We start from the raw sequence: 46,711 nt of genomic DNA, 5'->3' as shown, positions 1-46,711 counted from the left end.
AAGGCCAGTCAATTCGAAACATCTGTCAAAACGCATATCAAAAGATATACCAACAAACTCAGGTCATCCACAGATAACCGTCAGTCCATCAAACCAGAACCCTAAAGAACTAGTCAGAAAAACACGCCGTCAGCATATCCCTCTCTATCTCATATTCTCTTGTCAAAGACCAAAAGAGCCAAAAACCTTAGCAGAAAATCTTAAACCCGCCAAGATCACTTCGTCTCGGTGAAGCAGCTTCTATACCCCCAAACACCTACACGTCAACCCCTAACCAAAAAAAATGACATTTTTCTTTCAAGCCGCTTTTCCTCATGATTCCGGATGAGACCGGCATATGCTTGCACCACTCAATCAGCAGCAAGATATCACGACGGCAAAACACACGGCCCGGAATCGCAAACCACCCACCTGCCTCCTAAAATGAGGAGGAGTTTCATCCAGGCGAAGCAACACAATTTGTTACTTTAAGTTTCCATTATCTTCCGTGAGCACAATACCGGCTTGCCCCGCAGTCCCGGTCAATCTCTCATCCTCCAAAAATGCCCAGAAAAGCCGCTCATATCCTGATAACGCCGCCGTTATAACGTTCTAACAACCCCGCAGTTCCGGATGTTCTGGATCCCATAGCCCCTTGCTTGAGCAAGCCCCCAGCACTTGATGCAAAAACACGCCGTCCCCGTGAGGCCGGTCGACGCCACTTATTTTTAACATACTGAATTTAAATAAAAATATTAATGATCGCCTGATTTTACGATGGAAAACTGCATACTCCGATTACCTCTCCGGCTTCCACGCCCAGAACTCCACCATTGCAGTGGTGAATGTGCACGATAAAGGGGGAGATCGGGCTTCCATCCCTACATGATACTTTTATAAATCCACAAAAAGACTATATACGCCTCACGTTCGACCTTCTGGGGGACGGACTTACTGCGCCGGTTGGCGCCGCCGCATTTTTTGATTTTCTTCGAATGGCCAACTGATGAACCTTATGAACCCAGCCTCTGCACCCATCACGGAAGCAACACTCCAGCCACTTCCCTCTGCGTCTGGACAGGTGCGCCGTTACGGTGATTTTGCGACCTTTCCAGATGCGTTGGATTATGCCGCACAGGGGACAGCCGGGTTTAATATTTACTCTGGCAAGGGTGTGCTGCTTGAAGCCCTGTCTTACAGGGTGCTGCGGACACAGGCAGTTGAGACCGCAAAACGCCTGCTGGGCATGGGGCTACAGGCTGGCGACCGTGTAGCCATTGTTGCGGAAAGCGATGGTGATTTTGCCCGCATCTTTTTTGGCTGCCAGTATGCGGGACTTGTTGCGGCTCCACTTCCCCTGCCCGTCGCTTTTGGCGGCAAAGACGCTTATCTGAGTACCCTGCGTGGCATGATCACCAGCGCACAGGCCAGCGCCGTGGTTATCCCGGCCATTATCGAAGGGTGGACCGATGACATTGTAGAGGGTCTCGGCCTGGTTTTTGCTGGCTCCCCCAGCGAACTGATGGCCCGTCCCGTGCCCGATATGGAATTGGGTAAGGTGGATGCCGATGCGCTCTCCTACCTTCAGTTCTCTTCTGGCAGTACCCGCTTCCCTATGGGGGTCTGTGTCTCCCAGCGTTCGGGCATGGCTAATGTGGCCGCCATTGCGCATGACGGGCTACAGGTCCGCGAAACCGGAGATCGCTGCGTTTCGTGGTTGCCGCTGTACCATGACATGGGGCTTGTCGGCTTTTTTCTCACTCCCATGACGTGCCAGTTGACGGTTGACCTGCTGCCGACACGTGAGTTTGCTCGCCGCCCCCATGTCTGGCTTGACCTGATCAGCCGCAACCATGGCACTATCGCCTACAGCCCATCTTTTGGGTACGAACTCTGCGCCCGCCGCCCCGCTGCTGCCGGGCTTGACCTGTCCCGCTGGCGGGTTGCCGGCATTGGGGGCGACATGATCCGTGCCCATATCCTGCAGGAATTTGCCGAGCGCTTTGCTCCAGCCGGATTTAACGCCAAGGCTTTTGTTGCCAGCTATGGCATGGCCGAGGCAACGCTCGCCATCAGCTTTGTCCCACTCAACAGCGGGATCGAGACAGATACGGTTGACCTGCCCCTGCTGGAAAGCAAAGGGATTGCGCAGGCTCCCGCAAACTCCAGCACACCATCGCGTACCTTTGTTGTCTGCGGTAAAGTGCTACCCAAACATGCCATGGAAGTCCGCAACCCCTATGGGCTTGTACTGAAGGACCGCGAAGTTGGCACCATTTACGTCCGTGGCCCGAGCCTTATGTCCGGCTATTTCCGCATGCCCGAAGAAACCTCGCAGGTGCTGGATCAGGACAAATGGCTGAACACGGGGGATCTGGGCTACATGCTCAATGGTCAGGTTGTGGTAACAGGCCGCGCCAAGGACCTCATTATCATCAACGGCCGTAACATCTGGCCGCAGGATCTGGAATGGTCGGCTGAGACCCACATTCCCGCCCTGCGTAGCCGGGACGTGGCTGTTTTTTCTCTTGAAAAAGACAATCAGGAAGAAATCGTGGCACTGATCCAGTGCCGCGCCACCAACCCCGAGGCCCGTGAAGCCCTGCGGGCCGAGACGGTCAGTCTGTTCCGCAGGTTGCATGGGGTTGATGTGATGGTTGTTCTGGTTCCCCCTCACACGCTGCCACAGACATCTTCCGGCAAGCTGACACGCGCCAAAGCCCGGACAATGTATGTGAACGGAGCCTTTGCCCAGCAACCCGAAGTCGCCTGACGCACAGAAGAAAAGTCGGCTATGAATGAGAGGCTAGTCAAATCTGGTTTTTTCTCTCATAAGGCGGCCACGGCGGGCGGAAGCTCGGCTTGATATAAATGCCATAAAGGATGAAGACCCCGACATGAGCGAAACCGTTGAAAGCGTTTCCGCGCTGATCATCCAAAAGCTTCTTGCCAACCCCAAAGTCCCGCGCGACATCGACGGCAACTGCAAGATCATGGAAGACCTTGCATTCGACTCTCTTGCAGTCATGAACTTTGTCATGGAAGTGGAAGATAGTCTGGACGTCTCTGTTCCGCTCGACAAACTGGCGGACATTCGCACGATCAATGATCTGGCCGCCTGCATTGTTGACCTGAAGAACAAAGGGTAAACGTGGATGACGTCGCTGTTTTCCAAATTTGAGGGCCTTGCGAGCGCTCTGGGCTCTGTTGTCGCGGCTGGCGGGCGTAACCCTTTTGCCGTTGTCATTGAAAAGCCGCTCTCCTCCACTGTCGGGATCATAGAAGGGCGTGAAACCCTGCTCTTTGGTACCAACAACTATCTGGGACTCAGCCAGTCCGAACGCGCCATCAAAGCCGCGCAGACGGCCGCTGCGACTTGCGGTGTCGGCACAACCGGCTCACGCATTGCCAATGGAACACAGTCCCTCCACCGTCACTTGGAACGCAAGATAGCCGATTTTTTCAAACGGCGGGACGCCATGGTGTTCTCCACCGGGTATCAGGCTAATCTGGGCATGATCTCCGCTCTGGCCGGGAAAGACGATTATCTGATTCTGGATGCCGACAGCCATGCCAGTATTTATGATGGCAGTCGCCTGAGTGCGGCACAGGTTATCCGCTTCCGCCACAACAGCCCGGACGATCTGTATAAGCGCCTCAAGCGGCTGGATGCGCCCAACAGCGCCAAGCTGATTGTTGTGGAGGGTATTTACTCCATGACCGGCAACGTGGCCCCCATGGCCGAGTTTGCCGCCGTCAAGCGCGAAACCGACGCATACCTTATGGTGGACGAAGCCCACTCCTTTGGTGTGCTGGGCGAAAACGGCCGCGGGGCGGCTGAGGCCGAAGGTGTGGAAGCAGATGTTGACTTTATTGTTGGCACATTCTCCAAAAGTCTGGGCACGGTTGGTGGTTACTGCGTATCCGACCACCCTGAACTGGAATTCGTGCGCCTGAACTGCCGCCCTTACATGTTTACCGCATCACTCCCCCCCGAAGTGATCGCCGCAACGGGCGCCGCCCTTGAGGACATGATTGCCCAGCCAGAGCTGCGTCGTCAGCTTATGGACAATGCCGCCCACCTGCATGCAGGCTTTACCGGGCTTGGCCTTAACGCCAGCAAGCGGGTCAGCCCGGTTATCGCCGTAACGCTGGAAACAGTTGAGCAGGCCATTCCCATGTGGAACCGGCTGCTTGAGCTTGGGGTGTATGTCAATCTCAGCCTGCCTCCCGCAACGCCGGACTCACGCCCGCTCCTGCGCTGCTCTGTTATGGCAACGCATACTACCGAACAGATTGATCAGGCTCTTGCCATTTTTGGTCAGGCTGCCATGGAGTGTGGCGTACCGCTCCAGCCGCAGGGCGCGTAACATTACGCTCCCTGTTTAAAAGCTCCTTGCCGCCAGAGCTTCCACAGCACTGGCGGAGCGGCCAGCAATGGGTGTTTCTCCGCAAAAGGGCTTAGAGGAATGTCTATCCCGCTATGTCGCCGGATTTTCCACGTGGCATAGCGGGCACTTCCTTTGAATGTATAAACCGCCTTGATCAAGCGCAGGATATTCAGCGGACGCCCCAGCCGCGCCCTGAACCGCCATTGGCGCCGGGCCTTGCTTTTCTGTCCGGCAGTCAGCAGGGGCAGGACTTCCCCTCCCTCTGTCTTGAACGATAGGCCCGCAGCCAGCCAGCACGGGAGTAGGCTGCGCTCATACCGCTCCAGATTGGCGTCAACCAGACTGCTGCTTCGCTGTCCGTTTTCAACACGCAATTCTGCTTTGTAGGTACTGGCATACAGGGTATCCCAGAATACCCTGCAGGAAGCTTTACCCGGACCAAGAAGAGCCGCCCATTTTGCCGCGGTTACATTGGCGCGCGTAATGCAACGGGTAATGGCCTGCGTGGCCTGCGCATTGTTGCTCCAGACCAGCCTGACAGGCTGAGAAAACCGTGCCCAGACCGTAGTATTCAAAGAAGAAAATCGGGTCAGCGCATGCAGTTGCGCCAAGGTGAGAATGGCAATTTTAGCACGCATGACGCGACCTGCCACCCTGAGTTCCTGATACTCCACATTCGGTGGCAACACCGCATTGGCCACGCCGGCCAGAGCGGAACGCGGCCAGTCTGACTGCTGGTTTACAATAATGTAAAAATCGAGCAGCGTGTCTTTATCAATACCAGCCCGCAGGCCCGAACCGTAAAACAGAACCCCCAGAGGCCGCACCTTACCGAGCATCTGCTCCACAAATTCTGTCACGTCCGGGGCGACAGGAAGAACCAGTTCCTGCGTCAGCATATGTGTGAGTTGGCCAATGGCCTGCTTACGGGTTTTCTGCTCGGTATTAAGCATGTGTATCAGCCATTACGCATAAAGGAAGGAAACCGCCGGACCAGCCTGTATGGTAAAATCCGTCTTGTGGCCCGGTTCCAAAATCTCACCATCCAGCACAAAACTCTCGTTTGTCTGCATCTGAAGACTTTGCACGGAACCACTCTGGTAAGCAGGGGAGCGGCGTAGCCATTTCGGGGCCTTGCCACGTAGCAAGGTCCACACCGCACGCATGAGAGAAGGCGGGTATGCCGCCACATCCAGATAATGCATGCCATGACATGCCGCCCCACCAGCACGCCAGAACGGCCACACACCGTAAGGCAGTGTGTTCAGGGCTGTGCAAAGCACCATAAAATGGTTGTGCACGTTGCTGCTCTTGCCATCATATGTCAGCCGCGCGGCAGCCCCTGCCAGCCAGCCATCGCGCTGGCGGGGGAGCAAAAGCTGCATAACTGTCATGATCAAAGTTGCTATAACCGCCATATCATGCGCGTAATGCTTGAGAACTGCAGGCTGGTGCGCAATGCTTATACCCCGGCCAAAAGCCCCCATACCTCCGAAAAAGCCAAGGACTTCAGCCCCCTCATACCCCGTACGCAGGACAACAAGCGGGTGACGCTGCTTGACCTTGCGCATGGCCTGCCCCGAACGCAGCTCGGTTTGCAGGCAACGCAACGCTTCCGCCCCACGTTTGCCATACCCGACATCCGCAGCGATCAGGTTGGTATTACCCGATGGGATCACCGCAACAGGCGGCCACTCTGCTGGTGACCAGCCAGAAGCATGCAGAACGCTCAGCACCTTGCCAACCGTGCCATCCCCTCCATCCACCACAATACAGGAGGGCCTGTGCGTGCGCAGTTCCTCCACAACACCTTGCAATGCGGCATGCGTTTCTGGCGCATAAAGCAGGACATTGGGCAATGCCTGGATACTCTGGAGGTAATCAGGGCCATTCTTCAGGTTTTTACAACTGAACGGATTATAAATAAGGGCTAGGTGATCGGGCACTCACGTACTCTATAATGCACAAGTTTCTGGTCGGTGCTTTTGCTCCGGCCTGGCTCAGTGGTATAAAGACCCGGAGCCCGCTTGTCACATACTGTACGCTGGCGACGCCACCAACTGGAGACCTAATTTTCTTGGCCAGCGTTCTTCTTGCCCATTTTTCCGATCCACACCTGCCTCTGGTTAGCCTGCCCAGCTGGCGGGAATGGCGTTTCAAGCGCGCATTGAGCCTGTTAAGCTGGTTTTACCGTCGCAGGCATCTACATACCTCCGCTCCACTGCTGCGGGTCATGCAGGACATTGAACAGGCTCATCCCGCACTGGTCGCCATTACAGGGGACATGACCAATCTGGGTCTTCTATCCGAATTCCGTGCGGCCGAACGCTGGTTAAAAAAGCACAACCTGCCGCCCACACTGCTCGTACCGGGCAACCACGAGGCTCTGGTGCGGGAAAAAAGCGTGGAAAAACGCGCCCTGTGGGCACCGTGGCTCCACATGGACGAAAATGGCAGGGCTCCCTCCGTTCTTGTTCAGGATCATGTCGCCCTAATCGGGGTGAACACGGCTGTACCCACCCTGCCCTTCATGGCAACAGGCAGAGCGGGGCAGGAGCAACTGGACCTGCTGGGCAAGACGCTCAAAGCACTCGGCGAGTCCGGGTTATGCCGCGTTGTGCTGCTCCATCACCCGCCGGTCGCCCGTCTGGTCCAGAACCGCAAGAGCCTGACAGACCTGAACATGCTGCAGGACATCCTGCGCCGCGAAGGGGCTGAACTGGTACTGCATGGCCACTCCCACCGCGCCACAGCCTGCACCATCCCGAGCACCTCAATTCCTGTTCTTGGCGTAACCTCTGCATCCCACATTGCCAGCAGTCCCCAGAAAGCGGCAGGCTGGAACCGGATAACCATTACCGCCCAGCCCGACACATGGGATATTACCGTGCAACGCAGGGTACTTGGGGCGGATGGTTTTATGCATGACTGTGACGCAGGCAGAGTTTACTCACAGCATCGCCATTTACCAAAAACCGCAGTATGACGTTTTTCATGCTGAACGCGCCCGCCATCCGCCGCTTTATCAAGCGGTTCCGGCCCACAACGCTTGACCGTTATCTGATCAATCAGGTTATCCCGCCCTTTACCATTGCCTTGGCCGTGGTCATGACGGCGCTTCTGCTGGAGCGTCTGCTGGTTCTGTTTAATCTGCTGGCGGAGGGCAACAACAATCTGCGCACGTTTGTCGAACTGCTGACCACCCTGCTTCCCCATTATCTGGGGCTGGCCATACCGGCCGCCCTTTGCGTGTCGGTTTTTGCCGTCATGCGCCGCATGAGCCAGAATGAGGAGATCGACGCAGCCAACAGCAGCGGGCTCTCCCTCCTGCGGATCACGCGTCCTTATATCCATCTGGGGCTGGTGCTTGGGGGGATATCCTTCCTGCTTTACGGCTTCATCCAGCCCCATGCGCGGTATGATTTCCGGGCAGCGTTCTATTTTGCCAGCCATACCGGCTGGTCCCCGCGCCTGCAGCCACGCATGTTCGCCCGCCCCTCCTCTAACCTCACACTTGTTGCCGAGCAGGTCAGACAAAGTGGGTCGGAGCTGGAAAACATCTTTATTCACGATACATCAGAGCATCAGGAACGGAACATTACCGCCCGTAAAGGTCATATCCGCATCGCCTCGGATGGCAGCACGGTGCAACTCGAGCTGGAAGATGGCATCATCGTCTCGGATTCAGGCGACAAACCACCCAGCCTGACAACATTCCAGCACTCCACCCGCTACCTGACCCACGCCTCCCAGACTACTCCTTTCCGCGAACGTGGGGACGACGAGCAGGAACTCACATCCCCCGAACTGATCAGCAAGATTGTTCGCCATGATGACAGCGTCTCACGACCCCGCATGTGGTCGGAGCTGCATTTCCGCCTTGCCCGAAGCCTGACCATTCCCTTTATTCCGCTCCTTGCAACCGCACTGGCCATGGCCCGCAAGCGCCAGCGCAATAGTACGGGTCTGCCCATTGCCTTTATCCTCATGATCGGTTTTGACCATATCCTGCAATTCGGGCACAGCATGGTTGCAACCCGGCAGCTCTCCATACTGATCATATGGGTGCCAGCCTTTGTATTTATCTCCCTGTGTGTGGCACTGCTCCTTTACCGCTCGGGCACATTCGTCCTCTGGCGTGTCCGCTGGGCTCCGACAGCCAGAACCCGGCAGGCATAAAGAAAACCGCCATGAGCAAGCCTTCACCCAACCCACGTTACGTTCTGCTGCGCTACCTGTCCGGGGCCCTGCTTTTTCGTGTGGTGTTCTGCAGTTGCGTACTGGTCAGCCTGCTGGAAATTCTGGCACTGCTGGAGCAGACAACCCCCATCCTGCAACGGCATCTGGGTATGCTGGGGATTTTCAACTACGCCTGCATGCGTCTGCCCTTCCTATTATCCGGCGCGCTTCCGCTCAGTACGCTCATTGGCGCGCTGCTTATGCTGACGCAGATGACCTTTGCCAGTGAAATAGCCATTCTTCGCGCAGCAGGCCTGTCCACGTTCGGGTTATACAAATATCTTGTGCCCGCAACATTACTGATCGGACTGGCAGGCGTTGTGCTGGACGATCAGGTAACCCCCCGTTCCGAGCAGGCTCTGGCAGCCTGGTGGAATCGCACCGACCCCACCCCCGAGAACGGGCATTCCTTCTGGTTTCATGAAGGGACCAGCGTGACCCATATTGGTCATGTGGCTGATGGCGGCAATATACTGGGCACGGTTGACGTGTACATGCGCGATGCCAACTATATGCTGAGCAAGACCCTGCACGCGCAGACAGCCCATTACAGCGGCGCTCATGGCTGGATCCTTTACAACGTGACAGGGCTGGACGTGAACCTCAAGGACCAGAAGATTGACCGTCTGGAGCATCAGGCCGACATACCGTGGCACACGACTCTGGCGCCGCAGGACTTTATTCGTCTGTCTTCGGGCAATGCGCCACTGTCCACCGCCACCATTATCGGCATGTTGCGCGGGCAGCTTGCCTCGGATTCCAGCCCCGGTTTTCTTCGGGCCGGGCTGATCGAACGGTTCCTGCGTCCGGCGTCTCTGCTGGTTCTGCTGTTGATCGCAATGCCAGTAATCTATATCCCTCCACGAACGGGGACACGCAGTTGGTTGCCAGTATGGTGTCTGGGCGCTGGGCTACTGTTTATTGTTGTACAGGGACTGCTGCGGGCCATGGGTAATGCCGGTCTGCTCCCGCCTCCAGTTGCAACAGTTCCCGCGTTGATCATCTTTACATTGGGAGCACTGACTGTGCTCCTGAGGAACGAAACACGATGAGCGGAACTCTGAACAACCCCTCCCTCAAAACTGGTCGCAGTTTTGATCTGGGCAAAATGGATCTCCGGCAGCTGTGGATCGCCTATCTGACGTATCCAACCATTCTGCTGTATTTTGCCCTTGCCATTGCCAGTGCGTTTGTCTCTGCCTATTTTTTTGCAGGCTGGCCCAAAACACTCAGCGCCATACTGGCGGTAGTGTTTGTCTACCCCGTAGTGTGGTACCTGTTGCATCGCTATGTCCTGCACGGACACCTGCTTTACAAAAACAAATGGACCGCAGGCCTGTGGAAACGCATCCATTTTGACCATCATCAGGACCCGCATCTGCTGGATGTTCTGTTTGGCGCACCGGTTACAACCCTGCCCACCATAGCCGTGATCACCCTGCCCATTGGCTATCTGATCGGTGGTGTCGCCACAGCCGCCGCAGCGTTGAGCACAGGCATTGCCATTACCTGCATCTATGAGTTTTTTCACTGTATCCAGCATCTGAACTACAAGCCCCGTTCAGCATGGATCCAGCGTATGAAAGCCCGTCATGTGCTGCATCATTTCCATGATGAGGATGGTAATTTTGGCATTACCAGCTTTGTAGTGGACCGGATTCTGGGCTCCTACTACGTAGACGCCAAGGCACGCCCGCGCAGCCCGACCGTCTTTAATCTGGGGTATGATGTTGAGCAGGCCTCGCATTACCCCTGGGTTATGGAACTGACCGGTGCCCCCCCGCGCGACCGGCCCGATGGTGCCCGCCCGGACCAGAAACGCGCAGCATGAGCCCCACCCCCGCCATTACCGCTCTGGTGCTTGCCGGAACACGCCCCGGCAAGCCGGACCCCGTTGCTGTTGCCGGAGGTGTCTCGCACAAGGCACTTCTACCAATTGACGGTGTTCCAATGGTTGTACGGGTGGTTCATGCCCTACAGGCTGTACCCGCCATTGCCCGCATTGTGGTGTGTCTGGAAGACCCGGCTATTCTGGCCGGGCTTTTACCTGCCAGTGTGCAGGTTGTATCTTCCCGTCCCGAAGGGCCAAGTGCCAGCGTACTGGATAATCTTGCCCATTTTGGCACTCCCCTGCTGGTAACCACAGCAGACAATGCCCTGCTCCAGCCCGAGTGGGTGGAGGAACTGCTCCGCACATCAGCCACCAGGACCGATATTGCCGTAGGTGTGGCTACTCAGAGCTGCATCCAGCAGAGTGTTCCCCAGACCAAGCGCACCTATATCCGTCTGACGGACATGGTGTTCTCTGGCTGCAATCTGTTTTACTTCAAGACTGCGGTTTCCGCCCGCGTTGCCGAGCTTTGGCGCAGTGTGGAAAAAAACCGCAAACATCCGCTACGGGTCGCATGGACGCTGGGCTTGGGCATTCTGCTCCGCGCCGTAACCGGGCGGTTATCCACGCAAGCCCTGTATGCGCGCATTTATGCCCTTACCAGCGCACGGGCAGAGCTGGTTCCCCTATCGGACGGACGTGCTGCGGTGGACGTGGACAAGGAAGCTGACATTCTTCTTGCCCAACAGCTCGCCCCCATCATGAAGGCGCAATACGGGCATTAACCAAACCCTGCCGGGGCTGCAGGTGGCTCCGGCATCTTGCTTCAGGCGGGCATCACCTGCTCCAGCAGGAGCGGAATGTCCTGCATGCAAGGCGCGGAGACTCTGGCCCTGCGGGCCAGTTCGGGTGCACCGTAGCCCCAACCTGCAAACACAAAGGGGCAACCAGCTCCTTCGGCCGCCAGATAATCGGGCGGCATATCTCCCACCATCACGCTCCTGGCTCCATTCCCTCCTGCCTGTGCAATTGTGCCCAGCAGATGCCGTGCGTCTGGCTTGCGGGCAGCAAAGCTATCCCCTCCGCCCACACTTGCAAAAAGAGAGGTCAGGTCAAAATCCGCAAGAATACGGCGTGCCGCTTTTTCAGGTTTGTTCGTGCAGACCGCAAGCAGCCACCCCTGGGTATGCAGACGGCGCAAGGCCTCCCCGGCACCGGGGAACAGGCGGGATAACCGGGTGGCACGGGGCGTATACGCTGCCATAAAGCGGCTGACGGCCTCCTCCGTGGAAAAAGGTATGACGGGAACTATCCCGCTTTCTTTTGCTTTTTGCTCCACGCTTGCCTGCAAGGCCCGCTCCACCAGAGCCTGCACGCCGTTGCCGATCATGCCGCGCACCTGTGTATCGGACAGCAGTGGCAAGCCACATTGGGCCAGAATTTCACGGCAGCATTCCGCCAGATCCGGCAAGGAATCCAGCAAAGTTCCGTCCATATCGAACACGGCCAGACGCAAAGCCGACATTACCGTTCCTCCGCCTCGTAAATATTGGAAAACTTTTATGATATTGGCATGGAGTTTTTCCATAAGCGAGATGTTTGACACACGCCGGAGCTTGGCTTACCGCATCATTTATGACGTCTGATCCCGCATTCCGTCCTGCCACAGCGGTTCTTCTGGCCGCAGGGCTAGGCACCCGCATGAAATCCTCCCGCCCCAAAGCCCTGCAATATCTTGCCGGTGGCCCCATGCTGGCTCACCTGCTACGCAACGCCGCCGAGGTCTTTGATCGTCTGGTTGTGGTCATCGGACCGGAAATGGCAGACGTGGCAGACGTTGCCGCCCCTTACCCTGTAGTCATCCAGCACGAACGACTTGGCACGGCCCATGCCGCCTTGCAGGCGGCACAATGGTTTGGCGAAGGCGATGTGGCCGTTCTTTACGCCGATAACCCGCTTATTTCCGCCCAGACGTTAACCGCCCTGCTGGATGAACGGCGCAAACCGGATGTCGGTCTGGCCCTGCTGGCCATGCGTCCGGCAGACCCGGCCCGCTACGGCCGTGTTGTAACCCGCGCAGGTAACGTGGAGCGCATTGTGGAATGGTCGGACGCCACGCCCGAAGAACGCGCCATAGACCTGTGCAACGCAGGCGTGCTGTGTGCTGATGCTGCTGATTTCCGCCGCTGGCTGGAAGCTGTAGGCAATGACAACGCCAAAGGGGAGTTCTACCTGACCGATGTAGTGGACCTTGCCGTTGCCGAGCATACGCAGGTTCGCGCGGTTGAGGCCGCAGAGGATGAACTGCGCGGCGTGAACTCCCGTAGCGAGCTGGCTCAGGCCGAAGCCGCCCTGCAAAAGCGCCTCCGTCAGAACGCCATGGACAATGGAGTAACGCTGGTCGCCCCCGAAACAGTCTTTCTGGCAACCGATACGCAACTGGCCGCCGATGTGCTGGTCGAACCCAATGTTGTCTTCGGGCCCGGCGTTATTGTGCATGAAGGTGCCGTTATTCGCGCCTTCAGCCATCTTGAAGGATGCGAAGTACATTCCGGCGCAGTGATTGGCCCATACGCGCGACTGCGGCCCGAAACCACCATTGGCGCGAATGCAAGGGTTGGCAATTTTGTTGAACTCAAAAGTGCCGAACTGGGTGCGGGCGTCAAAGTCAACCACCTGTCCTATCTAGGAAATGCACAGGTTGGCGCACGGTCCAACATTGGGGCCGGGACCATTGTATGCAACTATGATGGTGTATTCAAACACACCACATCCATTGGCAAAGATACGTTTATCGGCTCCAACTCCGTACTGGTGGCCCCGGTCGAGATCGGTGATAACGCTCTGATCGCGGCAGGCAGTACCATTACAAACAACGTGCCGCAGGATGCACTGGCTCTGGGGCGTGCGCGCCAGACTACCAAACCCGAACGTGGCAAACTGTTCAAAGATGCCCTGAAGGCAAAAAAGGAAAACGGCTGATGTGCGGAATATGCGGCGTTGTCGGGTTGCGCCATGCAACCCCCATTGTGCTCGAAGGCCTGCGCAGGCTGGAGTACCGTGGGTATGATTCCGCAGGTATTGCCACTCTGGTAGACGGACGCGTGGAGCGCCGCCGGGCGGCTGGCAAGCTGGATAATCTGGCCAAACTGCTGGAGCAGGACCCTCTTGCGGGCAAAACCGGTATTGGCCACACCCGCTGGGCTACACATGGAGCCCCCACAACCTGTAATGCCCACCCCCACGGCACAGCCCGCGTAGCCATTGTGCACAACGGCATTATTGAAAATTTTGAAGCCCTGCGTCATGAGCTTGAAGCCGTCGGACAGGTATTTGAAACCGAAACCGACAGTGAAACCATTGCCCTGCTGGTGGACTACCATCTGCAACAGGGCCTGTCCCCCAAGGAGGCGGCCCTTAAAGCGCTCAAACGTCTGGATGGCGCCTACGCCGTTGCCATGATTTTTGCAGGCCATGAAGGGCTCATGATCGGGGCATGCAACAACGCGCCCCTCGCCGTAGGTTTTGGAGATGATGAACTGTTCCTTGGTTCGGATTCCCTCGCACTGGCTCCCCTGACCCGCCGCATCACCTATATGGAAAACGGGGACTGCGTGGTGATAACCCCGCAAGGGGCCGAGTTCATGACCTTCGATGGCGCGCCTCTGGAGCGTCCGGTACAGATTACGGCCCTGACCGCAGGCTCCATCGGCAAGGATGGCTACCGCCACTACATGGAAAAGGAACTCCACGAACACCCGCTGGTGATCGGGCAGACCCTCCAGCGTATGATCGACCCGGCAACACGCAAGGTTGTGCTGCCAGACCTGCCGTTTGACCTTGCAACCGTACCCCGTGCGGTCATAACCGCCTGCGGTTCGGCTTTTTACGCCGGAATGGTCGGCCGCTACTGGCTGGAAGAAATTGCCCGCCTGCCGATTGATATTGATGTGGCGAGCGAGATGCGCTACCGCAATCCACCCCTTACAACAGGCTCTCTAGGTCTGCTGATCTCCCAGTCGGGCGAGACGGCTGATACGCTGGCAGCCCTGCGCAGCCTGCGCGAAAAGGCCATTCACATCCTCTCTGTTCTCAATGTGGAACACAGCACCATGGCGCGTGAAAGCGATGTGATGCTGGGGACCGTAGCAGGGCCGGAAATTTCGGTCGCCTCCACCAAAGCCTTTACCGCGCAGTTGACCGTACTGGCCTGCCTGACCATTGCCACCGCCCGTGCCCGTGGCACGCTAGACCCTCTGGGGGAAGAGGAACTGGTCGCGGCACTCATGGACCTGCCCAGCCGTGCGGCGGAAGTATTCAATCAGGGGAGTGCCATTCGGCAAATGGCCACCATCGTGGCCGAAGCGCGCGACGTACTCTACCTTGGCCGGGGCAGCATGTTCCCCGTCGCCATGGAAGGCGCCCTCAAGCTGAAGGAAATTTCCTATATCCATGCCGAAGCCTATGCGGCGGGGGAAATGAAGCACGGCCCCATCTCCCTGATCGACCGTACCGTACCCATTGTTGCCAGCGTGCCCTCAACCCCTCTGTTCGACAAGACCCTGTCCAACCTGCAGGAAGCAAAAGCTCGTGGCGGTCGCCTGCTGGTCTTTACCGACACACAGGGGGCAGAACGTGTGTCCGCTATTGCCGAGCAGATTGTGGTACTCCCGCGCGTGCACGACTTTGTTGCTCCGATCCTGCAAACAATTCCGGTACAGATGCTGGCGTATGAGGTAGCCGTGCTCAAGGGCACCGATGTTGACCAGCCACGCAATCTGGCAAAATCGGTAACGGTGGAATAACACACCCCGAGGGTTGGTTCTCCGTACAATGGGACCAACCCCTGCTTTTACGGGTCAGGGCGTCTGTTTTGGGGTTTCATCCAGCCGCATGACAATATGCCCCATTTTGGGATGTTCCACTTCCAGCCTGACAACCGACATACCGATGTTGGGAATGTTTTCAAACCAGACCCGCCCGATCTGTGGTTGCCTCAGTTTGCTGAACTGACCATTGGCCGTAAATCCCTTGACCTGCTGCAAAACAAAATTGCAGGTCACGGATTCGCTTCCCCACGCACGGGATGCGCTGGAAGGAGGCCGCTCCACCCCCGTATTACGCAGGCTCAACATGCTCAGACGCAGGCCGTCAAAAAGCTTCTGGGGTGCTTCCTCACAATGATTGCGGGTCTGCATCTGATGCACCACCCCAACCAGCAGGGTTACAATATCCTGCGCACCGGTCCGCTCTTCGGGAGTTACTTTTTCCCGGCTGCCTATGGAGGGAACCTGCACCGTAATCTGCGGCACACCCGCCTGATACGTCATATGCAGGTGGCTCTGCTCATGGTTATAGGTGCCAGCGCTATCATACTGTGCGGGTTCTGCCTGCCCGTTGGCCAAAAAACGACCTGAACCCTGCATGCGCATATCGGTTTGCACGAACAGACCAAAAAAACCGGCGGTCTGCACCTGAGCGATGCCACTATAGGCATTGATCCCCATCCTGTAGCCAACGTCGGCTGTTAGCACGTGCAGGCCATGTATATTGATCAGATACCGTGCAGAGGTCTGCGCAACGCCCCCTTCCGCCAGAGTCTGCGACACAGCGGGGGAGCAGGCCAGCGGCAGCAGGCCAAGGGCCATGCCCACGGCAATACCGTGCATCTTACGGCGGCACGTGTTTTTCCGGTTCATCATTTCAGCCCGCATAGCAGCAAGACGCATTTTCTGTTCCATTCCGCCCGTAGGCAAACTCTTACACTGCCCGATAGCCAAGCCGAAAGGAGACCGCCTCCGCCAGACGGGATGCAACACCTCCAAGCCGCGGAACACTGTACCGCCCCAGTTCCGCCTGCGGCAGGCTGATCCCGATTCCAGCCAGTGCACGCCCTGAATGGTCTTTGACAGCCGCGCCAAAGCACCACAGCCCGTCATGCACCTGCTCGTCATCTACCGCATACCCACGATCCTTGATTTCGGCAATTTCGCGCACCAGCGTTGTAACCGAGCATATGCCATTGGGGGTCAGGGGCTGGGGCCAGGTTGTGACCGGGTGCAGCGCCAGCCATTCCCTAAAGGATGCGTCATCCATACCGGCCAGCATGGCATTGCCTGTAGCCGTAAATATGGCAGGCAGGCGCATCCCTACTCTGAAGGACGCCCCCAGCACGGTCGCGCTGTTCCGGCAGGCCACATACACAACCTCGGCCCCCTCCAGCGTGGTGAGCGTAACGGTAAAAGCCTCCAGATCAGAGCGAGTCTCCAGCACATGGTAGAACTCGCTCACCAGATCCCGCTTTTCCGTAACATCCCCTGCCCAGTCAAGCAGACGTGTCCCCAGCCGGTAACCCTGCGTGACTGTTTTTTCCAACAGCCCCAGCTCCTGCATGACCGCCAGCAGACCATGGGCCGTGCTGCGTGGCAAATCGAGCTGGCGGGCCACATCTGCCGCCAGAGGCGGTCTGGCGGCATCCTTGACCATATCAAGTATGCGAACGGCCCTGCGTAGAGCGGGAACCGTATCCTGTGGTTTGGACATGTTGTTCTTATTTTCCATGTTGACAGGAGAGGCTCATATCTTCATATTCCACATACGGGATCGAGTTCAACATAATGAACAACAAAAAGCGGAACACGATCTTGCCGCGCACAAGATGTGGTGGAAGTCTGGCACAAGAACCCGGAACAGGGCAGCAGGCTTCCACCCACTACTTGCAGACAGCATAACCTCTCGCTCCTTCTCTTGTGGTGCGCTACACAGGATGCCTTACCTGCCACAAAAGCAGCAAAAGGGCAGCACCTTGGCAACAAGCATATACGATTTTACCCTACCCGCACTTGATGGCAGCAGCATTGATCTGAGTGCTTACAAGGGCCAACCCGTTCTGATTGTGAACACCGCCTCCAAATGTGGGTTTACCCCACAATATGAGGGATTACAGGCTTTGTGGACACAGTTCCATAAAGCCGGGCTGGTGGTGCTTGGCGTTCCCAGCAATGACTTCGGCCAGCAGGAACCCGGCTCATCGGAAGAAATTGCAACATTCTGCCAGAAGAACTACGGCGTTGCTTTCCCCATGGCGGCGCGCAGCGTTGTCAAAGGTCAGGATGCCATACCGCCTTTTAAATGGCTGGATACAGAACTGGGCTTTCTGGCGCGTCCCCGGTGGAATTTTTTCAAATATCTGATCGGGCGTAACGGGCAACCTGTTGCATGGTTTTCCTGCATAACACCCCCCACCTCCGCCCGCGTACGCAATGCAGTCGAGCGGGCTTTGCTACAAGCCGGATAAGCCCTGCAAACATAAAAATAAGGCGGCACTTCCCCCATAATACCGGAGAAGTGCTGCTTTATGGGCGTGACCTCTAGCGCGTAACAAGTTTGCCATCGCGCAGGGTTACAACCCGGTCCATACGCGGCAGAAGTTCCTCATTATGGGTTGCAACCAGCGCAGCCAAGCCTCGCTTGCGCACGGCCTCCAGCAGTTCGGTAAACACCGCGTCTGCTGTGTGCACATCAAGGTTGCCTGTTGGTTCATCCGCCAGCAGCAAGGAAGGGGTATTGGCCAGCGCACGCGCAATAGCCACACGCTGCTGCTCCCCGCCAGAAAGCTTGCCCGGAAGATGGTCCACCCTGTGACCAAGGCCAAACACATCCAAAAGGCGCTCTGCTTCCTGCCGGGCTGCCCGTCTGGGCACGCCTGCTATCATTTGCGGCAGAACCACATTTTCCCGCGCGGTAAATTCCCCCAGCAGGTGATGGAACTGGTACACAAACCCAATTTCATCCCGCCGCAGGGCTGTACGCCCGGCATCAGCCATGGCGCTGGTCGATTGACCACAAATAATAATGTCGCCAGCATCTGGCGTATCCAACAGACCTGCCAGATGCAGAAGCGTGGATTTACCCGTGCCCGATGGCGCAACAAGAGCCACGATTTCCCCCATATTCAGGGTAAAATCCGCCCCCTGCAAAATGGGCAGAACGTCATGCTCCCCACTGCGATAGGTTTTTTGAACGCCCTTAAGCCGGAGCACTGCGGTATCATTCATGGCGTAGCGCCTCAACAGGGTCTGTTCTGGCGGCTCGCCAGGCGGGATACAATGTTGCCAGAAGTGAAAGCAGGAGCGCCATGCCGATCACCTCCCCAACCTGCCCCCATTCCAGCCTGGCGGGCAGATGTTCGAGGTAATACACCTCCGGGTTAAACAGGTTTGTACCCGTCAGGCTTTGCAGCAGTTGTCTGATGCGTTCAATATTCATGCAGAACACAATGCCCAGTGCTGTACCCGCCAGCGTGCCGGTTACACCAACCGATGCCCCACACATCAGAAAAATACGCATAATAGCGCCACGGCTGGCTCCGATGGTGCGCAGCACGGCAATATCAGCCGTTTTGTCCTTGACCATCATGATCAGGGAGGAAATGACATTGAACGCCGCCACAACAATAATCAGGGTCAGGATCAGGAACATCACGTTCTGTTCCACCTGCACGGCTCCGAATAGTGCGTTATTGGCTGTTGTCCAGTCCAGCACCCGCAAACCCGGATCATCAACGGCCCTGACAATGGCCAGAGTAACCGGACGCACATGTTCGGCATCCTTTGTAGCGACCTGAATCTGTGTCACCTTCCCTGGCATCTGGAAGTATATCTGGGCAGCATGCATGGGCAGGAACACAACGCTGGAATTATAATCATTCACCCCGGCGTCAAAAATGGCGCTCACACGGTATGTGCGTACACGCGGCACCGTGCCAAAAGCGGTGGCCGCCCCTTCGGGCGAAACCAGCGTCAGGCGTGAACCAATAGACAGCCCTGCCCGCTCGGCCAGAGTGACACCCACCACAATGGAATCGTCCCCCTGACCAAACTGATCCACAGACCCCGCGACAAGGGAGGAACTGACCGCAGCAAGATCGTGCAGACCCTGTGCGGTAATGCCGTGCACCACCCCTCCGGCACTATAAGAACCGGCACTGAGCAGCACCTGCCCTTCTATAATGGGTGTCGCACTCAGCACATCGGGAACCGAGCGGACTTTCTGCGCCACATCCTCATACTGGGAGATGGTACGCCCAGCGCCATAAACGGTCAGGTCTCCGTTCAGCCCCAGAATACGGCCCATAAGATCGGCCTGAAAACCGTTCATCACCGCCATGACAATGATCAGCGTTGCAACACCCAGCGCAATACCAACCAGAGAAAATATGGCGATGATGGAAACAAACCGCTCTCCACGCCGCGCGCGGAGATAACGGCCTGCCACTGCCCGCTCGAAAGGACCGAACATGGTGATCAGCCCGCCAGAACCAGAGCCAGCGCTTCATCCACGCCCAGTTCCTGCCGGTCCCCTGTGGCGCGACGCTTGAGTTCCACCCGGCCTTCCTTGGCGCCACGAGGGCCAACCACAATCTGCCACGGGTGACCCATCAGGTCTGCATCGGCAAATTTTACACCGGCCCGTTCGGAACGGTCATCATACAGGAATGCTTCTGGCGCTTTCGCGTAAATCTGTTCGCAGACCTCATCACACAAGGCATCACCAGACTTCAGGTTCAGGATGGCGGCGCGGAAAGGTGCTACGGAATCAGGCCAGATAATGCCGTTTTCGTCGTGGCAGGCTTCAATAATTGCCCCGGCAAGGCGGGAGACACCAATGCCATAAGACCCCATTTCGGGGAAGAACTGCGCACCATCAGCACCACTGACACTCACCCCCATGGATTGCGTGTATTTGGTACCGAAGTAGAAAATATGACCGACCTCAACGCCACGGCCTTCACGCTTCCGGGCATCGGGTACGGCGTCCCATGCAGCCGTATCATGCATTTCATCCGTAGCGGCATAAGGAGTGGTCACACGGTTAAAGAAGGCCTCCAGCGCTTCGGGGCTGTTGGTATCCACCGGTTCGTCCAGCCAGTCCTGATCTTCCAGTGCGGCATCATAGAACACCCCGCTTTCCCCTGTTGGGGCCAGAATAAGGAATTCGTGGCTCAGTTCCCCTCCGATTGGCCCCGTATCGGCCCGCATGGGCACAGCCCGCACGCCCAGACGCTGGAAGGTGCGCAGATAAGCCAGCATCATACGCCGGTAGGTTGCTACGGCAGACGTGTAATCCACATCAAAGCTGTAGGCATCCTTCATCAGAAATTCGCGGCCACGCATCACACCAAAGCGGGGGCGCATTTCATCACGGAATTTCCACTGAATATGGTACAGAACCTGCGGTAGTTCCTTGTAGGATTTCACTGACTGACCAAACAGATCGGTCACCATTTCCTCATTGGTTGGCCCGTACAGCAGTTCGCGCTTGTGACGGTCCTGAATACGCAGCATTTCCGGCCCATACGCATCGTAACGACCGGAGCGACGCCACAGATCTGCGGACTGCAAGGTGGGCATAAGCACTTCCTGCGCATCCACCCGATCCTGCTCTTCGCGCACAATCTGGCTGATGTTACGCAGCACTTTAAGCCCGGCTGGCAGCCAGGCATAAATGCCCGAAGCCGTCTGGCGGATCAGCCCCGCGCGTAGCATGAGCCTGTGAGAGACAATCTGCGCCTCTGCCGGATTTTCCTTGAGGGTGGGAAGAAAGCTGCGCGAAAGACGCATGTGCATTCAGCCTTGTATGGGGCGTGCCTCGGGTAAAAGGAGAGGCATGCCTGTGTTTCTGTTATCAAGCTGTAAAACAGCCCTGAACGAAAGAAAACCCGGCAGGGCCGAGCTTTCTGGTTCGTCGGTATATAAAACGCTTTATACGCGCAGCACGTGCACATCCACCAGCGGACGCTTTTGCAGCTTGCGGCCAAGGGCGCGCCGCAAGGCTGTTTTGGCGGCCTCACGGAAGGCTCCATCCTCGCTCCGCAGTTCATCGGGGATCACGTCCAGCGCGTTGGCGAATTCCTCGCGCACACGCACACTTTCCAGATCATCCGGGTCCAGCAGACCGGGCGCACTTACCTTAGGGTCGCCAATAACAAAGCCTTCGTCATCCACGGCAAAGCTGCCAATGACAATGCCATTGAACAGCATTTTACGCCGAGCCGCCAGCACGCCACCATTCATGGGCAGCAGGCGATTGCCATCAAGCGCAAGGCGACCTGTAGGCGCGGTATCCACCACTTCCAGCTTACCCGGAGAAAGGCGCAGAATATCACCATCCTCAAGCAGAATGGGGGTAATACCCATTTCCTGCGCCAGAGCAGCCTGTGCCGTCAGGTGCCGCCATTCGCCATGCACCGGCACCACGTGTTGGGGCTTGAGCAGTTCGTACATCTTCTGCACATCGCCACCCGTGGCATGGCCCGAAACATGCACAAAGTGCTCACGGTCAGTAATGACCTTAACCCCGCGCTTTGCCAGATTATCCTGCACAGCCATGATCGCCCGCTCATTACCCGGAATCATGCGGCTGGAATAAATGACTGTATCCCCTTCCCCGAGGGAAATATTGGGGTGCACGTCCATGGAAATGCGGGACAGAGCCGACCGCGGCTCGCCCTGGCTCCCCGTAATGATCATGAGCAACTGGTCATCGGGCACATCGTTCACGTCCTGCTCGCTCAGGAACGGCAGAACACCGGACAGATAACCGCACTCACGCGCAGCCGTATCCAGATTGCGCAGCGAACGTCCGACCAGCACAACCGTACGGCCCGCCGCCTGTGCAGCCATGGCAATGGTTTCCACCCGTGCCACGTTGGAGGCAAAGCAGGTAACGGCAATACGCCCCTTAAGGCTTGCCACCAGTTCGGTCATGCTCACACGCACTTCGGACTCGGAGCGCGAGGGGCCGGGCTTCATCACATTCGTGCTGTCGCACACCAGAGCAAGAACGCCTTCCTCACCAATTTCGGCAAGGCGGTTCAGGTCCGTTGCGGGGCCAACCAGCGGTTCGGGATCGAACTTCCAGTCCCCTGTGTGAACCACAATACCTGCCGGAGTGCGCAGGACCATGGACTGGGCTTCCGGCACGGAATGCGTAACCGGCACGAACTCAATGTCAAACGGCCCCACATTAAAGCGCGCACCAGGCATGATCACGCGGATGGGCACATCCATCAGGCGGGCTTCCGCCAGTTTGCGGCGGAGCACGGCACTTGCAAACGGGGTGACGTAAACAGGGCATTGCAGCATGGGCCATACATGCGCCACGGCACCAATATGGTCTTCATGCGCATGGGTAATGACCAACCCGGCCAGCTTGTTCCGACGCTCCACAATAAAAACGGGGTCGGGCACCAGAATTTCGGCTTCGGGAGTGTCATTCCCGCTAAAGCCAATGCCGCAATCAATCGCCAGCCATGTATCGCCCTGACGATACAGGTTGAGGTTCATGCCAATCTCACCCGTTCCGCCCAGAGGCAGAAAGGCCAGATCGCCGTTCTGTTCAGTCATATTATCCGATTATCCTTCAGCCAAAAAATCTCGTTCTACTGTCAGTTTCGGCAGGGGATTCCGCCCCGCCAGCAAGCGCAACCCATCAAGGGTCAGCATTGAATCCACATGGTCAAAGACCGTTGTCCCTTCCGAGAAGAGCGGAGCCAGACCGCCTGTTGCGAGCACCTTCATGGAAGGCCCCACTTCACGGCGGATCCTCTCAACGATCCCCTCGATCAATCCTACATACCCCCAGAACACGCCCGAGCGCATGGCAGCAACCGTATTCCGCCCAATGGCGGACTCCCCTACAGGGCGACCAATGCCAATACGGGGAATCCTTGCTGCAGCCTGATGCAATGCTTCGACCGACAGGTTGATGCCGGGCGCAATAACACCGCCACAATAACTTCCTTCCTGATCCACCACATCGAACGTGGTGGCTGTTCCAAAATCTATAACCGTCAACGGGCCACCATAGGTATAATGGGCAGCAAGGCCGTTGAGCAGACGGTCCACCCCGACTTCGTCCGGGTTATCCATCTTGATGGCAAACCCCCAGTCCAGCCGGGCGGAGGCCAATAGTGGCTCTACAGCAAACCACTGGCGGCATAAAGTGCGCAAATGGTAAAGAGCGGCGGGCACCACCGTACCAATGACAGCCCCTTCAATATCATCCGGCGTCAGGCCCTGCGTTTTCAGCAACGCCTGCAACCATACCCCATACTCATCTGAAGTCCGCTGGGGTTGCATGGTAATCCGCCAGACACCACGCCATTTTTCGCCGTCGTGCACAGCAAACACAACATTGGTATTCCCTGCATCAATGACAAGTAGCACTCCTATGCGCCCTTTTCCATAAGCAGAATATCCCCTGTTGCGATTGTCTTCATGCCATCTTCCGTGTCCAGCAGCAGGCGGCCATCTGAGGCCAGACCTGCAAAGAGCCCCTTCTCATAAGTAGTCCCGCCCTGAACGACAAGGGGGGTCCCCACAGGATGCGCCCTTTCCAGCCAGGCGGCGCGAATGGCGGCAAAACCTTTTTGCCGCCATTGCCCGGACCAGAACGCAAGCCCGTCCAGCACATGCCGGGCTACAACCTCCACATCCGGGACCACACCATAATGCGCAAGACAGGCAACCTGCCGACCCAGCACGCCCGGATCAGGAGCCGAAACAAGATTGGCTCCCAGACCAATAAGAACATAAGGGTCTTCCCGCTCGATGAGGATACCGCCCATCTTGCACCCATCCAGCAGAATATCGTTCGGCCATTTGATCATGAGATGAGATCGGGCAGTGGGCAGCGCGCGCAAAAGCCCATCATAAAACCCAAGGGACGCCACAAAAGGCCACCCCCCCAGCGCCTCCGGGCCGGCATGCGCTCCGTCAAACACAACGCTGAGCGCAAGCCCCTGCCCGCCATCGAGCCATGTGCGGCCGCGGCTGCCCCGACCTTTGGTCTGCCGCCGTGCCAGAACCGCCAGCCCGGCAACAGAACCGCCAGAACGGCAGGCATTCAGGCAATAATCGGAAGTAGATGGCAACTCATCAAAACAGGTAAGCCGCCAGAAATCACCTTGCCCGCTCATCCCGCCAGAGCAAGTGCGGCCTGATGCGCAACGGACATGATTGGCCCAAGCACAACAGCGAAAACAACAGTTGCCACACCCATCCCGCCAGAAACAAACAGAAGACTGGGGGCGGGCCGGTCCAGCACATGGGCTGGCGCATCAAAATACATAACTTTTACAACCCGCAGATAGTAATAGGCACCGACAATGCTGGACAATGCGCCAACGCACACCAGCACGTAAAGGCCGGATTGCCATGCTGCGGCAAAAACCATGAACTTGCCAAAAAAGCCAGCCAGAGGCGGCGCGCCTACCATGCTGAACATGAATACGGCCAGAGCAAGCGCCATAGCCGGGTCCGAGCGTCCAAGACCCGCCAGATCCGCAATGGAGTTAACCTCACGCCCGTTACGGCGCATGGCGGTAATACCTGCAAAAACACCGGCGTTCATAACAAAATAGGCAGCAAGGTAAACGAGCGTGGCCTGCGTACCCGCTGTGGAGGCCGCAGCCAGTCCCATCATGGCATAGCCCATATGCCCGATGGAGGAATAAGCCATAAGCCGTTTGATATTGGTCTGCGGAATAGCTGCAAAAGCCCCATAAACCATGGACAGGACTGATACCGCTTCCACCAGAATCTGCCAGCGGGGAGCAACGGAACCAAACGGCCCGGCCATAACGCGCAGGAACAGGGCAAAAGCTGCAAACTTGGGAGCCCCGGCCATATACGCCGTAACCGGTGTTGGCGCACCTTGATACACATCGGGCGTCCACATATGGAACGGCACGGCGGAAAGCTTGAAGCACAAGCCGACAACAATAAAGACAATCCCCACCACCAGACCCATGGGGGGCATGACTGCCGCCCGGACTGCATCCACCAGACCGGTATATTCCATAGTCCCCGCATACCCGTACACGAGCGAAATACCATACAGCAGCAGGCCCGACGCGAGGGAGCCAAGAATGAAATACTTCATCCCCGCCTCGGACGAGAGGACATTATCCCGCTCCAGAGCGCACAGGATGTAAATGGACAGCGAGGACAGTTCCAACCCGACAAACAGTGTCATCAAATTGGCTGAGGACGCCATAAGCATGGCTCCCAGTGTGGAAAACAGCATGAGCACCGGGGTCTCGAACGGTAGAGGCCGCCGGTCAGGGGTACGGTAACTTACACTCAACGCCACGGCCACAAAGCCGCCAGCCAGAATAAGCACCTTCATGAACCGGGCAAAACCGTCATTCACAAAAGTGCCCGCATACCCCGCCCCCGAAGGAGACAGCACAACCAGAAAACCACTGACCAGAAACGCAGCCAGACTGAGGATGGCAGCGAGAAAAAAACCCTCCCCTTTCCGCTGGAGCACACCGGCCACCAGAATGACAATACCCGACAGGGCAAGAACAATTTCGGGCAGGGCTACAGTCCAGTTGAACACTGTCACACTCATCGCTGCGCACTCCGCAGAGGATAGGAAGAGAATTGGGTCGGAATGGCGTTGGTCATGCTAAATCACCCGCACAGCGCAACTGTCAGCAGCACCACAAGTCCTGCCAGCATGGTAAAGGCATAAATGGCAATGGAACCACTCTGAAGCCTGACAGCCTGCAACGCGCCATCCTGCGTGGCCCGCACAATATCAAGCGGCAGACCTTCCACGACCCCTTCATCCGCACCTTTCCACAGCACACGGGCCAGTGCGGCATACGGACGCACGAAAATCCTGTCGTACAGTTCGTCAAAATACCATTTATTGAGCAAGAAGCGGTAGATTGGCCCAAAGCTACGAGCCAGTGCGGCAGGCATTTGTGGCGCACTCACATACAGCACAAACGCCAGCGCAATGCCCGCAAGCCCCGCAAGACTGGGAAGCAGGGCAATGAGCGCAGGCACATGCTCAAACACCTCCATAATGTGGTTGGCAGGCGCATTCACAATAGCCCCGTTCCAGAACGCACTCTGATGCGCGCCAATATAGAACGGTGCCAGCACCACACCGGCCACAACAGCGCCAACAGAAAGAACCAGCAGCGGCACGATCATAACCGCAGGACTTTCATGCGCATGATCGCGGGCATGGTCATCATGCGGTTTGCCATGAAAGACCAGAAACAGAAGGCGCCAGCTATAAAATGCCGTCAGGAACGCGGTAATGCTGCCCATAGCCCATGCGTAATGACTGTAGGATGCATCAGACGCCCAGAGCGCGTTGAGAATGGCATCCTTGGACCAGTAACCGGCAAAAGGATAAACCCCGGCCAGCGCCAGACTACCCAGCCACATGACCACATAGGTGACGGGGAGTTTTTTCCACAAACCACCCATACGGAACATATTCTGCTCATCATGCATCGCATGAATGACCGAACCTGCGGCAAGGAACAGAAGTGCCTTGAAAAACGCATGCGTGGTCAGGTGGAATACTGCTGCCTGATAAGCCCCCACCCCAACGGCTGCAAACATATAGCCAAGCTGCGAACAGGTTGAATACGCGATGGTCCGCTTAATATCGGGCTGCACCATACCAACAGTTGCGGCAAAAAAGCAGGTTGTTGCCCCGATCAGAATAACAAAGGTACGCGTGCCTGGCGCAAACTCCAGCAATGGCGACATACGCGCCATAAGGAACACACCCGCCGTAACCATGGTTGCGGCATGAATAAGGGCGGAAACAGGTGTGGGGCCTTCCATGGCATCAGGTAACCATGTGTGCAGGAACAACTGGGCCGACTTGCCCATAGCCCCGACAAACAGCAGAAAACAGATGACTTCCAGCATCCGGAAGGAAACGCCACAGAGCGAATAAGGAGCGTTCAGCACCTCTGGCACGGCGGAAAAAATGGTATCGTACTGCACCGAGTGGAACAGAACGTAAATCAGACCAATGCCAACAATAAAGAAGAGATCCGCCACACGGTTGACCACAAAGGCCTTTATGGCCGCAGCCGTAGCTGCCGGACGGTCGTACCAGTAGCCAATCAGCAGATAGCTGGCCAGCCCGACACCTTCCCAGCCAAAGAAGAGCTGGATCAGGTCATTGGAAGAAACCAGCATGAGCATGGCGAAGGTGAAAAGCGAAAGGTAGGAGAAAAAACGGTAGGTCGGCATGCTCTCATGGCTCATGTAGCCGATACTGTAGCAATGCACGAGCAGCGAAACCGTAAGCACCATGGCGGTCATGGTGACGGAAAGCGTGTCAAACCGCAGGGTCCATGTTGCGTCAAAGCCCCCGGCATGCACCCACTGCGCCAGCGGCACAGCAGCGTGAGGAAAACCCTCAAGCCATGCGTTGCACAGCGCACCCATACTACACAGGGCAGCAACGGCCATACAGGCAATGGCCACGACCTTGGCGAGCGTATCCCCCATAAAGCGGCCACCAAGACCAGCCACAACCGCTCCCGCCAGAGGCGTCAGCACGGCAACGGAAAACAGAGTGAGTTCTGTTTGCATAACGCTGCTCATCCCTTCATCATCGTCACGTCTTCGACCTGGATGGAGCCGCGGTTACGGAAGTAAACCGTAACAATAGCCAGACCGATTGCGGCTTCGGCAGCAGCAATGGTCAGCACGAACAGCACCATGACCTGCCCCGACAGATCCCCATGAGCCGAGGAAAACGCAACCAGATTGAGGTTTGCGGAAAGCAGGATCAGCTCCATGGACATGAGCAGAACAATAATGTTCTTACGGTTCAGAAAAATCCCGAACACCCCCAGAACCAGAAGGGCCGCACTGACAAACAGGTAAGGCCCGAGCCCTACAGACGCGATTGCCGTATTCATGCGCCTTTCTCCTCAGTTTCCGTCTTTTCCGGCTCACCCGCGCCATAGGAGCCGGGAACCGCAATTTCGTAATAGGAGCCTTTGGGGCGCAGGAAACCTCCCTGCTCAAACACGTTTTCGCCAAGTGGCAGATTAACAAGCTCCAGCGTTTCTTCACGTGTGCGTGCATGCTGGCGGCCGATGTTCTGGCGGCGACCTGTAGCCGTATCCCGCAGGGTCAGCACAATCGCACCAATCATGGCGACCAGCAGAACCAGCCCGCAGGTCTGAAACAGCAGCACATAATGCGTGTAAATAACCGTGCCCAAGGCAGCGGTATTGGTCAGCCCCGGCTGCACGGCCAAAGGTGCAACCACACCCGCAGGCGCCATGCGCCAGTTGCTGAAGGCCATGACCAGCTCGGCCAGCAGGACGCCTCCAATGCACACCCCCAGAGGGGCATAACGCTGGAACCCTTCGCGCAGGCGGCTGAAATCTATATCCAGCATCATCACCACAAACAGGAAGAGAACCGCCACCGCCCCCACATAAACAATGACCAGCAGCATGGCCAGAAACTCGGCACCAGCGACCAGAAACAGCCCCGCCGCATTAAAAAAACCGAGGATCAGGAACAAAACCGCATGAACCGGGTTACGTGCACTGATGACCATAGAAGCCGAAAGCAGCAGTACCGCCGCAAAAACGTAAAAAACGAGCTGTGCCATCATTGGCCAACCTCCTGCCCTGGGGTGGTCTGCATCTGCTCAACGATACGGTGCATCGAGTTCCAGCCTCCGTGCGAGCAGGGTTTCCCAACGGTCCCCATTCGCTAACAGCTTGCCCTTGTCGTACATGAGTTCCTCACGGGTTTCCGTGGCGAACTCATAGTTCGGGCCTTCAACAATTGCATCCACCGGGCAGGCCTCTTCGCACAGGCCACAATAGATGCATTTTGTCATGTCAATGTCGTAACGCGTGGTCCGGCGGGAGCCATCGTCACGCTGTTCGGCCTCAATGGTAATGGCTTCTGCCGGGCATGTGGCCTCGCACAGCTTGCAGGCAATGCAGCGCTCCTCCCCATTGGGGTAACGCCGCAAGGCATGCTCGCCCCGGAAACGGTGGGACAGCGGCCCTTTTTCGTACGGGTAGTTCAGCGTAACTTTGGGCTGGAACATCATACGGAACGTGGAAACCATGCCCGCAGCCAGTTCCTTGAGCAGAAAAGACCGCAATGTGGTGCCAAGAGCGCTCATGAATTTACCCCTCCCATGTGAGGCAGCAGACCTGTTGCCATAAGGAACCCGGCCGTGCCGATCATCCACAGCAGCGAGAAAGGCAGAAACACCTTCCACCCCAGCCGCATAAGCTGGTCGTAACGGTAGCGCGGGAACGTGGCGCGCACCCAGATAAAGACAAACAGACAGAACAGGATTTTAAAAATCAGCCAGAGTGGACCGGGCACCCATGTCAGCGGCGCAATGCCCAGAGGGGGCAGCCAGCCACCCAGGAACAGAATGCTGACCATGGAGGACATGAGGATCATGTTCGCATATTCGCCCAGAAAGAACAGGCCAAAGGCGAGCGATGAATATTCCACAAAAAAGCCCGCAACCAGTTCACTCTCCCCTTCGGGCAGATCAAACGGTGCACGGTTGGTTTCCGCCAGAGCAGAAATAAAAAACACGATGAACATGGGAAACATGGGTACACAGAACCATATGTGCCGTTGCGCCAGCACAATATCGTTCAGGTTCAGGCTTCCCACCGCCAGCAGGACAGACACGATCACCAGCCCGATGGACACCTCGTAAGAAACCATCTGCGCGGCAGAGCGTAAGCCACCCAGGAATGCATAGCGCGAGTTGGAAGCCCACCCGGCAATGAGCATGCCATAAACCCCAAGGGAGGACATGGCGAGCAGGTACAGGATACCGACATTGATATTGGCAACCGCCAGCCCGTTACCTGTAGGAATAACCGCCCATGCCGCCATGGCGAGCGAGAAGGTCAGGAAGGGCGCGAACAGGAACAGCACACGGTTGGCCCCTGCGGGAATAACCGTTTCCTTCACAATCATCTTGATCGCGTCGGCAAAGGCCTGCAACAGACCAAAGGCGCCATTCACATTTGGCCCCCGGCGCTGCTGCATGGCGGCCATAACCTTGCGCTCCATCAGCGTAAGGTAGGCAACACCAATCAGCAACGGCACCAGTACCGCCAGCGTTTCCAGCAGCATCAGCAGGATCTGGCCCACAAGGGTTTGGTAGAAAAAATATGCCATTGCCCTTACTCCGCTGCAACCGCAGGCGCCGTGCCATAAACCTTTGAACACTCAGCCATGGTCTGGCTGGCACGGCTTATGACGTTGGTCTGGTAATAATCCTGAATAACAGGACGGAACGGAGCCAGCATAAGCTCACCCACCTGCCCGCTGGCGGGTTCGGCCTGCCCTGTCGTTGTGCTGGTCAGGCGCGGTGTGCTGGCTCCATTCATGGCAAAAACCGGGTTGACCTGCGCCATGTGCGCCCGCAGCTGCTCCAGCGTGTCATAGGGCAGGGTACGACCCAGCACTTCGGAAAAAGCCCGAATAATCCGCCAGTCTTCCCGCGCTTCACCCGGAGCAAAGACAGCGCGGAAAGCCTGCTGCACCCGCCCTGCCGTATTGACATATGTACCCGGTTTTTCGGTATAGGCTGCACCGGGGAGTATAATATCCGCCCGCTTTGCCGCCGCGTCCCCATGATGGCCCAGATACACGACAAATGTTTCAGGCGGGATACGGTCAAGCTGAACATCATCCGCCCCCAGCAACCACAGGATTTCCACCCCGCCACGGAGCATGCTGGCCGCATCGCACCCATGCGGGCCGGGTAGGAATCCAAGGTCCAGCGCCCCAACGCGTGACGCCGCCGTGTGCAGAATGTTCAGCCCCTGCCATTCAGGCGTTATGGCACCACAGGCATGGGCCAGTTCACGGCAGGCTGCGTAGATTGCGGGGGCATCATGCCGGGTCAGGGCAGAATGCCCTACAATGATCATGGGGTTTTTGGCGTTTTGCAAAACTTCGGCAAACGCATTCTGCCCGCTCAGAATATCCGCCAGCACATCCGGCCCATTGCCCAGCACGGTAACATCATATGTCATATCCGCCGAGGGCGTGCCGATCATGCCAATGGGAAAACCACCCCGGCCAGCATCCACAAAGCGTTTGCGAATGCGCGCATTCAGCACCGGAGCTTCATGCCGGGGCATGGTGCCAACAAGCAACAGCGCATCGGCCTGATCTATCCCGCTTATGTCACTGTTAAACAGGTAACCCGCACGGGCACTTGTATCGTACCAGGCACCATCCTGCCTGCAATCCAGATTGGTGGAACCAAGACTCTGCAAAAGGTCTTTTATGGCGCACAGGCTTTCCGCATCACACAGATCACCGGCTATGGCCCCGATCCTGTCGCCCGGAACGCCATCAAACCGGCGCGCAAGGGCTATGAGCGCATCTTTCCATGAAACAGAAGAAATTTTTCCATGAACCCGCACCCACGGCCTGTCCAGTCGTCTGCGCTTGAGGCCATCAATGGAAAAACGGCCTTTATCAGACAGCCATTCTTCGTTCACATCATCATTCACACGCGGAACAATCCGCATGACCTCCCCACCACGGGCCTGCACCTGAATGTTGGTGCCCAGCGCATCCATGACATCAATACTATCGGTCTTCCTGTATTCCCACGAACGGGCATGGAAAGCCGAAGGCTTGGCCGTTAGCGCTCCAACCGGGCAGACATCAATCAGATTACCCGAAAGTTCGGAGGTCAGGGCTTTTTCCACATATGTGGTAATTTCGGCATTTTCCCCGCGTGATACCAGACCAAGTTCGGGGGTTCCGGCAACTTCCGTGCTAAAGCGCACACATCGTGTGCACTGGATGCAGCGGGTCATGACCGTTTTAACCAGCGGCCCCAGATCCTTATCCGTTACGGCGCGCTTGTCTTCCCTATAGCGCGAAACACCAGAACCATAACCGTAAGCCTGATCCTGCAGATCGCACTCCCCACCCTGATCACAGATCGGGCAGTCAAGCGGGTGGTTGATCAGCAAAAATTCCATAACGGCCCGGCGGGCACGGCGCACCACTTCGGTATCCGTAAAAATCTGCATGCCATCCGCAACGGGGAACCCGCAGGAGGCAACTGGTTTGGGCGCACGCGCCACCTCCACCAGACACATACGGCAGTTACCCGCAACGGACAGGCGCTCGTGGTAGCAGAAGCGCGGGATTTCCTTGCCTGCGGCCTCACAGGCCTGCAAAGCGCTGGAACCGGGAGGCACATCTACTGGCGTACCATCAACAATTACCCTGACCATTGCCGTTACTCCACTGCTACCGGAACGCCACCGGCGGGAACCTGCACCAGCCCGGCACTGCCATGTGCAGCTTTGTACTGGCGGATACGTTCTTCCATTTCCGGGCGAAAATGCCGGATCAACCCCTGTATGGGCCAAGCCGCGGCATCGCCAAGCGCACAGATCGTATGCCCTTCAACCTGCCGCGTGACCTGCTCAAGCAGATCAATTTCTTCAATATCTGCACGTCCTTGAACCATCCGGTCCATCATACGCATCATCCAGCCTGTCCCCTCGCGGCAGGGGGTGCACTGACCACAGCTTTCGTGTTTGAAAAATTTTGAGAACTTTGCAATAGCTTTTACAATATCAGTCGATTTGTCCATAACAATCATACAGCCCGTGCCAAGACCGGAACGCTCGGCACGCAGGCTGTCGTAATCCATCAGAACAGTTTCACAGACCGATTTGGGCAGCAGTGGCACGGAGCAGCCACCGGGGATAACCGCCAGAAGGTTATCCCATCCCCCCCGCACACCGCCGCCGTGCTTTTCTATGATTTCTTTGAGCGGCACCCCCAGTTCTTCCTCGAACACGCAAGGTGTGTTGACGTGACCGGAAATGGCCATGAGCTTGGAACCCGCGTTATTCGGGCGTCCAAGCCCTGCAAACCAGACTGCCCCGCGCCGCATGATGGTAGATGTTACGGCAATGCTTTCCACATTGTTGACTGTGGTCGGGCAGCCATAAAGCCCCACTCCTGCGGGGAATGGTGGCTTCATACGGGGCTGGCCTTTTTTACCTTCCAGACTTTCCAGCAAGGCGGTTTCTTCACCACAGATATAGGCACCAGCCCCCCTGTGGATACGGAAATCAAAATCCCAGCCGCTGCCAGCAGCATTTTGACCAAGCAGCCCTGCGGCATAGGCCTCATCAATGGCAGCCTGTAGCCGCTCTGCCTCGCGGCAGAACTCCCCACGGATATAAATGTAGGAAGCATGCGCTCCCATGGCGAAAGATGCGATCAGAGCACTTTCTATGAGCTTGTGCGGCTCATGGCGCATAACCTCCCGATCCTTGCAGGTGCCCGGTTCGGATTCATCGCCATTGATCACCAGATAATGTGGCCGCCCATCGGACTGTTTAGGCATGAACGACCATTTTAACCCGGTAGGAAAACCCGCCCCACCGCGCCCACGCAACCCAGATGCCTTCATTTCCGCAACAATGGCATCCCGACCCATGGCAAGAATATCTGCCGTATTGGCCCAGTCCCCCCGCTTGCGGGCTGCCTCCAGCCGCCAGTCATTCTGCCCGTAAAGATTGGTGAAGATCCGGTCCTTGTCAGCCAGCATGGCCGTCTCTCCTATTCCTGATCCGCCGTGGAGGATGAAAGCAACGTTTTTTGCCCACCCTCTGGAGCCGAAACACTGCGATTGACCATCGGGCCGGGCATGGGCCTGCGCCCTGCACGCAACTCGGCTATGACCTGCGCCGTGCTTTCGGCATTCATATCTTCATAAAAATCATCATCAACCTGCAGAATGGGTGCATTTGCACAGGCACCAAGGCACTCCACTTCAGTCATGGTAAACAGGCCATCTGCACTGGTTTCTCCAAAATGCTGGATGCCTGTCGCTTTCTGGCATGCTGCCACCACATCGTCAGAACCACGCAGCCAGCAGGGCGTGGTGGTGCAGACCTGCAAATGGTAACGCCCGATGGGGCGTGTGTTGAACATGGTGTAAAAAGAGGCCACTTCGTAAACACGCATGGCGGCCATGCTCAGGCGCTGGGCAATCACATCCATGGCCGCCACAGGCACCCAGGCACTCCCGGTTAGTCGCCCCATCTGCCGCTGAGCAATGTAGAGCAGGGGCATAACAGCACTTGCCTTGCGCTCCTCCGGATACTTGCTGACAACACCAGCAATTTCCGCCTCCGATGCAGAATCGAATACAAAGCTGTCCGGCTGTTCCGCCGGGGTCCAGGCTGTGCTCATCGATCAACTTCCCCAAACACAAGATCAAGCGACCCGATAATGGCCACCATGTCAGCCAGCATACCCCGGCGTGAGAGTTCATCTATGGCCTGCAGATGCGCAAAACCCGTTGGACGGATTTTGCACCGATACGGCCTGTTGCTGCCATCAGCCACCAGATAGACGCCAAACTCCCCCTTGGGACTTTCCACCGCAGTATAGGTGGAGCCCGCAGGCACATGGTACCCTTCGCTAAACAGCTTGAAGTGATGGATCAGGGCTTCCATGGAACGCTTCATATCCGCTCTGGGGGGCGGGCTGAACTTGGGGTCCTGTATTTTAATGTCGCCCGGCTGCATCTGGCTCAGGCATTGCTCGATAATTTTTACGCTTTCACGCATTTCGGCAACGCGCACCAGATAGCGATCATACGAATCACCCTGCCGGGTCACGGGCACATTAAAGTCCACCTTATGGTAGTTATCATAAGGCTGGTTGCGCCTGAGATCCCAAGGCACGCCAGACGCACGCAGGCACGGGCCACTAAACCCCCAGGCCAGAGCCTGCTCGGTTGTAAAAACACCAATACCAACAGTGCGTTGTTTCCATATCCGGTTTTCAGTCAGCAGACCTTCCAGCGCATCAATCCACGCAGGAAACTCCTTGGCCCATACCCCGATCCGGTCTTCCAGACTGGCCGGAATATCCCGTGCGACACCTCCGGGACGAAAGTAATTGGCATGGAAACGTGCACCAGATGCTGCTTCGTAAAATTCCAGAAGTTTCTCGCGCTCTTCATATCCCCACAAAGCCGGGGTAACCGCACCGCAGTCCAGCCCCATGGCGGTCAGATTGAGAATATGGTTTAAAATACGGGTAATTTCCGCAAACATGACGCGCAGCCACTTGGCGCGTTCTGGAATATCAATTCCCAGCAGTTTTTCCGTAGCCAGAGCAAACGCCTGCTCCTCGCACATGGGGGAGACGTAATCCAGACGGTCAAAATACGGCAGGGCTTTTTGATACGTCTTGTATTCAATCAGCTTTTCCGTCCCCCGGTGCAAAAGCCCGATATGAGGCACGGCGCGCGCGACAAGTTCCCCTTCCATTTCCAGCACCAGACGCAACACGCCATGAGCAGACGGGTGCTGGGGACCAAAATTGAGGGCATGGGAGTCAATTTCGACAACCTTCTTCTCAATTTCCAAAGCTTTCTCGTCTGGCAAAAGGCTTTGGGGAATATCCTCCCGCAGGATCGTCTGCGCAAACGTGAGAGATTCGGTATTGTCCTGTTTTGTCATCAGGAGGACCTCTTCATACCCTGCCGGACTTCGTGTGCTTTTTCATCTCCCGGCAGGGTCAGCATACCTTCCCATGGAGAAACAAAATCAAAATCACGGAAATCCTGCGTTAATGAAACAGGTTCTTTAACAACCTGCCTGCGTTCAGCATCATAACGGACCTCTTCATACCCGGTCAGCGGGAAGTCCTTGCGAAGCGGATGTCCTTCGAACCCGTTATCTGTCAGAATCCGGCGCAGATCGGGCTGACCGGAGAACATTACGCCAAACAGGTCGTAGCATTCGCGCTCCCACCATGTCGCACATGGCCAGAGATGATGCACCGATGGCACTGCTCCATACTCGTCCGTGCTGATCACCACCCGGATGCGGCGGTTATAGGTGACGGACAGCAGGTTATAGACCACCTCGAACCGCTGGACCCGGGCAGGAAAATCCACACCACACAGATCCATCAACTGCTCGAACCTGTAGCGTGGGTCATCGCGCAAAAGGGTCAGGAACGGCACAAGGTGCTCACGCGTGGTGCGCACCACCAGTTCACCCTTTTCCACCGCTGCATAAGACACATGGGGTTGGGATGCGAGAAACGTAAACGCCAGAGAGGACAACTGCCCTTCCAGCCGGGCCTGCCTTGGATTTACGGAAATATCAGCCACGGAGAATAGTCCCTGTCCGACGAATTTTTTTCTGAAGCAACATAATGCCGTATATGAGCGCCTCGGCCGTTGGGGGGCAGCCCGGCACATATACATCCACGGGCACAATGCGGTCGCACCCGCGCACAACAGAGTAGGAGTAATGGTAATACCCCCCGCCATTGGCGCATGACCCCATGGAAATAACCCACCGCGGCTCGGCCATCTGCTCATACAGACGACGCAGAACCGGGGCCATTTTGTTGGTGAGTGTTCCTGCCACAATCATCACATCAGACTGCCGGGGCGACCCGCGCGGGATAATACCCATACGGTCCAGATCGTAACGTGGCATATACGCGTGGATCATTTCCACTGCGCAACACGCAAGCCCGAAGGACATGGGCCACAGGCTGCCCGTACGCCCCCAGTTAACCAGCTTGTCCAGACTTGCAACCACAAAGCCCTTTTCAGCCAGAACCCCGGTAATGCCGCGGACCACCGCATCCTGTTCGGGTCCCGGAGCCAGGGCCTCCCTGTTCCACATAATGGCGTTTTCGTCGTGATGTGTGGTCATGCTGGCGTCCTCTCTCAATCCCAGTCCAGCGCGCCTTTGCGCCATTCATATAAAAAGCCGATCCCCAGCACGGCCAGAAAGCCAAGCATGGATAAAAAACCAAACAGCCCGATCCGCCCCAGACTGATAGCCCAGGGGAACAGAAATGCGACTTCCAGATCAAAAATAATGAACAGAATGGCCACCAGATAAAACCGGACATCAAAACGACGTCGGGAATCATCAAAAGGACCAAACCCGCACTCATACGCCGTGAGCTTCTCAGGGTATGGTTTTTGGTGCCCACTCAACAGAGCCATACCGAGCATTGCGGCCGCGATAACAACCGATACGCAACCAAAAATCAGAACCGGAGCATAATCGCCTAGAACAGACTGCATGGAAAATTCCCGCGCGCATGAAAGGCTTGTAATAAGCCGTTTAATGCAGCCACCCTAGACCCGCAAAATGCAGACGGCCATGCACGAACGCGTATGGTCGTGGCCACTTTGTTGTGAATAAAATGATTTGGCGAAAAAAAAGGCTCCCTGCCCGGAGGAGGAAGCCATTAAGCAGAATAAATTACTCTGCTCCACAACACAAATTGTTGGGAATGGTGGGCGATGACGGGATCGAACCGCCGACCCTCTCGGTGTAAACGAGATGCTCTACCGCTAAGCTAATCGCCCGCGCCCTATGTGTCACAAAACAAAACGGCCGACAACCTCTTTTTTAAAGAAATTGTCGGCCGGTCTGAAATAAAATCCGAAGGAGGATTATTTGCTAACAGCGTCCTTCAGTGCCTTGCCCGGCTTGAAGCGGACAGAGGTAGAAGCCGGAATATCAATTTCCTCGCCGGTACGGGGGTTACGGCCTTTGGCAGCCTTGCGGGTTGCGGTCACAAACGTACCAAAGCCCACCAGACGTACTTCCTGCTTTGTGGACAGAGCTTTTTCAATCGCACCGAATACGGCGTCGACCACTTCTCCGGCCTTAGCCTTCGGCAGGTCAACGGTCTCTGCTACTGCTGAGACGAGCTCCTGCTTGTTAAGCGGCTTCTCCATCTTACGCCTTTCACTTTCTTTCAATTCATAGGGGCGGCGGGCGGGTTTCGTCCGCCTCTCCGCTGCCTGAACGCACTATGAAGCCGTTTTTTCCTACGTCAACCAAGCAAACGCAAACTTCGGTCTTCTCGTGCATTTTGGTTAATGTGGCAGCACCGAAGTAACTGCCTGCGCACCATTGGCGGGCACTGTTTCGGGCACCTCTTCCCAATGAATCGGCTGTGGCTGGCTGACCAGCGCACGGGCCAGAACTTCATCCACATGCGAAACAGGTACAATTTCCAGATTCTTCTTCACGCTGTCAGGAATTTCCGCCAGATCTTTCTCATTTTCCTGCGGAATAAACACCGTGCGAATACCCGAACGAACAGCCGCCAGAAGCTTCTCCTTCAGCCCGCCGATAGCCAGAACACGCCCCCTGAGTGTTATTTCACCCGTCATGGCGACATCACGGCGAACGGGAATACCGGTCAGGACACTTACCAGGGATGTCACCATGGCAACCCCAGCGGAAGGACCGTCTTTAGGAGTCGCACCCTCGGGCACATGCACATGGAAGCTGCGTTTGTCGAAGAGAGTTGGCACGATTCCAAAACTGGTAGCCCGACTCCGCACAAACGAGAACGCCGCAGAGATGCTCTCCTTCATGACGTCACCCAGCTTGCCGGTTTCCACAATACCGCCCTTGCCTGGCACCATAACGCTCTCAATGGTCAGGATTTCCCCGCCCACTTCGGTCCAGGCCAGACCGGTAACAACGCCAACCATATCCTCCGCCTCGGTCTCACCATAGCGGAAGCGCTGTACGCCTGCGTATTTTTCCAGATTACGCGCCGTAACCGCGACCTTCTTGGCCTTGCCGGTCACGATCTCCTTCACCGCCTTACGGGCAAGTTTGGCCAGTTCACGCTCAAGGTTACGTACCCCGGCTTCACGCGTGTAATACCGGATAACGTCACGCAGGGCTTCCTCATTGATCGACCATTCGCCCGGCTTGAGGTTATGCGCCTCAACCTGCTTGCTGATGAGGTGACGCTTGGCAATCTCGACCTTTTCATCCTCCGTGTAACCGGACAGGCGAATGACTTCCATGCGGTCCAGCAGCGGCTGGGGCATATCCAGACTGTTGGCCGTTGTCACGAACATGACATCGGACAGATCGTAATCAACTTCCAGATAATGGTCGGCGAACGTACCGTTCTGTTCGGGATCGAGCACCTCCAGCAGCGCCGATGCCGGATCACCGCGCCAGTCGGAACCCAGCTTGTCAATTTCATCAAGCAGGAAGAGCGGGTTGGACACCTTCGCCTTTTTCATACCCTGAATGATCTTGCCGGGCATGGAGCCTATATAGGTCCGGCGGTGGCCACGAATTTCAGCCTCATCCCGCACACCCCCCAGAGACATGCGTACGTAATGCCGCCCCGTTGCCTTGGCGATGGAACGTGCAAGAGAAGTCTTGCCTACACCCGGAGGCCCGACAAGACACAGAATCGGCCCCTTGAGTTTTTGCGAACGGCTCTGAACCGCCAGATACTCCAGAATACGTTCCTTGACTTTTTCCAGCCCGTAATGATCGGCATCCAGAACTTCTTCGGCCTCAACCAGATCATGCCGCACTTTGGTCCGTTTTTTCCACGGAATGCTCAAAATCCAGTCAAGGTAGTTCCGCACGACCCCGGACTCGGCGGACATCATGCTCATGCCACGCAGCTTCTTAAGCTCGCTCAGAGCTTTTTCGCGCGCTTCCTTGGAGAGCCGGGTCTTGGCGATCCGCTCTTCAATTTCGGCTGTTTCGTCCTTGCCATCTTCACCTTCGCCAAGTTCTTTCTGAATGGCCTTGAGCTGCTCGTTCAGATAGTACTCGCGCTGTGTCTTTTCCATCTGACGTTTGACACGGTTGCGGATTTTCTTTTCCACCTGAAGCACATCTATCTCTGCTTCAATATGGCCGAAAACCTTTTCCAGTTGCCCCTGCACTGTTGGGGCTTCCAGAATTTCCTGTTTTTCGGAAATCTTGAGCGAAAGATGGCTCGTCACTGTATCTGCAAGCTTGGACAGATCATTGATCTGGTTAAGCGAGACCAGCACTTCGGACGCAATTTTCTTGTTGAGCTTCATATACTGCTCAAACTGCGACACGATGGAACGGCCCAGAGCCTCCGCTTCGGGGCCAATGGCCGCCTCGGCTGGCATCTCCTCAATATCGGCTTCAAAGTGGCCATTTACCTCATGCAGCGCCTTAACGCGCACGCGGCGAACCCCTTCAACCAGCACCTTGACCGTGCCATCGGGCAGCTTGAGCAACTGCAAGATGGTGGACAGCGTGCCAACCCGATAAATATCGTCCGGTGAGGGGTCGTCCTGTGCCGCGTCTTTCTGGGCTACCAGCAGAATGTGCCGGTCATCTTTTGTAACCGAGTCCAGAGCCCGTACGGATTTTTCCCGCCCGACAAACAGCGGAACAATCATGTGGGGGAAAACCACAATATCACGCAGCGGCAGAACAGCTACATGGGTATGCTTGGTGTGAGCTTCCGCAACAGTTGCATCAACTACAGGAACAGACTGTTCGGACACGGCCGAAACTGCCTGATCATTCTTGCGCCTGCGACGTGGTGCCGGTTTTTCGTTATCAGCCATCGTCATGACCTCCCGATAAGGACGATCGGTGCCGGGCACCCGCCAAGCGGCATGCCCCTGCACTGAAGAAGACGCCCCAAAAGGGACACCTCCGTGTTTCTCTTATGTTGTTATGCCCACAGCCCGGAACAATAGGGCAGAGGCAAGAACAGCACGAACAGGTACCCCGCTCGTGCTGTTTACGCTAAAATCTAACCTGCCTCAGGCGGACTGCTCTGCTGGCACGTCTTTTTTCTTACCATAAACATAGACCGGACTGGCTTTGCCATCCGCCACCTCTCGATTGACAACAACCTCCTCGACCGTATCGAGCCCAGGCAGGTCAAACATGGTCGTCATGAGAATGCTTTCCAGAATGGAACGCAACCCACGGGCACCGGTCTTACGAACGATAGCCCGGTCCGCAATGGTCTTGAGCGCATCATCCGTAAAGGATAGCTGAACATCTTCCATCTGGAAAAGACGCTGGTACTGCTTGACCAAAGCATTTTTGGGCTCGGTCAAAATCTTGATCAGTGCGGCCTCGTCCAGATCACCCAGCGTTGCCAGAACCGGCAGACGCCCGATAAATTCGGGAATAAGGCCAAACTTCATCAGGTCTTCAGGCTCAACATCATGCAGGATTTCCCCCATCCGGCGGTCATCGAGCGAGCGCACATCAGCTCCAAAGCCAATACCCGTACCCTTGCCTCGTGCGGAAATAATCTTGTCCAGCCCGGCAAAGGCCCCACCGCAGATAAAGAGCATGTTGGTCGTATCCACCTGCAGGAATTCCTGCTGTGGATGCTTGCGGCCACCCTGCGGGGGAACAGAAGCAACAGTACCTTCCATCAGCTTGAGCAGAGCCTGCTGAACGCCTTCACCACTCACGTCACGCGTGATGGAGGGGTTGTCCGATTTTTTGGAAATCTTGTCGATTTCGTCAATATAGACAATCCCGCGCTGGGCGCGCTCCACATTGTAATCGGATGCCTGCAACAGCTTGAGAATGATGTTCTCGACATCTTCCCCCACATACCCCGCTTCTGTCAGGGTTGTGGCGTCAGCCATAGTAAAGGGGACATCCAGAATGCGCGCCAGAGTCTGGGCCAGCAGGGTCTTGCCCGAACCCGTAGGCCCAATGAGCAGGATATTGGACTTGGCAATTTCCACATCGCCAGCCTTGGTCACCTGCGACAGGCGCTTGTAGTGGTTATGCACCGCTACGGAGAGCACCTTTTTGGCCTGCATCTGACCAATAACATAGTCATCCAGAACCTTGCAGATTTCTTTGGGGGTAGGAACACCCTCGCGCGACTTGACCTGCAGGGTCTTGTTCTCTTCACGGATGATATCCATGCAGAGTTCGACGCATTCATCGCAGATAAACACGGTGGGGCCAGCAATAAGCTTGCGCACTTCATGCTGTGATTTGCCACAGAACGAGCAATACAGCGTGTTCTTGGACTCTCCGGACTTTCCACTCATCAGCCCACTCCCCCGATCACCCCGGACTCCATGGAACCGGGGGCCAAACCCTGAGCTTTTGCTGCATGCCCAGGAACAGACATCCTCCTTATTGCAACAGGAGGATTAAAGTATGCCAGATTAAGGATGACCTTTATCCTTTTTACCTGCTTCGACCGCTTTATGGTGGCTGATCACTTCATCCACAATGCCAAAAGACTGGGCTTCGGCTGCGGACATGTAGCTATCACGCTCAAGCTTCTGCTCGATTTCTTCCAGCGTACGGCCAGTATGTTCACGGTAGATTTCGTTCAGGCGCTGCCGGATAATCAGAATTTCCTTGGCCTGAATTTCAATATCACTCGCCTGCCCCTGTGCGCCGCCAGAAGGCTGATGCACCATAACGCGCGCGTTGGGCAGGGCAAACCTGCGCCCTTTTTCACCACCAGCCAGCAGCAGAGACCCCATGGATGCCGCTTGACCGATGCACACCGTGCTTACGGGGCTGCGGATGTATTGCATGGTGTCGTAAATAGCCAGACCGGCCGACACAACACCACCGGGGCTGTTGATGTAAAAGGAAATTTCCTTGGTCGGGTTCACACTTTCCAGATACAGAAGCTGCGCGGAAATAAGCGAAGCCACCTGATCATAGACAGGCCCGGTCAGGAAGATGATCCGTTCCTGCAACAGGCGGGAATAGATATCAAAAGCCCGTTCACCGCGGGAGGTCTGCTCGACCACCATTGGCACCAGTGCATTGCTGAAAATCTCAACGGGATCACGATCCCTCATACCACTCATTCCCGTACAAAAAACTTAAACGCCCCTCCCTGCCTCTGCCATGGACAGAACCAGGGTCAGGCACACTGATTCAAGATAGAGATAAAGTGGCAATATGCCACCCCAGAAACGAAAAACAGCCCCAAAAAGAATGTCCCGCCAGTTCACACTGGCGGGACAGAGCCGTTTTATCAGATATTAGCTGGGGGAATATCTGATAGTTCTTCCAGACTCACGTCCTTGTCCGTGACCTTAGCGAGTTCAATCAGATAATCGACAACCTTGTTTTCAAAAATCGGTCCGCGCAGGGACTCAGCAGCCTGTGGATTCTTCTGGAAGAATTCAAAGACCTCTTTTTCCTGACCGGAGTAGCGCATGGCTTCTGCCCGCACTGCACGCCCAAGTTCTTCCCCGCTGACGGAAATACCGTTCTTGCGGCCGATTTCAGCAAGGAGCAGGCCCAGCCTTACGCGACGTTCCGCAATTTTGCGGTAATCGGCACGCAGGGTGTCTTCGTCCTTGTCCTTGTCTTCATCATCAAGCTGACCAGCCTTGCGGTCGGCTTCCACCCGATTCCATATCTGCTGGAATTCAGCTTCCACCATACCTTCAGGCGCAGCAAAATCTGCCTTATTGGAAAGGATATCGAGCAGGTCACGCTTGATGCGCAGACGGGACATCTGGTCGTATTCGCCCTCAATCTGCTTGCGCACCAGATCCTTGAGCTGTTCAAGGCTTTCAAAGCCCATATTCTTGGCAAGCTCTTCGTCCACCGGAGCGTCCACAGCTTTTTTGAGCTGGTTCACCTTGATGTCAAAAGTTGCTTCCTTGCCTGCCAGCTCTTCCGCGCCGTAATCAGCAGGGAAAGTCACGGTAATGACTTTTTCCTCACCCGGCTTCATGCCTTCGATCTGTTCGGCAAAGCCCGGAATAAAGCCTTCGCCACCGATCTCGACATTGACGTCCTGAGCGGTTCCACCATCAAAGGCAACGCCGTCGTGCTTGCCAACAAAGTCAATGGCGACAACATCGCCCTTACCTGCGGGACGCACTTCCTCGATCACTTCAAAGGTACGGCCACGCTTGGCAATATCTTCGAGCACCTTGTTGATGGCTTCATCAGAAACCGGGGCCTTCAGGCGGGTCAGCGTGAGGTCGGAAAGATCCGGCACAGCAATTTCTGGCAGGATTTCGCTTTCCACCTTGAATTCCAGATCCGCGCCTTTGTCTTCCTGACCGGAAAGCAGATCAACCTTGGGCTGGCCAGCAGGACGCAGACCACGCTCTTCAAACACGGTGCGAATGGCGTCGCTCACGGCCTGTTCAAGCACTTCGCCCCAGATGGCATCACCATAACGCTGGCGCGCCAGAGAGACAGGCACCTTGCCCGGACGGAAGCCCGGCAGGTTCAGATTGCCAGCAACTTCCTTAAGGCGCGCATCACGCTTAGCCTCAAGTTCCGCGGCGGGAACTGTAACTGTGAAACCACGCTTCAGCCCTTCAGAAAGGGTCTCGGTAACCTGCATCGGCCAGGCCTTCCTCTCGGTACAAAAAATCAGTCACCCGCTGCAATAACGCCAGAAGGCGCGGCGGACTGCGGACGGGAGCATGAAAATTTATTGGTACGGGCGGAGGGACTTGAACCCCCACAACTTGCGTCACCAGAACCTAAATCTGGCGTGTCTACCAATTCCACCACGCCCGCGCACACTCAATATACTCACCGTCGGCAAGATGCGTGGACTTAGCTCAAAGTGCCGGACACGGCAAGACACCGAAACGGATTTTGCGTGCTGCCCATTCCTCCTGCGCCTGCTCCGCCTTCTGGCGGGCCAGCCCCAGGTAGCGATCCAGGTCCTCCGCCACGGGCCACGGACCAGCCTGCAAGCCTGCCTCTCCATGCAGCCAGACACCCGCGCACGCCGCCTGCCATGCGGGCATACCTGCCGCCAGCAAAGCCGCAATCACGCCAGAGAGCGTATCGCCCGACCCGGCCGTACCCAATGCTGCCGTGGCATGTGTATTAATCGCCAGTCGCCCATCGGGGGCCGCAATCATGGTAGAGGCTCCTTTAAGCACAACCACGGCATTGATCAGCCGTGCCGCCTGACGCACCCGCTCGGGCGGATTATCCCCCAAAGACCCGAACACACGCGCAAACTCGCCCGTATGGGGAGTAATAACGGAAACACCACGCAATTTTTCAGGCTGCCCGGCGCAGGCGCTCAGCGCCCCGGCATCAGCCAGCACACTCCGCCCCGAATCCAGCAGCATGGGCAGGACCGCCTCCACCTCCGCCTCCGTCAACCCTGGACCACAGACCCATACATGCCTGCGCTGGTCCTCCAGCAGTTGCGCCAGCGGGGCATCATCCACAATCAAACCCGGCTGCCCCAAACGGTATGCCGGAGCGCCAGCCCCGGCAGCCACGCGCACAAGCCCGGCCCCCACGGAGCGCGCACCAGAAGCACACAGGCGCGTGGCTCCGGGCATGGACTGCCCGGCACAAATGCTCACCACCCCCCGCGTGTATTTATTGCTCTCCCCGCCCAGCACGGGCAGCGCCCACAATCCGGGGCTGTTGTGCCATGTGTTGGCAGGCACAGCCGCCAGCACAGAATCGGGCACACCAATATCGGCCAGAACCAGACGCCCCAGCAGCCCCCGCGCCGGGTAGAGCAGATGGCCGGGCTTGAACCGGCAGAACGTTACCGTCATTGCGGCCTGTGGCGCATAACCACGCACCAGCCCTGTGGCTCCATCCAGCCCTGAGGGCATGTCCACCGCCACAATCCGGCGGGCTGCAGCCAGCGTTTCGGCTACCAGACCGCCCACATCACGGCTGAGCCCTGCGCCAAATACGGCATCCACCACCAGTTCGGCCCGCGCCACTTCCGCCGGAGCAAAAGGAACACGCGGCCCCACATAGGCTGCACTGGCGCGCCCTGCGTCCGTATCTCCTCTGAGGGGAGCCAGTTCCGCCACCGCAACCGACCAGCCCATGCCTGCCAGATACCGGGCAGCGACGTAACCATCACCCCCATTATTACCCGGCCCGCACAACACCAGCACACGCACGGGCCGCTCATACCGACGAATGGCCCGCGCAACAGCACGCCCCGCATTATCCATCAGCGTGGCAACAGGTACATAAGCTGCACTCTGCCGGTCCACTTCCCCCATTTGCAAAGGGGTATAAAGGCTTAGAGAGGAAGGATCACCACGTTGCATGCTTGGCTCCGCACAGGGTGTGTGACTATTGTCAGGCATCATAGCCCCTTGCACCCGCCCCGTCCCCTTGGCAATCAGGCAGGCAGATACGCACCGGGCATGACGCTGCGCACAACAGCCTTCGCGCCCACCCCCACCCCCAACCGTGCCAACACGGAGACACCATGCCACATTCCATTCTCTGGAGCCTTGTTCTCGCTCTCCACCTCATCAGCATCATCATGTGGATTGGCGGGGGCGCTTACGCCGCCGTTGTGCTGCGGCCAAGCCTGAACCTTCTGGACCAGACACAGCGCAACTCCGTGCACCTGCAAACCATGGCCCGCTTTTTCAAGGGACTGACGCACGCCATTCCCACAACGCTGATCACGGGCTGGCTGCTGGTGCTGCATGAAGGCGGGTTTGCCAACGCACCGTGGACAACCAACGCCATGCAGGTGCTGGGCCTGATCATGGCAGCGCTGTTCGTGCGGATGTACATGGGCACTTACCAGAAGCTCCGCCGGGCTATCCGCCCTCAGGCATCAGGCTTCGACTCGGTACG

Annotated in this window: 43 protein-coding genes and 2 tRNA genes (1 of these 45 running past the window's edge); 13 read left to right on the top strand and 32 right to left on the bottom strand. The window is 56.8% G+C overall.

Annotated features, from left to right (window positions below):
- The 4 genes from PY793_RS05595 to spt form a co-directional block, all read left to right on the top strand.
- A partial coding sequence (locus PY793_RS05595; RefSeq protein ID WP_275177093.1) for a hypothetical protein occupies positions 1–232 on the top strand: 232 nt, incomplete at its 5' end.
- Between the two features lie 753 nt (positions 233–985).
- The gene (locus PY793_RS05590) at positions 986–2,752 is read left to right on the top strand and encodes a fatty acyl-AMP ligase (protein ID WP_275177092.1); all 1,767 of its coding nucleotides are present in this window, start codon (positions 986–988) and stop codon (positions 2,750–2,752) included.
- A 124-nt stretch (positions 2,753–2,876) separates the two neighbouring features.
- Positions 2,877–3,128, top strand: coding sequence for an acyl carrier protein (locus PY793_RS05585; protein WP_025826198.1), 252 nt, complete (start codon positions 2,877–2,879; stop codon positions 3,126–3,128).
- A 6-nt stretch (positions 3,129–3,134) separates the two neighbouring features.
- Positions 3,135–4,349, top strand: a complete 1,215-nt coding sequence (gene spt / locus PY793_RS05580) for a serine palmitoyltransferase (RefSeq protein WP_275177091.1) — start codon at positions 3,135–3,137, stop codon at positions 4,347–4,349.
- Positions 4,350–4,351: 2 nt separating this feature from the next.
- Here the strand turns inward: spt and PY793_RS05575 are convergent, their stop codons facing one another.
- Positions 4,352–5,269, bottom strand: coding sequence for a hypothetical protein (locus tag PY793_RS05575; protein WP_275177127.1), 918 nt, complete (start codon positions 5,267–5,269; stop codon positions 4,352–4,354).
- A 66-nt stretch (positions 5,270–5,335) separates the two neighbouring features.
- Positions 5,336–6,316: a diacylglycerol/lipid kinase family protein gene (locus PY793_RS05570; protein WP_275177090.1), complete on the bottom strand. Its 981-nt coding sequence runs from the start codon at positions 6,314–6,316 to the stop codon at positions 5,336–5,338.
- A 131-nt stretch (positions 6,317–6,447) separates the two neighbouring features.
- On the opposite strand from PY793_RS05570, the gene PY793_RS05565 reads away from it, so the two are divergent.
- From PY793_RS05565 to PY793_RS05545, 5 genes are read left to right on the top strand one after another with little or no spacing between them, the layout of a single operon-like run.
- Positions 6,448–7,356: a metallophosphoesterase family protein gene (locus PY793_RS05565; RefSeq protein ID WP_275177089.1), complete on the top strand. Its 909-nt coding sequence runs from the start codon at positions 6,448–6,450 to the stop codon at positions 7,354–7,356.
- Positions 7,353–8,549: an LptF/LptG family permease gene (locus tag PY793_RS05560; protein ID WP_342803909.1), complete on the top strand. Its 1,197-nt coding sequence runs from the start codon at positions 7,353–7,355 to the stop codon at positions 8,547–8,549. Before PY793_RS05565 ends, PY793_RS05560 begins: the two co-directional genes overlap by 4 nt.
- 11 nt (positions 8,550–8,560) lie before the next feature.
- Complete coding sequence (locus PY793_RS05555) at positions 8,561–9,661, top strand: LptF/LptG family permease (RefSeq protein WP_275177087.1); 1,101 nt, start codon at positions 8,561–8,563, stop codon at positions 9,659–9,661.
- Positions 9,658–10,440, top strand: coding sequence for a sterol desaturase family protein (locus tag PY793_RS05550; protein WP_275177086.1), 783 nt, complete (start codon positions 9,658–9,660; stop codon positions 10,438–10,440). The genes PY793_RS05555 and PY793_RS05550 overlap by 4 nt, the downstream gene beginning before the upstream one ends.
- Positions 10,437–11,225 carry a nucleotidyltransferase family protein gene (locus PY793_RS05545; protein WP_275177085.1) on the top strand — a complete coding sequence of 263 codons (789 nt, stop codon included), beginning with the start codon at positions 10,437–10,439 and terminating at the stop codon, positions 11,223–11,225. The genes PY793_RS05550 and PY793_RS05545 overlap by 4 nt, the downstream gene beginning before the upstream one ends.
- Positions 11,226–11,266: 41 nt before the next feature.
- Here the strand turns inward: PY793_RS05545 and PY793_RS05540 are convergent, their stop codons facing one another.
- Positions 11,267–11,965: an HAD hydrolase-like protein gene (locus PY793_RS05540; protein WP_275177084.1), complete on the bottom strand. Its 699-nt coding sequence runs from the start codon at positions 11,963–11,965 to the stop codon at positions 11,267–11,269.
- Positions 11,966–12,075: 110 nt separating this feature from the next.
- Between PY793_RS05540 and glmU the strand changes: the two genes are divergently transcribed.
- Both glmU and glmS read left to right on the top strand, forming a co-directional pair.
- Complete coding sequence (gene glmU, locus PY793_RS05535) at positions 12,076–13,422, top strand: bifunctional UDP-N-acetylglucosamine diphosphorylase/glucosamine-1-phosphate N-acetyltransferase GlmU (RefSeq protein ID WP_275177083.1); 1,347 nt, start codon at positions 12,076–12,078, stop codon at positions 13,420–13,422.
- On the top strand, positions 13,422–15,245 hold the full coding sequence (gene glmS, locus PY793_RS05530) for a glutamine--fructose-6-phosphate transaminase (isomerizing) (RefSeq protein ID WP_275177082.1): 1,824 nt from the start codon (positions 13,422–13,424) through the stop codon (positions 15,243–15,245). The genes glmU and glmS overlap by 1 nt, the downstream gene beginning before the upstream one ends.
- A 54-nt stretch (positions 15,246–15,299) precedes the next feature.
- On the opposite strand, the gene PY793_RS05525 is transcribed toward glmS, so the two are convergent.
- Together PY793_RS05525 and PY793_RS05520 are read right to left on the bottom strand one after the other, a co-directional pair.
- Entirely contained in the window at positions 15,300–16,169 is an 870-nt protein-coding gene (locus PY793_RS05525; RefSeq protein WP_275177081.1) for a DUF3108 domain-containing protein, read from the bottom strand.
- A 31-nt stretch (positions 16,170–16,200) separates the two neighbouring features.
- The gene (locus PY793_RS05520; protein WP_275177080.1) at positions 16,201–16,983 is read right to left on the bottom strand and encodes an IclR family transcriptional regulator; all 783 of its coding nucleotides are present in this window, start codon (positions 16,981–16,983) and stop codon (positions 16,201–16,203) included.
- A gap of 223 nt (positions 16,984–17,206) precedes the next feature.
- Between PY793_RS05520 and PY793_RS05515 the strand changes: the two genes are divergently transcribed.
- A complete protein-coding gene (locus tag PY793_RS05515; protein ID WP_408744666.1) occupies positions 17,207–17,737 on the top strand; it encodes a glutathione peroxidase in 531 nt (176 codons plus the stop codon).
- A gap of 73 nt (positions 17,738–17,810) precedes the next feature.
- Here PY793_RS05515 and PY793_RS05510 read toward each other — a convergent pair whose 3' ends face one another.
- From PY793_RS05510 to PY793_RS05380, 27 genes are all read right to left on the bottom strand, one after another.
- Positions 17,811–18,497 (bottom strand): ABC transporter ATP-binding protein, encoded by a 687-nt coding sequence (locus tag PY793_RS05510; protein ID WP_275177078.1) that lies wholly within the window; start codon positions 18,495–18,497, stop codon positions 17,811–17,813.
- A complete protein-coding gene (locus PY793_RS05505; protein WP_275177077.1) occupies positions 18,490–19,740 on the bottom strand; it encodes a lipoprotein-releasing ABC transporter permease subunit in 1,251 nt (416 codons plus the stop codon). Before PY793_RS05505 ends, PY793_RS05510 begins: the two co-directional genes overlap by 8 nt.
- Positions 19,741–19,745: 5 nt before the next feature.
- Complete coding sequence (gene proS, locus PY793_RS05500) at positions 19,746–21,062, bottom strand: proline--tRNA ligase (protein ID WP_275177076.1); 1,317 nt, start codon at positions 21,060–21,062, stop codon at positions 19,746–19,748.
- A gap of 141 nt (positions 21,063–21,203) precedes the next feature.
- Positions 21,204–22,847 (bottom strand): ribonuclease J, encoded by a 1,644-nt coding sequence (locus tag PY793_RS05495; RefSeq protein ID WP_166112224.1) that lies wholly within the window; start codon positions 22,845–22,847, stop codon positions 21,204–21,206.
- A 9-nt stretch (positions 22,848–22,856) separates the two neighbouring features.
- Positions 22,857–23,669: a type III pantothenate kinase gene (locus PY793_RS05490; RefSeq protein ID WP_275177075.1), complete on the bottom strand. Its 813-nt coding sequence runs from the start codon at positions 23,667–23,669 to the stop codon at positions 22,857–22,859.
- Positions 23,670–23,671: 2 nt separating this feature from the next.
- Positions 23,672–24,421, bottom strand: coding sequence for a biotin--[acetyl-CoA-carboxylase] ligase (locus PY793_RS05485; protein WP_275177074.1), 750 nt, complete (start codon positions 24,419–24,421; stop codon positions 23,672–23,674).
- Positions 24,418–25,860, bottom strand: coding sequence for an NADH-quinone oxidoreductase subunit NuoN (gene nuoN, locus PY793_RS05480; RefSeq protein WP_275177073.1), 1,443 nt, complete (start codon positions 25,858–25,860; stop codon positions 24,418–24,420). Before nuoN ends, PY793_RS05485 begins: the two co-directional genes overlap by 4 nt.
- Positions 25,861–25,922: 62 nt before the next feature.
- Positions 25,923–27,863: an NADH-quinone oxidoreductase subunit L gene (nuoL, locus tag PY793_RS05475; RefSeq protein WP_275177072.1), complete on the bottom strand. Its 1,941-nt coding sequence runs from the start codon at positions 27,861–27,863 to the stop codon at positions 25,923–25,925.
- A gap of 8 nt (positions 27,864–27,871) precedes the next feature.
- Positions 27,872–28,195: an NADH-quinone oxidoreductase subunit NuoK gene (gene nuoK, locus PY793_RS05470; RefSeq protein ID WP_179290120.1), complete on the bottom strand. Its 324-nt coding sequence runs from the start codon at positions 28,193–28,195 to the stop codon at positions 27,872–27,874.
- Positions 28,192–28,905, bottom strand: coding sequence for an NADH-quinone oxidoreductase subunit J (locus PY793_RS05465; RefSeq protein WP_275177071.1), 714 nt, complete (start codon positions 28,903–28,905; stop codon positions 28,192–28,194). Before PY793_RS05465 ends, nuoK begins: the two co-directional genes overlap by 4 nt.
- Before the next feature lie 36 nt (positions 28,906–28,941).
- Entirely contained in the window at positions 28,942–29,430 is a 489-nt protein-coding gene (nuoI, locus tag PY793_RS05460) for an NADH-quinone oxidoreductase subunit NuoI (RefSeq protein ID WP_086645424.1), read from the bottom strand.
- Positions 29,427–30,458: an NADH-quinone oxidoreductase subunit NuoH gene (gene nuoH / locus PY793_RS05455; RefSeq protein WP_275177070.1), complete on the bottom strand. Its 1,032-nt coding sequence runs from the start codon at positions 30,456–30,458 to the stop codon at positions 29,427–29,429. The genes nuoI and nuoH overlap by 4 nt, the downstream gene beginning before the upstream one ends.
- 5 nt (positions 30,459–30,463) lie before the next feature.
- Positions 30,464–32,545, bottom strand: a complete 2,082-nt coding sequence (nuoG, locus tag PY793_RS05450; RefSeq protein WP_275177069.1) for an NADH-quinone oxidoreductase subunit NuoG — start codon at positions 32,543–32,545, stop codon at positions 30,464–30,466.
- 5 nt (positions 32,546–32,550) lie between these two features.
- Positions 32,551–33,879, bottom strand: a complete 1,329-nt coding sequence (gene nuoF, locus PY793_RS05445) for an NADH-quinone oxidoreductase subunit NuoF (protein ID WP_275177068.1) — start codon at positions 33,877–33,879, stop codon at positions 32,551–32,553.
- Positions 33,880–33,890: 11 nt separating this feature from the next.
- The gene (locus PY793_RS05440; RefSeq protein WP_275177067.1) at positions 33,891–34,526 is read right to left on the bottom strand and encodes a complex I 24 kDa subunit family protein; all 636 of its coding nucleotides are present in this window, start codon (positions 34,524–34,526) and stop codon (positions 33,891–33,893) included.
- Positions 34,523–35,806, bottom strand: coding sequence for an NADH-quinone oxidoreductase subunit D (locus tag PY793_RS05435; protein ID WP_275177066.1), 1,284 nt, complete (start codon positions 35,804–35,806; stop codon positions 34,523–34,525). The genes PY793_RS05440 and PY793_RS05435 overlap by 4 nt, the downstream gene beginning before the upstream one ends.
- Positions 35,806–36,465 (bottom strand): NADH-quinone oxidoreductase subunit C, encoded by a 660-nt coding sequence (locus PY793_RS05430; RefSeq protein ID WP_275177065.1) that lies wholly within the window; start codon positions 36,463–36,465, stop codon positions 35,806–35,808. Before PY793_RS05430 ends, PY793_RS05435 begins: the two co-directional genes overlap by 1 nt.
- Positions 36,458–37,021: a NuoB/complex I 20 kDa subunit family protein gene (locus PY793_RS05425; protein ID WP_275177064.1), complete on the bottom strand. Its 564-nt coding sequence runs from the start codon at positions 37,019–37,021 to the stop codon at positions 36,458–36,460. The genes PY793_RS05430 and PY793_RS05425 overlap by 8 nt, the downstream gene beginning before the upstream one ends.
- Before the next feature lie 14 nt (positions 37,022–37,035).
- Complete coding sequence (locus PY793_RS05420) at positions 37,036–37,401, bottom strand: NADH-quinone oxidoreductase subunit A (RefSeq protein WP_275177063.1); 366 nt, start codon at positions 37,399–37,401, stop codon at positions 37,036–37,038.
- Positions 37,402–37,614: 213 nt separating this feature from the next.
- Positions 37,615–37,689 (bottom strand) — tRNA-Val (locus tag PY793_RS05415).
- An 87-nt stretch (positions 37,690–37,776) separates the two neighbouring features.
- Complete coding sequence (locus PY793_RS05410; protein WP_275177062.1) at positions 37,777–38,064, bottom strand: HU family DNA-binding protein; 288 nt, start codon at positions 38,062–38,064, stop codon at positions 37,777–37,779.
- Between the two features lie 141 nt (positions 38,065–38,205).
- Positions 38,206–40,707, bottom strand: a complete 2,502-nt coding sequence (gene lon / locus PY793_RS05405; RefSeq protein WP_275177061.1) for an endopeptidase La — start codon at positions 40,705–40,707, stop codon at positions 38,206–38,208.
- A gap of 201 nt (positions 40,708–40,908) precedes the next feature.
- Positions 40,909–42,174, bottom strand: coding sequence for an ATP-dependent Clp protease ATP-binding subunit ClpX (clpX, locus tag PY793_RS05400; RefSeq protein WP_275177060.1), 1,266 nt, complete (start codon positions 42,172–42,174; stop codon positions 40,909–40,911).
- 120 nt (positions 42,175–42,294) lie between these two features.
- Positions 42,295–42,957: an ATP-dependent Clp protease proteolytic subunit gene (locus PY793_RS05395; protein ID WP_275177059.1), complete on the bottom strand. Its 663-nt coding sequence runs from the start codon at positions 42,955–42,957 to the stop codon at positions 42,295–42,297.
- Between the two features lie 170 nt (positions 42,958–43,127).
- Positions 43,128–44,462 (bottom strand): trigger factor, encoded by a 1,335-nt coding sequence (gene tig, locus PY793_RS05390; protein WP_275177058.1) that lies wholly within the window; start codon positions 44,460–44,462, stop codon positions 43,128–43,130.
- 94 nt (positions 44,463–44,556) lie between these two features.
- Positions 44,557–44,641 (bottom strand) — tRNA-Leu (locus tag PY793_RS05385).
- Between the two features lie 44 nt (positions 44,642–44,685).
- On the bottom strand, positions 44,686–46,167 hold the full coding sequence (locus PY793_RS05380; RefSeq protein WP_275177126.1) for an NAD(P)H-hydrate dehydratase: 1,482 nt from the start codon (positions 46,165–46,167) through the stop codon (positions 44,686–44,688).
- Positions 46,168–46,331: 164 nt separating this feature from the next.
- On the opposite strand from PY793_RS05380, the gene PY793_RS05375 reads away from it, so the two are divergent.
- Positions 46,332–46,711, top strand: partial view of a hypothetical protein gene (locus PY793_RS05375; protein ID WP_275177057.1) — the 5' portion only. Its footprint extends 76 nt past the window's final position; the window shows 380 of its 456 coding nt (coding positions 1–380); the start codon lies at positions 46,332–46,334; its stop codon lies off the right edge, out of view.

The sequence above is a fragment of the Acetobacter fabarum genome, from assembly GCF_029069195.1.
Taxonomy (GTDB): Bacteria; Pseudomonadota; Alphaproteobacteria; order Acetobacterales; family Acetobacteraceae; genus Acetobacter; species Acetobacter fabarum_A.
This window is presented reverse-complemented; position numbering and strand designations above follow the sequence as displayed.

Bases quoted from the DNA above. Each gene is read 5' to 3' on its own strand.
- PY793_RS05590 (WP_275177092.1), top strand. From the start codon at position 986: ATGAACCTTATGAACCCAGCCTCTGCACCCATCACGGAAGCAACACTC.
- PY793_RS05585 (WP_025826198.1), top strand. From the start codon at position 2,877: ATGAGCGAAACCGTTGAAAGCGTTTCCGCGCTGATCATCCAAAAGCTT.
- spt (WP_275177091.1), top strand. From the start codon at position 3,135: ATGACGTCGCTGTTTTCCAAATTTGAGGGCCTTGCGAGCGCTCTGGGC.
- PY793_RS05575 (WP_275177127.1), bottom strand. From the start codon at position 5,269: ATGCTGACGCAGGAACTGGTTCTTCCTGTCGCCCCGGACGTGACAGAA.
- PY793_RS05560 (WP_342803909.1), top strand. From the start codon at position 7,353: ATGACGTTTTTCATGCTGAACGCGCCCGCCATCCGCCGCTTTATCAAG.
- PY793_RS05555 (WP_275177087.1), top strand. From the start codon at position 8,561: ATGAGCAAGCCTTCACCCAACCCACGTTACGTTCTGCTGCGCTACCTG.
- PY793_RS05550 (WP_275177086.1), top strand. From the start codon at position 9,658: ATGAGCGGAACTCTGAACAACCCCTCCCTCAAAACTGGTCGCAGTTTT.
- PY793_RS05545 (WP_275177085.1), top strand. From the start codon at position 10,437: ATGAGCCCCACCCCCGCCATTACCGCTCTGGTGCTTGCCGGAACACGC.
- PY793_RS05540 (WP_275177084.1), bottom strand. From the start codon at position 11,965: ATGTCGGCTTTGCGTCTGGCCGTGTTCGATATGGACGGAACTTTGCTG.
- glmU (WP_275177083.1), top strand. From the start codon at position 12,076: ATGACGTCTGATCCCGCATTCCGTCCTGCCACAGCGGTTCTTCTGGCC.
- glmS (WP_275177082.1), top strand. From the start codon at position 13,422: ATGTGCGGAATATGCGGCGTTGTCGGGTTGCGCCATGCAACCCCCATT.
- PY793_RS05525 (WP_275177081.1), bottom strand. From the start codon at position 16,169: ATGCGTCTTGCTGCTATGCGGGCTGAAATGATGAACCGGAAAAACACG.
- PY793_RS05520 (WP_275177080.1), bottom strand. From the start codon at position 16,983: ATGTCCAAACCACAGGATACGGTTCCCGCTCTACGCAGGGCCGTTCGC.
- PY793_RS05515 (WP_408744666.1), top strand. From the start codon at position 17,207: ATGCCTTACCTGCCACAAAAGCAGCAAAAGGGCAGCACCTTGGCAACA.
- PY793_RS05510 (WP_275177078.1), bottom strand. From the start codon at position 18,497: ATGAATGATACCGCAGTGCTCCGGCTTAAGGGCGTTCAAAAAACCTAT.
- PY793_RS05505 (WP_275177077.1), bottom strand. From the start codon at position 19,740: ATGTTCGGTCCTTTCGAGCGGGCAGTGGCAGGCCGTTATCTCCGCGCG.
- proS (WP_275177076.1), bottom strand. From the start codon at position 21,062: ATGCGTCTTTCGCGCAGCTTTCTTCCCACCCTCAAGGAAAATCCGGCA.
- PY793_RS05495 (WP_166112224.1), bottom strand. From the start codon at position 22,847: ATGACTGAACAGAACGGCGATCTGGCCTTTCTGCCTCTGGGCGGAACG.
- PY793_RS05485 (WP_275177074.1), bottom strand. From the start codon at position 24,421: ATGAGCGGGCAAGGTGATTTCTGGCGGCTTACCTGTTTTGATGAGTTG.
- nuoN (WP_275177073.1), bottom strand. From the start codon at position 25,860: ATGAGTGTGACAGTGTTCAACTGGACTGTAGCCCTGCCCGAAATTGTT.
- nuoL (WP_275177072.1), bottom strand. From the start codon at position 27,863: ATGCAAACAGAACTCACTCTGTTTTCCGTTGCCGTGCTGACGCCTCTG.
- nuoK (WP_179290120.1), bottom strand. From the start codon at position 28,195: ATGAATACGGCAATCGCGTCTGTAGGGCTCGGGCCTTACCTGTTTGTC.
- PY793_RS05465 (WP_275177071.1), bottom strand. From the start codon at position 28,905: ATGATGGCACAGCTCGTTTTTTACGTTTTTGCGGCGGTACTGCTGCTT.
- nuoI (WP_086645424.1), bottom strand. From the start codon at position 29,430: ATGAGCGCTCTTGGCACCACATTGCGGTCTTTTCTGCTCAAGGAACTG.
- nuoH (WP_275177070.1), bottom strand. From the start codon at position 30,458: ATGGCATATTTTTTCTACCAAACCCTTGTGGGCCAGATCCTGCTGATG.
- nuoG (WP_275177069.1), bottom strand. From the start codon at position 32,545: ATGGTCAGGGTAATTGTTGATGGTACGCCAGTAGATGTGCCTCCCGGT.
- nuoF (WP_275177068.1), bottom strand. From the start codon at position 33,879: ATGCTGGCTGACAAGGACCGGATCTTCACCAATCTTTACGGGCAGAAT.
- PY793_RS05440 (WP_275177067.1), bottom strand. From the start codon at position 34,526: ATGAGCACAGCCTGGACCCCGGCGGAACAGCCGGACAGCTTTGTATTC.
- PY793_RS05435 (WP_275177066.1), bottom strand. From the start codon at position 35,806: ATGACAAAACAGGACAATACCGAATCTCTCACGTTTGCGCAGACGATC.
- PY793_RS05425 (WP_275177064.1), bottom strand. From the start codon at position 37,021: ATGACCACACATCACGACGAAAACGCCATTATGTGGAACAGGGAGGCC.
- PY793_RS05420 (WP_275177063.1), bottom strand. From the start codon at position 37,401: ATGCAGTCTGTTCTAGGCGATTATGCTCCGGTTCTGATTTTTGGTTGC.
- PY793_RS05410 (WP_275177062.1), bottom strand. From the start codon at position 38,064: ATGGAGAAGCCGCTTAACAAGCAGGAGCTCGTCTCAGCAGTAGCAGAG.
- lon (WP_275177061.1), bottom strand. From the start codon at position 40,707: ATGGCTGATAACGAAAAACCGGCACCACGTCGCAGGCGCAAGAATGAT.
- clpX (WP_275177060.1), bottom strand. From the start codon at position 42,174: ATGAGTGGAAAGTCCGGAGAGTCCAAGAACACGCTGTATTGCTCGTTC.
- PY793_RS05395 (WP_275177059.1), bottom strand. From the start codon at position 42,957: ATGAGTGGTATGAGGGATCGTGATCCCGTTGAGATTTTCAGCAATGCA.
- tig (WP_275177058.1), bottom strand. From the start codon at position 44,462: ATGCAGGTTACCGAGACCCTTTCTGAAGGGCTGAAGCGTGGTTTCACA.
- PY793_RS05380 (WP_275177126.1), bottom strand. From the start codon at position 46,167: ATGCAACGTGGTGATCCTTCCTCTCTAAGCCTTTATACCCCTTTGCAA.